The organism is Escherichia sp. WS2035, from assembly GCF_046487065.1.
GTDB lineage: Bacteria > Pseudomonadota > Gammaproteobacteria > Enterobacterales > Enterobacteriaceae > Escherichia > Escherichia coli.
On record NZ_JBJQKD010000014.1, the window covers coordinates 57,672 to 115,342 of the forward strand.

Sequence of the window (57,671 nt, forward strand, 5' to 3'; positions counted from 1 at the left end):
CCGCACGCTGCCGTGGCCGATGCTCGACCCGCGCGAATGCGGTCTGAAAAGCGTCGCTGAAGCGGCAAATACCCCGGTGGCGCTGGTGTTTGGTCGCGAGCGCGTCGGCTTGACCAATGAAGAGTTGCAGAAATGCCATTATCATGTCGCAATTGCGGCTAACCCGGAATACAGTTCGCTGAACCTGGCGATGGCGGTTCAGGTTATTGCCTATGAAGTGCGCATGGCCTGGCTGGCAACTCAGGAAAATGGCGAGCAGGTCGAGCATGAAGAGACGCCGTATCCGCTGGTCGATGATCTGGAGCGTTTTTATGGTCATCTGGAGCAAACGCTGCTGGCAACCGGTTTTATCCGTGAAAACCATCCGGGACAGGTGATGAATAAATTGCGCCGTCTGTTTACCCGTGCGCGCCCGGAAAGCCAGGAATTGAATATCCTGCGCGGGATTCTGGCTTCTATTGAGCAGCAGAATAAAGGTAACAAGGCCGAATAACAGTGGTTGCCTGATGCGATGCTTAACGCGTCTTATCAGGCCTGTAAGTGCACGGAATCCCAGGTCGGATAAGGTGTTCACACCGCATCCGACAACAGGTACAAACGCCACGATAAAAAAATGGCACTGAAGGTTAAATACCCGACTAAATCAGTCAAGTAAATAGTTGACCAATTTACTCGGGAATGTCAGACTTGACCCTGCTATGCAATACCCCCACTTTTACAATAAAAAACCCCGGGCAGGGGCGAGTTTGAGGTGAAGTAAGACATGAGACTGACATCTAAAGGGCGCTATGCCGTGACCGCAATGCTTGACGTTGCGCTCAACTCTGAAGCGGGCCCGGTACCGTTGGCTGATATTTCCGAACGTCAGGGAATTTCCCTTTCTTATCTGGAACAACTGTTTTCCCGTCTGCGTAAAAATGGTCTGGTTTCCAGCGTACGTGGACCAGGCGGTGGTTATCTGTTAGGCAAAGATGCCAGCAGCATCGCCGTTGGCGAGGTGATTAGCGCCGTTGACGAATCTGTAGATGCCACCCGTTGTCAGGGTAAAGGCGGCTGCCAGGGCGGCGATAAATGCCTGACCCACGCGCTGTGGCGTGATTTGAGCGACCGTCTTACCGGTTTTCTCAATAACATTACTTTAGGCGAACTGGTTAATAACCAGGAAGTGCTGGATGTGTCTGGTCGTCAGCATACTCACGACGCGCCACGCACCCGCACACAAGACGCGATCGACGTTAAGTTACGCGCTTAATAAAAAGAATTCAGAATCAGGCCGGAGTGCTAAACACTCCGTAAACACGGTCGTACATCCAGCCGGTAGCCTGGTTCCTTGCATTGAGTGATGTACGGAGTTTATAGAGCAATGAAATTACCGATTTATCTCGACTACTCCGCAACCACGCCGGTGGACCCGCGTGTTGCCGAGAAAATGATGCAGTTTATGACGATGGACGGAACCTTTGGTAACCCGGCCTCCCGTTCTCACCGTTTCGGCTGGCAGGCTGAAGAAGCGGTAGATATCGCCCGTAATCAGATTGCCGATCTGGTCGGCGCTGATCCGCGTGAAATCGTCTTTACCTCTGGTGCAACCGAATCTGACAACCTGGCGATCAAAGGTGCAGCCAACTTTTATCAGAAAAAAGGCAAGCACATCATCACCAGTAAAACCGAACATAAAGCGGTACTGGATACCTGCCGTCAGCTGGAGCGCGAAGGTTTTGAAGTCACTTACCTGGCACCGCAGCGTAACGGTATTATCGACCTGAAAGAACTCGAAGCAGCGATGCGTGACGACACCATCCTTGTTTCCATCATGCACGTAAATAACGAAATCGGCGTGGTGCAGGATATCGCGGCTATCGGCGAAATGTGCCGTGCTCGTGGCATTATCTATCACGTTGATGCAACCCAGAGCGTGGGCAAACTGCCGATCGATCTGAGCCAGTTGAAAGTTGACCTGATGTCTTTCTCCGGTCACAAAATCTATGGCCCGAAAGGTATTGGTGCGCTGTATGTGCGTCGTAAACCGCGCGTACGTATCGAAGCACAAATGCATGGCGGCGGTCACGAGCGCGGTATGCGTTCCGGCACTCTGCCTGTTCACCAGATCGTCGGTATGGGCGAAGCCTATCGCATCGCAAAAGAAGAGATGGCGACCGAGATGGAACGTCTGCGCGGCCTGCGTAATCGTCTGTGGAACGGCATCAAAGATATCGAAGAAGTTTACCTGAACGGTGACCTGGAACACGGTGCGCCGAACATTCTCAACGTCAGCTTCAACTACGTTGAAGGTGAGTCGCTGATTATGGCGCTGAAAGACCTCGCGGTTTCTTCAGGTTCCGCCTGTACGTCAGCAAGCCTCGAACCGTCCTACGTGCTGCGCGCGCTGGGGCTGAACGACGAGCTGGCACATAGCTCTATCCGTTTCTCTTTAGGTCGTTTTACTACTGAAGAAGAGATCGACTACACCATCGAGTTAGTTCGTAAATCCATCGGTCGTCTGCGTGACCTTTCTCCGCTGTGGGAAATGTACAAGCAGGGCGTGGATCTGAACAGCATCGAATGGGCTCATCATTAATCGGTATCGGAATCAGGAGAATTTATAATGGCTTACAGCGAAAAAGTTATCGACCATTACGAGAATCCGCGTAACGTGGGTTCCTTTGACAACAACGACGAGAACGTCGGCAGCGGCATGGTGGGTGCACCGGCCTGTGGCGACGTGATGAAGTTGCAGATTAAAGTCAACGATGAAGGTATCATTGAAGACGCGCGTTTTAAAACTTACGGCTGCGGTTCCGCTATCGCTTCCAGCTCCCTGGTCACCGAATGGGTGAAAGGGAAGTCTCTCGACGAAGCGCAGGCGATCAAAAACACCGATATTGCTGAAGAACTTGAACTGCCGCCGGTGAAAATTCACTGTTCTATTCTGGCAGAAGACGCGATCAAAGCCGCCATTGCGGACTATAAAAGCAAACGTGAAGCAAAATAAGAGTTGAGGTTTGGTTATGTCGATTACACTGAGCGACAGTGCAGCAGCGCGAGTAAATACCTTTCTGGCTAACCGCGGTAAAGGGTTTGGCCTGCGTCTGGGCGTGAGAACCTCCGGGTGTTCAGGTATGGCTTATGTACTGGAATTTGTTGACGAACCGACGCCGGAAGACATCGTGTTTGAAGACAAAGGCGTGAAAGTCGTGGTCGATGGCAAAAGCCTGCAATTTCTGGACGGTACGCAGCTGGACTTCGTCAAAGAAGGCCTTAACGAAGGGTTTAAATTCACCAACCCGAACGTCAAAGATGAGTGTGGTTGCGGCGAAAGCTTCCACGTTTGATGCGCATACCGATAACCCCACCGTGGTCGCCTGCGCGTGGGGTTTGTTTTACCTGATTCGCCGTTATCGCGGCGGATCGCAGCCCTGAGAATGTTATGGATTACTTCACCCTCTTTGGCTTGCCTGCCCGTTATCAACTCGATACCCAGGCGCTGAGCCTGCGTTTTCAGGATCTACAACGTCAGTATCATCCTGATAAATTCGCCAGCGGAAGCCAGGCGGAACAACTCGCCGCCGTACAGCAATCCGCGACCATTAACCAGGCCTGGCAAACGCTGCGTCATCCGTTAATGCGCGCGGAATATTTGCTTTCTTTGCACGGTTTTGATCTCGCCAGCGAGCAGCATACTGTGCGCGACACCGCGTTCCTGATGGAACAGCTGGAACTGCGCGAAGAACTGGACGAGATCGAACAGGCGAAAGATGAAGCGCGGCTGGAAAGCTTTATCAAACGTGTGAAAAAGATGTTTGATACCCGCCATCAGTTGATGGTTGAACAGTTAGACAACGAGACGTGGGACGCGGCGGCGGATACTGTGCGTAAGCTGCGTTTTCTCGATAAACTGCGGAGCAGTGCCGAACAACTCGAAGAAAAACTGCTCGATTTTTAATTTCTGGAAGCTAAACATGGCCTTATTACAAATTAGTGAACCTGGTTTGAGTGCTGCGCCGCATCAGCGTCGCCTGGCGGCCGGTATTGACCTGGGCACAACCAACTCGCTGGTGGCAACAGTGCGCAGCGGTCAGGCCGAAACGTTAGCTGACCATGAAGGCCGTCACCTGCTGCCGTCTGTTGTTCACTATCAACAGCAAGGGCATTCGGTGGGTTATGACGCGCGTACTAACGCAGCGCTCGACACCGCCAACACCATTAGTTCTGTTAAACGCCTGATGGGGCGCTCGCTGGCTGATATCCAGCAACGCTATCCGCATCTGCCTTATCAATTCCAGGCCAGCGAGAATGGCCTGCCGATGATTGAAACGGCGGCGGGGCTGCTGAACCCGGTGCGCGTTTCTGCGGACATCCTCAAAGCACTGGCGGCGCGGGCAACTGAAGCCCTGGCAGGCGAGCTGGATGGTGTCGTTATCACCGTTCCGGCGTACTTTGATGATGCCCAGCGTCAGGGCACCAAAGACGCGGCGCGTCTGGCGGGGCTGCATGTTCTGCGCTTACTTAATGAACCGACCGCTGCGGCTATTGCCTACGGGCTGGATTCCGGCCAGGAAGGCGTGATCGCTGTTTATGACCTCGGCGGCGGGACGTTTGATATTTCCATTCTGCGCTTAAGTCGCGGCGTGTTTGAAGTGCTGGCGACCGGCGGTGATTCCGCGCTCGGCGGCGATGATTTCGACCATCTGCTGGCGGATTACATTCGCGAGCAGGCGGGCATTCCTGATCGTAGCGATAACCGCGTTCAGCGTGAACTGCTCGATGCTGCCATTGCGGCCAAAATCGCGCTGAGCGATGCGGACTCTGTGACCGTTAACGTTGCGGGCTGGCAGGGCGAAATCAGCCGTGAACAATTCAATGAACTGATCGCGCCACTGGTAAAACGAACCTTACTGGCTTGTCGTCGCGCGCTGAAAGATGCGGGCGTAGAAGCTGATGAAGTGCTGGAAGTGGTGATGGTGGGCGGTTCTACTCGCGTGCCGCTGGTGCGTGAACGAGTAGGCGAATTTTTCGGTCGTCCACCGCTGACTTCTATCGACCCGGATAAAGTCGTCGCTATTGGCGCGGCGATTCAGGCGGATATTCTGGTGGGTAACAAGCCGGACAGCGAAATGCTGTTGCTGGATGTGATCCCGCTGTCGCTGGGCCTCGAAACGATGGGCGGCCTGGTGGAGAAAGTGATCCCGCGTAATACCACGATTCCGGTGGCCCGCGCCCAGGATTTCACCACCTTTAAAGATGGTCAGACGGCGATGTCTATCCATGTGATGCAGGGTGAGCGCGAACTGGTGCAGGACTGCCGCTCGCTGGCGCGTTTTGCGCTGCGAGGTATTCCGGCGCTACCGGCTGGCGGTGCGCATATTCGCGTGACGTTCCAGGTCGATGCCGACGGTCTTTTGAGCGTGACGGCGATGGAGAAATCCACCGGCGTTGAGGCGTCTATTCAGGTCAAACCGTCTTATGGCCTGACCGATAGCGAAATCGCCTCGATGATCAAAGACTCAATGAGCTATGCCGAGCAGGACGTAAAAGCCCGAATGCTGGCAGAACAAAAAGTAGAAGCGGCGCGTGTGCTGGAAAGTCTGCACGGTGCGCTGGCTGCTGATGCCGCGCTGTTAAGCGCCGCAGAACGTCAGGTTATCGACGATGCTGCCGCTCACCTGAGTGAAGTGGCGCAGGGCGATGATGTTGACGCCATCGAACAAGCGATTAAAAACGTAGACAAACAAACCCAGGATTTCGCCGCTCGCCGCATGGACCAGTCGGTTCGTCGTGCGCTGAAAGGCCATTCCGTGGACGAGGTTTAATATGCCAAAGATTGTTATTTTGCCTCATCAGGATCTCTGCCCTGATGGCGCTGTTCTGGAAGCGAATAGCGGTGAAACCATTCTCGATGTTGCGCTGCGTAACGGTATCGAGATTGAACACGCCTGTGAAAAATCCTGTGCTTGCACCACCTGCCACTGCATCGTTCGCGAAGGTTTTGACTCGCTGCCGGAAAGCTCAGAGCAGGAAGACGACATGCTGGACAAAGCCTGGGGGCTGGAGCCGGAAAGCCGTTTAAGCTGCCAGGCGCGCGTTACCGACGAAGATTTAGTGGTCGAAATCCCGCGTTACACTATCAACCATGCGCGTGAGCATTAACAGAGGTTAGTATGGGACTTAAGTGGACCGATAGCCGCGAAATTGGCGAAGCACTGTACGATGCGTATCCCGATATTGATCCGAAAACGGTTCGATTCACCGATATGCATCAGTGGATTTGCGCTCTGGAAGATTTCGACGACGACCCGCAGGCATCGAACGAGAAAATCCTCGAAGCGATTTTGTTGGTCTGGCTGGACGAAGCCGAGTGAATGAACGGGCTGCCTGGGGGTAGCCCGTTTTGCTGTTAAACGAATAAGGATAACTAAAATGACAGAAGCGATGAAAATTACCCTTTCTACCCAACCTGCCGACGTGCGCTGGGGAGAAAAAGCAACTTACAGCATTAATAATGATGGCATTACCCTGCATTTGAACGGGGCAGACGATCTGGGGTTGATCCAGCGTGCGGCGCGCAAGGTTGATGGTCTGGGCATTAAGCATGTTCAGTTAAGCGGTGAAGGCTGGGATGCGGATCGCTGCTGGGCATTCTGGCAAGGTTACAAAGCCCCGAAAGGCACACGTAAAGTGGAGTGGCCAGAGCTGGACGATGCCCAGCGTCAGGAACTGGATAACCGCCTGATGATCATTGACTGGGTGCGTGACACCATCAACGCACCGGCAGAAGAGCTGGGACCATCGCAACTGGCACAGCGTGCTGTTGATCTGATCTGCAACGTCGCAGGGGATCGTGTGACTTACCGGATCACCAAAGGCGAAGATCTGCGTGAGCAAGGTTATATGGGGCTGCACACTGTCGGGCGCGGTTCAGAACGTTCTCCGGTATTGCTGGCGCTGGATTACAACCCAACTGGCGATAAAGAAGCGCCAGTGTACGCGTGCCTGGTTGGTAAAGGCATCACTTTTGATTCCGGCGGCTACAGCATCAAACAGACCGCGTTTATGGACTCGATGAAGTCGGATATGGGCGGTGCGGCAACGGTTACCGGGGCGCTGGCATTTGCCATTACGCGCGGACTGAACAAGCGCGTGAAGCTGTTCCTCTGTTGTGCGGATAACCTGATCAGCGGCAATGCGTTCAAGCTGGGCGATATCATCACCTATCGCAACGGTAAAAAAGTTGAAGTGATGAACACTGATGCCGAAGGGCGTCTGGTGCTGGCCGATGGCCTGATTGATGCCAGTGCGCAGAAACCGGAACTGATCATTGATGCGGCGACCCTCACCGGGGCGGCGAAAACTGCGCTGGGTAATGATTATCACGCGTTGTTCAGTTTTGACGATGCGCTTGCCGGTCGTTTGCTGGCGAGTGCCTCACAAGAGAACGAACCGTTCTGGCGTCTGCCGCTGGCGGAATTCCACCGCAGCCAGCTGCCGTCTAACTTTGCCGAACTGAACAATACCGGAAGCGCGGCGTATCCGGCAGGTGCAAGTACGGCTGCGGGCTTCCTGTCGCACTTTGTTGAGAACTATCAGCAAGGCTGGCTGCATATCGACTGCTCGGCGACTTACCGTAAAGCGCCGGTTGAACAGTGGTCTGCGGGTGCTACGGGACTTGGTGTGCGCACGATTGCTAATCTGTTAACGGCGTAAACTAATATGCCGGATGCGGCGTAAACGCCTTATCCGGCCTACAAATTGCGAAAATCCAATAGATTGCGACTCCCTTGTAGGCCTGATAAGCGTGGCGCATCAGGCACTTGCTCCCCGAACGTTGAATGAATTGTGGTTCTTATGTCCGAAACAAAAAACGAACTTGAAGACCTGCTGGAAAAAGCAGCAACCGAACCGGCGCACCGCCCGGCCTTTTTCCGTACTCTACTGGAATCCACCGTCTGGGTGCCTGGTACGGCGGCGCAGGGCGAGGCAGTAGTTGAAGATAGCGCGCTTGATTTACAGCACTGGGAAAAAGAAGACGGCACCAGCGTCATTCCTTTTTTTACCTCGTTAGAAGCACTTCAACAGGCGGTTGAAGACGAACAGGCATTTGTCGTAATGCCCGTTCGCACATTGTTTGAGATGACCCTTGGCGAAACGCTCTTCCTTAATGCCAAACTGCCAACCGGTAAAGAGTTTATGCCGCGTGAAATCAGTTTGTTGATTGGTGAAGAAGGGAATCCGCTGAGTAGCCAGGAAGTACTGGAAGGCGGTGAATCGCTGATATTATCGGAAGTCGCAGAGCCGCCAGCGCAAATGATTGATTCACTTACCACCTTATTTAAAACCATTAAGCCGGTGAAGCGTGCTTTTATTTGTTCAATTAAAGAGAACGAAGAGGCACAGCCTAATTTACTTATTGGCATTGAAGCCGATGGTGATATCGAAGAAATTATTCAGGTGGCGGGAAGTGTAGCGACCGATACATTACCTGGTGATGAACCCATCGATATTTGTCAGGTGAAAAAAGGGGAAAAAGGAATTAGCCACTTTATTACCGAACATATTGCGCCATTCTATGAACGTCGCTGGGGTGGTTTTTTGCGTGACTTTAAACAGAACCGGATAATCTAAAATATGCCGCCCCAAAGGGCGGCATTCGGGCTTACTTGCTGCTCTGAAGGTTGTTAACCACCAGTAAATTGTCGCCGAAGAGACTTCGGTTATTATTTACCTCGGTTAACAGCGCACCAGAAACAATAAGTACGATACAAAAGCACCGTATCTTCATTGTGCGGTCCATGCGAAGACCGCATCACGACAGCACCACTGGCGATATTGCCGCGATAGCAAGCGCTGAGACGCGCTTGCCCTAACGGTCGCGGAACATCCTTTCCTTAAGCCAGCGCCCGCTTGCGAGACGGCGGAAAGGGCCGCAGTGGATAATACACTAACAGAACAATAATAACTCTCTTTTACTTGACAAAAAGAGAGTTACTGGCGAGTATTGTGTCCGCTGAGACGCGCTTGCATTACTACGGTAATACAACCTGCTGGAAAGGCCGCGAACCAGACCAGCAATAAAAAACCGCCAAATTCGGCGGTTTTTTATTGCCCGTAAAAAGCTTATTTTACGGGCTCAACCGGTAAATCTGCCCGTGCGCCCCATTCACTCCATGCGCCGTCGTACAGTTTCACGTTTGGCACATCCAACGTCGCAAGTGCCAACAAAACCACGGCTGCTGTTACACCAGAACCGCAGCTGACGATAATTGGTTTGTCATAGCTGACACCGCGACCAAAAAATATCGCATCCAGTTCATCGGTCGTTTTTAGTTCGCCTTCACGTACCAGTTCCGTCCACGGAACGTTCAATGCACCGGGAATATGTCCGCGACGTAAACCTGGGCGAGGTTCATCAACTTCTGCGTTAAAACGTGTAGCCGGGCGGGCATCAATAATTTGCGCCGTATTTTCATGGCTTGCCAATAATACATCGGTTACTTTCACCACGGCTTCAGGATTAAACGCGGCGTTAAACTCTCCTTCCGGCAGCTCTACTGCGCCTTCTTCTAATAGCAGATCATCACGCAGCCAGCCTGCAAGTCCACCACCCAGAATCGACACTTTCTCTACACCAAAGGTGCGCAGCATCCACCATGCTCGTGGGGCTGAGAAAAGATTACCTTCGTCATAGACAATCAGGTGCTTATCCTGGTTAACGCCTAATTCACGCATCGCCACGGCGAACGTTTCCGGGCGCGGCAGCATGTGCGGAAGCGGGGAAGTGTGATCAGAAAGCGCTTCGATATCAAAAAACACTGCGCCGGGAATATGTCCATTCAGATACTCCTGAGCAACGTTACGATCTTCCTGTCCAGGCGACGCCATGCGGGCATCGATAATCTGAATTTCCGGGTCATCAATATGTTCGGCGAGCCAGTCGGCTCCTACAAACCATGTCGTGGACATAGGCATCTCCATTTTTGCCGGGGTTAGGCTAAATTGTCGGATGTTTAGTGAAAAGCGACAAGCAAAAGAGGCTGATTTGGCTGTCTGAGCCACAATTCTCACTAAAATTCGGATTGTATGGGCGTGATACTGAATTACATAACGTAAATTCTCACGCATAATAATTATTCGACGTTGCTAACGGGCCATTGTGGCAGGGATGAAAAATGAAAAAGTTACGCGTAGCCGCCTGCATGCTAATGCTGGCGCTGGCAGGGTGCGACAACAACGATAACGCGCCAACAGCGGTGAAAAAAGATGCGCCTTCTGAAGTTACTAAAGCGGCCTCTTCAGAAAACGTGAGTTCAGCAAAACTTTCCGCGCCGGAGCGACAAAAACTGGCCCAACAGAGTGCCGGTAAGGCGCTGACATTGCTGGATCTCTCTGAAGTTCAACTCGATGGCGCAGCCACGCTGGTGCTGACGTTCTCCATCCCTCTCGACCCGGATCAGGATTTCTCACGCGTTATTCATGTCGTCGATAAAAAAAGCGGCAAAGTGGATGGTGCCTGGGAGCTGTCAGATAATCTTAAAGAGCTGCGTTTACGCCACCTCGAACCGAAACGTGATTTGATCGTCACTATTGGCAAGGAGGTCAAAGCGCTCAATAACGCAACCTTTAGTAAAGATGACGAAAAAACTATAACTACCCGCGATATCCAACCCAGCGTCGGTTTTGCCAGTCGTGGTTCGTTGCTTCCTGGTAAGGTCGTTGAAGGGCTGCCGGTAATGGCGCTTAACGTTAACAATGTCGATGTTAACTTCTTCCGTGTGAAACCAGAATCACTGCCCGCTTTCATTAGCCAGTGGGAATACCGCAATTCGCTGGCGAACTGGCAGTCAGATAAACTGCTGCAGATGGCGGATCTGGTCTACACCGGACGGTTTGATCTCAATCCTGCGCGTAACACCCGTGAAAAATTATTGCTGCCGCTGGGCGATATCAAACCGCTTCAGCAGGCGGGCGTGTATCTGGCTGTGATGAATCAGGCTGGACGTTACGATTACAGTAATCCCGCGACGCTGTTTACGTTAAGTGATATTGGCGTTTCAGCTCACCGTTATCACAATCGTCTGGATATCTTTACCCAAAGTCTGGAAAACGGCGCGGCCCTGCAAGGAATTGAAGTCTCTTTATTAAATGAGAAAGGGCAGACTCTGACTCAGGCAACCAGTGACGCTCAGGGGCATGTGCAACTGGAAAATGATAAAAACGCGGCATTACTGCTGGCGCGTAAAAACGGTCAGACAACGCTGCTCGATTTAAAACTCCCGGCGCTGGACTTAGCGGAATTTAACATTGCTGGCGCGCCAGGCTATAGCAAACAGTTTTTCATGTTTGGCCCGCGCGATCTTTATCGCCCGGGTGAAACGGTCATCCTCAATGGTTTGCTGCGTGATGCAGACGGTAAAGCATTGCCCGATCAACCCATCAAGTTAGACGTGATTAAACCCGACGGGCAGGTACTCAGGAGCGTCGTTAGTCAGCCGGAGAATGGCCTCTACCACTTTACCTGGCCACTCGATAGCAATGCGGCAACCGGTATGTGGCATATTCGCGCTAACACGGGCGATAACCAGTATCGGATGTGGGATTTCCACGTCGAAGATTTTATGCCAGAGCGTATGGCGCTGAATCTGACCGGTGAGAAAACCCCGCTAACGCCGAAAGATGAAGTGAAATTCTCCGTGGTGGGGTACTACCTGTATGGTGCACTTGCGAATGGTAATACTTTGCAAGGGCAACTTTTCCTGCGCCCACAGCGTGAAGCTGTGTCAGCCTTACCTGGTTTTGAATTCGGCGATATAGCTGCCGAAAATCTTTCCCGCACGCTGGATGAAGTTCAGTTGACGCTGGATGATAAAGGGCGCGGCGAAGTTTCTACAGAAAGCCAGTGGAAGGAAACACATTCTCCATTACAGGTTATTTTCCAGGGTAGTTTGCTGGAATCGGGCGGTCGCCCGGTGACGCGCCGTGCTGAGCAGGCTATCTGGCCTGCCGATGCATTGCCGGGGATCCGTCCGCAGTTCGCCTCGAAATCGGTTTACGATTATCGCACCGACAGCACGGTGAAACAGCCCATTGTTGATGAAGGCAGTAACGCCGCTTTTGACATCGTTTATAGCGATGCGCAAGGCGTGAAAAAAGCCGTGTCGGGCTTGCAGGTGCGCCTGATTCGCGAACGCCGCGATTACTACTGGAACTGGTCGGAATATGAAGGCTGGCAGTCACAGTTTGATCAAAAAGATCTGATCGAAAATGAACAAACTCTGGATCTGAAAGCGGACGAAACCGGTAAGGTCAGTTTCCCGGTAGAGTGGGGCGCTTATCGTCTGGAAGTTAAAGCGCCGAATGAAGCGGTCAGTAGTGTGCGTTTCTGGGCTGGTTATAGCTGGCAGGATAACAGCGACGGGGGTGGTGCAGTGCGACCCGACCGTGTCACGCTGAAACTGGATAAAGCCAGTTATCGCCCTGGCGATACCATTAAGTTGCATATTGCCGCGCCAACGGCGGGTAAAGGTTATGCGATGGTCGAGTCCAGTGAAGGGCCGTTGTGGTGGCAAGAGATTGATGTTCCGGCTCAAGGGCTGGATCTGACGATTCCGGTCGATAAAACCTGGAATCGTCATGATCTGTATTTAAGTACGCTGGTGGTACGTCCTGGCGATAAATCTCGCTCCGCGACGCCAAAACGCGCGGTTGGGGTGTTGCATCTGCCGCTTGGTGATGAAAACCGTCGCCTCGATCTGGCGCTGGAAACCCCCACCAAAATGCGCCCCAATCAGCCATTAACCGTGAAAATTAAAGCCAGCAATAAAAATGGTGAGATGCCAAAACAGGTGAATGTGCTGGTGTCTGCCGTTGATAGCGGTGTGCTGAATATTACTGATTACGTCACGCCAGATCCGTGGCAGGCGTTCTTTGGTCAGAAACGCTATGGCGCAGACATTTACGATATTTACGGTCAGGTTATTGAAGGTCAGGGGCGTCTGGCAGCTCTGCGTTTTGGTGGTGATGGTGATGAGCTGAAACGTGGTGGTAAACCGCCGGTCAATCACGTCAATATTGTCGCGCAGCAGGCGCTGCCGGTAACGCTCAATGAACAGGGCGAAGGCTCGGTTACACTGCCAATTGGCGATTTTAACGGTGAATTGCGCGTCATGGCGCAAGCCTGGACGGCAGATGACTTCGGAAGCAACGAAAGCAAAGTGATTGTTGCCGCACCGGTGATTGCTGAACTTAACATGCCGCGCTTTATGGCGAGTGGCGATACCTCGCGCCTGACGCTGGATATCACTAATCTTACCGATAAACCGCAAAAACTTAATGTTGCTCTGACCGCCAGTGGCTTGCTTGAACTGGTGAGTAATTCCCCCGCACCTGTTGAATTAGCGCCAGGGGTGCGTACTACGCTGTTTATCCCGGTGCGTGCTCTGACGGGTTATGGCGATGGTGACATTCAGGCCACCATTAGCGGGTTAGCGTTACCGGGGGAAACCGTTGCCGATCAGCATAAGCAGTGGAAAATCGGCGTCCGTCCGGCATTCCCGGCACAAACGGTCAATTACGGTACGGCGTTACAGCCTGGTGAAACCTGGGCGCTCCCGGCTGATGGATTGCAAAACTTCTCGCCTGTTACGCTGGAAGGGCAGTTATTGTTGAGCGGCAAACCACCGCTGAACATCGCACGTTATATCAAAGAGTTAAAAGCGTATCCGTACGGCTGTCTCGAGCAAACCGCCAGCGGCCTGTTCCCGTCACTTTATACCAATGCAGCCCAACTGCAGGCGTTGGGCATCAAAGGCGACAGTGATGAGAAACGCCGTGCATCGGTCGATATCGGCATTTCCCGTTTGCTGCAAATGCAACGTGATAACGGCGGCTTTGCGCTGTGGGATAAAAACGGTGACGAAGAGTACTGGCTGACGGCTTACGTGATGGATTTCCTGGTCCGCGCAGGCGAACAGGGTTACAGCGTACCGACAGACGCCATTAACCGGGGTAATGAGCGTCTGCTGCGCTATTTACAAGATCCGGGCATGATATCGATCCCGTACGCTGATAATCTCAAAGCCAGTAAATTCGCCGTACAGTCTTACGCTGCGCTGGTGTTGGCCCGTCAGCAAAAAGCACCACTGGGTGCGCTGCGTGAAATCTGGGAGCATCGTGCAGATGCCGCTTCTGGTTTACCGCTGCTGCAACTTGGCGTTGCGCTGAAAATCATGGGTGATGCAACGCGTGGTGAAGAAGCGATTGTGCTGGCGCTGAAAACGCCGCGTAATAGTGATGAGCGGATATGGCTGGGTGATTACGGTAGTCCACTGCGCGACAGCGCGTTGATGCTCTCATTGCTGGAAGAGAACAAACTGCTACCCGATGAGCAGTACTCCCTGTTGAACACACTTTCGCAGCAGGCGTTCGGTGAACGCTGGCTATCGACGCAGGAAAGTAACGCGTTGTTCCTGGCTGCCCGTACTCTTCAGGATTTACCGGGCAAATGGCAGGCGCAAACCACTTTCTCTGCTGAGCCGCTGACAGGCGAGAAAGCGCAAACCAGCAATCTGAATAGCGATCAACTTGCCACCTTGCAGGTGACCAACAGTGGCGATCAGCCGTTATGGCTGCGTGTGGATGCCAGCGGTTATCCGCAATCCGCACCTTTACCGGCGAGCAATGTGCTGCAAATTGAGCGTCATATTCTGGGTACTGACGGTAAGAGCAAATCGCTGGACTCGTTACGTAGCGGCGATCTGGTGCTGGTGTGGTTGCAGGTTAAAGCCAGTAACAGTGTACCGGATGCGTTAGTCGTGGATCTGTTGCCTGCGGGGCTGGAACTGGAAAACCAGAATCTGGCGAACGGCGGCGCCAGCCTGGAGCAAAGTGGTGGTGAAGTGCAGAACTTGCTGAACCAGATGCAGCAGGCGAGCATTAAGCACATAGAGTTCCGTGACGATCGCTTTGTGGCGGCGGTTGCCGTTGATGAATATCAACCGGTAACGCTGGTGTATCTGGCGCGGGCGGTGACGCCGGGAACGTATCAGGTGCCGCAGCCTATGGTGGAATCAATGTATGTTCCTCAATGGCGGGCGACTGGTGCGGCTGACGATCTGTTGATAGTCAGACCGTAAATGCCTCGCCTGTTAACCAAACGCGGCTGCTGGATAATGCTGACAGCCGCGCCTTTTATCATCATTCTGGCAGCATGGGCAGCAGATAAACTCTGGCCTCTGCCATTGCAAGAAGTGAATCCTGCACGCGTGGTGGTGGCGCAGGATGGTACGCCACTCTGGCGTTTCGCCGATGCTGACGGCATCTGGCGTTATCCGGTAACAATCGAAGATGTTTCTCCACGTTACCTTGAAGCACTGATCAATTATGAAGATCGCTGGTTCTGGAAGCATCCGGGGGTGAATCCGTTCTCGGTGGCGCGTGCAGCCTGGCAAGATCTCACGTCGGGTCGGGTCATTTCCGGCGGCAGCACGCTCACCATGCAGGTGGCGCGCCTGCTTGATCCTCACCCCAAAACGTTTGGCGGCAAAATTCGTCAGCTCTGGCGCGCGTTGCAACTGGAATGGCATCTGTCTAAACGTGAAATTCTGACCTTGTATCTTAACCGTGCCCCGTTTGGCGGTACGTTGCAGGGGATTGGTGCGGCAAGTTGGGCTTATCTCGGGAAATCGCCTGCGAATTTAAGCTATTCCGAGGCGGCAATGCTGGCGGTGTTGCCGCAAGCGCCCAGCCGTCTTCGCCCGGATCGTTGGCCGGAGCGTGCCGAAGCCGCGCGTAATAAAGTGCTCGAACGGATGGCCGTGCAAGGTGTGTGGTCCCGTGAGCGGGTAAAAGAGTCAAGGGAAGAACCCATCTGGCTGGCACCCCGACAAATGCCGCAACTGGCACCGCTGTTTTCGCGCATGATGCTCGGTAAAAGCAAAAGCGACAAAATCGTTACTACGCTGGATGCCGGTCTTCAACGACGTCTGGAAGAACTGGCGCAAAACTGGAAAGGACGATTGCCACCGCGCAGCTCACTGGCGATGATCGTGGTTGATCATACCGATATGCGTGTTCGCGGCTGGGTGGGATCGGTTGATCTCAACGATGATTCACGCTTTGGTCATGTTGATATGGTCAATGCGATCCGATCGCCAGGATCGGTGCTCAAACCGTTTGCTTATGGTCTGGCGCTGGATGAAGGCGTGATCCACCCGGCATCGCTGTTGCAAGACGTCCCCCGACGCACCGGTGATTACCGACCTGGCAACTTTGACAGCGGTTTTCATGGCCCGATCAGCATGAGTGAGGCGCTGGTGCGATCGCTGAACTTACCTGCTGTGCAGGTGCTGGAAGCCTATGGACCGAAACGGTTTGCGGCAAAGTTACGCAATGTTGGATTGCCGTTGTATCTGCCCAACGGTGCTGCGCCGAATCTTTCGCTCATTCTCGGCGGCGCTGGCGCAAAACTGGAAGATATGGCAGCAGCGTATACCGCGTTTGCTCGCCACGGCAAGGCAGGCAAATTGCGCTTACAGCCTGACGATCCGCTGCTTGAACGGCCTTTAATGTCGTCGGGGGCTGCGTGGATCATTCGCCGGATTATGGCTGATGAAGCGCAACCCTTGCCGGATGGTGCCTTGCCGCGCGTCGCCCCACTGGCATGGAAAACGGGCACCAGCTATGGCTATCGTGATGCCTGGGCGATTGGGGTTAACGCTCGCTATGTCATTGGGATCTGGACTGGCAGACCGGACGGCACGCCCGTTGTTGGTCAGTTTGGCTTTGCCAGTGCCGTACCGCTGTTGAATCAGGTTAATAATATCTTACTGTCGCGCAGTGTGAATTTGCCGGAAGACCCACGTCCTGACTCTGTAAGTCGTGGCGTTATCTGCTGGCCGGGCGGACAGTCTTTGCCGGAAGGTGACGGTAACTGTCGCCGCCGCCTGGCAACCTGGCTGCTGGACGGGAGCCAGCCGCCAACTCTATTACTGCCGGAGCAGGAAGGCATTAATGGCATTCGTTTCCCCATCTGGCTGGATGAAAACGGCAAACGTGTTGCCGCTGATTGCCCTCAGGCGCGACAAGAAATGATAAATGTCTGGCCGCTACCGCTGGAACCCTGGCTGCCCGCATCAGAACGTCGCGCTGTGCGCTTGCCTCCGGCCTCGACAATTTGCCCGCCATACGGTCACGATGCACAACTCCCGCTGCAGCTAACAGGTGTGCGCGATGGCGCGATTATTAAACGTTTACCGGGCGCAGCGGAAGCGACTTTGCCGTTGCAATCAAGTGGAGGGGCAGGTGAACGCTGGTGGTTTCTGAACGGCGAACCGTTAACTGAACGTGGGCGCAACGTGACCCTGCATTTGACGGATAAAGGCGATTATCAATTGCTGGTGATGGATGACGTGGGGCAAATAGCGACAGTGAAATTTGTCATGCAATAGTCTGTTTTGTCCCTGATTGTTGCTTAAACTGGGTTTATTTTAAAAAAATGTTACCTTCATCAATAGTCAACGGCCCTGTTGCTCATTATAATCCGCGCCATCTCGTACGCTGGTACAGACAACAACAGAACAATTTACAGAGGTAAAAATGGCTATTGAACGTACTTTTTCCATCATCAAACCGAACGCAGTAGCAAAAAACGTGATTGGTAGTATCTTTGCGCGCTTTGAAGCTGCAGGGTTCAAAATTGTCGGCACCAAAATGCTGCACCTGACCGTTGAACAGGCTCGTGGCTTTTATGCTGAACACGATGGAAAACCGTTCTTTGATGGTCTGGTTGAATTCATGACTTCTGGCCCGATCGTTGTTTCCGTGCTGGAAGGTGAAAATGCTGTTCAGCGTCACCGCGATCTGCTGGGCGCGACCAATCCGGCAAACGCACTGGCCGGTACTCTGCGTGCTGATTACGCTGACAGCCTGACCGAAAATGGTACCCACGGTTCTGATTCCGTCGAATCTGCCGCTCGCGAAATCGCTTATTTCTTCGGCGAAGGCGAAGTGTGCCCGCGCACCCGTTAATAATTTCGTAAATGCCGCGTGCAAACGTGGCATCCGTGCGCCAGAATTTGTACAATGCAGCGCCCCCGGACGAGCAGCCGCTCACCGGGGCGTTTCTTTTTTCAACCCTCCAGGGGCCATAACGTGTAATAACGAGGCCGGAATAGCATATGTCTGAACAATTAGTCACACCTGAAAACGTCACCACGAAAGATGGAAAAATCAACCTGCTGGATCTCAACCGTCAGCAGATGCGGGAGTTTTTTAAAGATTTAGGTGAAAAACCCTTCCGCGCCGATCAGGTGATGAAGTGGATGTATCACTATTGCTGCGACAACTTTGATGAGATGACCGACATCAATAAAGTGTTGCGCGGCAAACTGAAAGAGGTGGCGGAAATCCGTGCACCGGAAGTGGTTGAAGAACAGCGTTCATCTGACGGCACCATTAAATGGGCGATCGCCGTTGGCGATCAGCGCGTTGAAACGGTGTATATCCCGGAAGACGACCGTGCCACGCTCTGCGTCTCTTCGCAGGTGGGGTGTGCGCTGGAGTGTAAATTCTGTTCCACCGCCCAGCAGGGCTTTAATCGCAACCTGCGGGTATCGGAAATTATCGGCCAGGTGTGGCGTGCGGCGAAAATTGTCGGCGCAGCAAAAGTCACCGGTCAGCGCCCAATCACTAACGTAGTGATGATGGGTATGGGCGAGCCGCTGCTCAACCTGAACAACGTCGTTCCGGCGATGGAAATCATGCTTGATGATTTCGGTTTTGGCCTGTCAAAACGTCGCGTCACGCTTTCCACTTCCGGTGTGGTTCCGGCGCTGGATAAACTCGGCGATATGATCGACGTTGCGCTGGCAATTTCCCTGCACGCGCCGAACGACGAAATTCGTGACGAAATTGTGCCGATCAACAAAAAGTACAATATCGAAACGTTCCTTGCGGCGGTGCGCCGTTATCTGGAGAAATCCAACGCCAATCAGGGCCGAGTCACTATTGAATACGTGATGCTTGACCACGTTAACGACGGCACTGAACACGCGCACCAACTGGCAGAACTGCTGAAAGATACGCCGTGTAAGATCAACCTGATCCCGTGGAACCCGTTCCCGGGCGCGCCGTATGGACGCAGTTCGAACAGCCGTATCGACCGTTTCTCAAAAGTGCTGATGAGCTACGGTTTCACCACTATTGTGCGTAAAACTCGTGGTGATGACATTGATGCTGCCTGTGGTCAGTTGGCGGGCGATGTTATCGACCGTACGAAACGTACCCTGCGTAAACGGATGCAGGGTGAAGCCATCGACATTAAAGCGGTCTGATAGCCATTACGCCACGGTTACTTTATGTACCGTGGCGTAATCTTTTATGAATGAAGTATTAAGTTGCAATTGTCTGGTCAATATTAACGGTGCGTTTTTGCTGACTTTAAGGCAGTATGTAACGATGCAACAGTAAGTTAGCCTTAGCGAATGTGGGCTTTGTCACGAGCACACAGACGGTCTTATACTGTATGATAACGGTTAACTTAACGGATGTTTCGCGGTGTGGGTGAGCATGATGGTTCACCGGCATCTCAATTCTCATTTAAACGTACCTGCAGCGAATGAATACTGAAGCCACGCACGACCAAAATGAAGCACTTACTACCGGCGCTCGCCTGCGTAATGCTCGCGAACAACTAGGACTTAGTCAACAGGCCGTTGCCGAGCGACTTTGCCTGAAGGTTTCCACGGTACGCGACATTGAAGAAGATAAGGCACCCGCCGATCTTGCTTCAACATTCCTGCGCGGATATATCCGCTCTTATGCGCGTCTGGTACATATTCCAGAAGAAGAACTGCTGCCAGGGCTGGAAAAGCAGGCTCCACTACGGGCTGCAAAAGTTGCGCCGATGCAGAGTTTTTCCCTCGGTAAACGCCGCAAAAAACGTGACGGCTGGCTGATGACCTTCACCTGGCTGGTGTTGTTTGTGGTTATTGGTCTGAGCGGTGCCTGGTGGTGGCAAGACCACAAAGCTCAGCAGGAAGAGATCACCACTATGGCCGATCAATCTTCTGCGGAACTGAATAATAATCAAAGCCAGAGTGTACCGTTAGATACGTCGACAACCACAGATCAGGCTATGGCGACCACGCCGACATCACCTGTGGATACCATCGCAACCAACACGCAAACACCTGCCGTAACTGCGCCAGCACCAGCTGTTGATCCGCAACAGAATGCGGTTGTTCCACCTTCGCAGGCAAATGTTGATACCGCTGCGACTCCGGCACCAGCGGCAACAACAACACCAGATGGCGCTGCGCCGTTGCCAACCGATCAGGCTGGCGTGACCACGCCGGCGGTTGACCCGAATGCGCTGGTGATGAACTTTACTTCCGATTGCTGGCTGGAAGTCACCGATGCTACCGGTAAAAAACTGTTTAGCGGTATGCAGCGTAAAGACGGTAATTTGAACTTAACCGGCCAGGCACCGTACAAACTGAAAATTGGTGCGCCAGCCGCAGTACAGATCCAGTATCAAGGGAAACCTGTCGATCTGAGTCGTTTTATCAGAACTAACCAGGTTGCGCGTCTGACCCTCAATGCCGAACAATCACCGGCGCAGTAACAGACGGGTAACGCGGGAGATTTTTCATGCATAACCAGGCTCCAATTCAACGTAGAAAATCAACACGTATTTACGTTGGGAATGTGCCGATTGGCGATGGTGCTCCCATCGCCGTACAGTCCATGACCAATACGCGTACGACAGACGTCGAAGCAACGGTCAATCAAATCAAAGCGCTGGAACGCGTTGGCGCTGATATCGTCCGTGTCTCCGTACCGACGATGGACGCGGCAGAAGCGTTCAAACTCATCAAACAGCAGGTTAACGTGCCGCTGGTGGCTGACATCCACTTCGACTATCGCATTGCGCTGAAAGTAGCGGAATACGGCGTCGATTGTCTGCGTATTAACCCTGGCAATATCGGTAATGAAGAGCGTATTCGCATGGTGGTTGACTGTGCGCGCGATAAAAACATTCCGATCCGTATTGGCGTTAACGCCGGATCGTTGGAAAAAGATCTGCAAGAAAAGTATGGCGAACCGACGCCGCAGGCGTTGCTGGAATCCGCCATGCGTCATGTTGATCATCTCGATCGCCTGAACTTCGATCAGTTCAAAGTCAGTGTGAAAGCGTCTGACGTCTTCCTCGCTGTTGAGTCTTATCGTTTGCTGGCAAAACAAATCGATCAGCCGCTGCATCTGGGGATCACCGAAGCCGGTGGTGCGCGCAGCGGGGCAGTAAAATCCGCTATTGGTTTAGGTCTGCTGCTGTCTGAAGGCATCGGCGACACGCTGCGCGTATCGCTGGCGGCCGATCCGGTCGAAGAGATCAAAGTCGGTTTCGATATTTTGAAATCGCTGCGTATCCGTTCGCGCGGGATCAACTTCATCGCCTGCCCGACCTGTTCGCGTCAGGAATTTGATGTTATCGGTACGGTTAACGCGCTGGAGCAACGCCTGGAAGATATAATCACTCCGATGGACGTTTCGATTATCGGCTGCGTGGTGAATGGCCCAGGTGAGGCGCTGGTTTCTACACTCGGCGTCACTGGCGGCAACAAGAAAAGCGGCCTCTATGAAGATGGCGTGCGCAAAGACCGTCTGGACAACAACGATATGATCGATCAGCTGGAAGCGCGCATTCGTGCGAAAGCCAGTCAGCTGGACGAAGCGCGTCGAATTGACGTTCAGCAGGTTGAAAAATAATAACGTGATGGGAAGCGCCTCGCTTCCCGTGTATGATTGAACCCGCATGGCTCCCGAAACATTGAGGGAAGCGTTGAGGGTTCATTTTTATATTCAGAAAGAGAATAAACGTGGCAAAAAACATTCAAGCCATTCGCGGCATGAACGATTACCTGCCTGGCGAAACGGCCATCTGGCAGCGCATTGAAGGCACACTGAAAAACGTGCTCGGCAGCTACGGTTACAGTGAAATCCGCTTGCCGATTGTAGAGCAGACCCCGCTATTCAAACGTGCGATTGGTGAAGTCACCGACGTGGTTGAAAAAGAGATGTACACCTTTGAGGATCGCAATGGCGACAGCCTGACTCTGCGCCCTGAAGGGACGGCGGGCTGTGTACGCGCCGGCATCGAGCATGGTCTTCTGTACAATCAGGAACAGCGTCTGTGGTATATCGGGCCTATGTTCCGTCACGAGCGTCCGCAGAAAGGGCGTTATCGTCAGTTCCATCAGTTGGGCTGCGAAGTTTTCGGTCTGCAAGGTCCGGATATCGACGCCGAACTGATTATGCTCACTGCCCGCTGGTGGCGCGCGCTGGGTATTTCCGAGCACGTAACTCTTGAGCTGAACTCTATCGGTTCGCTGGAAGCTCGTGCGAATTACCGCGATGCGCTGGTGGCATTCCTTGAGCAGCATAAAGAAAAGCTGGACGAAGACTGCAAACGCCGCATGTACACTAACCCGTTGCGCGTACTGGATTCAAAAAATCCGGAAGTGCAGGTGCTTCTCAACGACGCTCCGGCATTAGGCGATTATCTGGACGAGGAATCTCGTGAGCACTTTGCCGGTCTGTGCAAACTGCTTGAGAGCGCGGGGATCGCTTACACTGTAAACCAGCGTCTGGTGCGCGGTCTGGATTACTATAACCGTACCGTTTTCGAGTGGGTGACTAACAGCCTCGGTTCCCAGGGCACCGTGTGTGCAGGTGGTCGTTATGACGGTCTGGTGGAACAACTGGGTGGTCGTGCAACACCGGCAGTCGGTTTTGCGATGGGCCTCGAACGTCTTGTATTGTTAGTTCAGGCCGTTAATCCGGAATTTAAAGCCGATCCTGTTGTCGATATATACCTGGTGGCTTCAGGTGCTGACACACAATCTGCGGCTATGGCATTAGCAGAGCGTCTGCGTGATGAATTACCGGGTGTGAAACTGATGACCAACCACGGCGGCGGCAACTTTAAGAAACAGTTTGCCCGTGCTGATAAATGGGGTGCCCGCGTTGCTGTGGTGCTGGGTGAGTCTGAAGTGGCTAACGGCACAGCAGTAGTGAAGGATTTGCGCTCTGGTGAGCAAACTGCAGTTGCGCAGGATAGCGTAGCCGCGCATTTGCGCACGTTACTGGGTTAAGGAAGGAGAAGGACAGCGTGGAAATTTACGAGAACGAAAACGACCAGGTTGAAGCGGTTAAACGCTTTTTTGCTGAAAATGGCAAAGCACTGGCTGTTGGGGTGATTTTGGGCGTTGGCGCACTGATTGGCTGGCGCTACTGGAATAGCCATCAGGTTGATTCTGCACGCTCCGCTTCTCTTGCCTATCAAAATGCGGTTACCGCAGTGAGCGAAGGCAAACCGGATAGCATCCCAGCGGCGGAAAAATTTGCTGCTGAAAATAAAAATACTTATGGTGCGCTGGCTTCTTTGGAACTTGCGCAGCAATTTGTTGACAAAAATGAACTAGAGAAAGCTGCCGCCCAGTTACAACAGGGGCTGGCAGACACGAGCGATGAAAATCTCAAAGCCGTGATAAATCTGCGTCTTGCTCGCGTTCAGGTACAGCTCAAGCAGGCTGATGCCGCGCTAAAAACCCTTGATGCTATCAAAGGTGAAGGGTGGGCTGCCATTGTTGCCGACCTGCGTGGTGAAGCATTGCTGAGCAAAGGTGATAAGCAAGGTGCGCGTAGTGCATGGGAAGCAGGCGTGAAAAGCGATGTTACCCCGGCACTGAGCGAAATGATGCAGATGAAAATTAATAATTTGTCCATCTGAGAGGGACCCGATGCAATTGCGTAAATTACTGCTGCCAGGACTGCTTTCCGTTACCCTTTTAAGCGGCTGTTCGCTGTTTAACAGCGAAGAAGATGTGGTAAAGATGTCCCCATTGCCAACCGTTGAAAACCAGTTTACGCCGACTACTGTGTGGAGCACTTCCGTTGGTAGCGGCATTGGCAACTTCTATTCCAATCTTCATCCGGCACTGGCGGACAACGTTGTCTATGCAGCGGACCGCGCTGGTTTAGTAAAAGCGCTGAATGCGGATGACGGCAAAGAAATCTGGTCTGTCAACCTGGCCGAGAAAGATGGCTGGTTCTCTAAAGATCCTGCATTACTTTCTGGCGGCGTGACCGTGTCTGGTGGGCATGTCTACATTGGCACCGAAAAGGCGCAGGTTTACGCGCTGAATACCAGCGATGGTACTGTGGCATGGCAAACTAAAGTCGCGGGTGAAGCACTTTCGCGCCCGGTGGTCAGCGACGGTCTGGTGTTAATCCACACCAGTAACGGTCAGTTACAAGCGCTGAACGAAGCTGACGGCGCTGTCAAATGGACAGTTAACCTCGATATGCCTTCGCTCTCTTTGCGTGGCGAGTCTGCGCCGGCAACGGCTTTTGGTGCGGCCGTCGTGGGTGGCGATAATGGTCGCGTCAGCGCAGTGCTGATGGAACAGGGCCAGATGATTTGGCAGCAGCGTATTTCCCAGGCGACCGGTTCTACCGAAATTGACCGTCTGAGCGATGTTGACACGACTCCCGTCGTTGTTAACGGCGTTGTTTTCGCGCTGGCCTATAATGGTAACCTGACGGCGCTTGATCTGCGCAGTGGTCAGATTATGTGGAAACGCGAACTGGGTTCGGTGAATGATTTCATCGTCGACGGCAATCGCATCTATCTGGTCGATCAAAATGACCGGGTGATGGCGTTGACCATTGATGGCGGCGTTACGCTGTGGACACAAAGCGATCTGCTGCATCGCCTGCTGACTTCTCCGGTGCTGTATAATGGCAACCTGGTGGTAGGCGACAGTGAAGGTTATCTGCACTGGATTAACGTCGAAGATGGTCGTTTCGTTGCCCAGCAAAAAGTTGATAGTTCCGGTTTCCAGACTGAACCGGTTGCTGCTGACGGCAAACTGCTGATCCAGGCAAAAGACGGAACCGTGTACTCTATTACACGTTAATCGTCTCTGTCGTTCACTTTGAAAACGGCTCCTGGACAGGGGCCGTTTTCCTGTTTTTAACAACGACACGAATATAGCGTGCGTTGTCTGATGATTTATAAAAATGAGGCTTTAAACATGGTACCTGTGGTCGCGCTTGTCGGGCGCCCTAACGTAGGAAAATCCACGTTATTTAACCGTCTAACTCGCACCCGAGATGCGCTGGTTGCGGATTTCCCGGGTCTGACTCGTGACCGTAAGTACGGTCGTGCGGAAATTGAAGGCCGTGAGTTTATCTGCATTGATACCGGCGGGATTGATGGCACAGAAGACGGTGTAGAAACCCGCATGGCGGAACAGTCGCTGCTGGCGATTGAAGAAGCGGACGTCGTACTGTTTATGGTGGATGCGCGCGCGGGCCTGATGCCGGCGGATGAAGCGATTGCTAAACATCTGCGCTCCCGTGAAAAACCGACCTTCCTGGTGGCAAACAAAACTGACGGTCTGGATCCCGATCAGGCAGTGGTTGATTTCTACGCGCTTGGTTTAGGTGAAATCTACCCGATCGCCGCGTCTCACGGTCGTGGCGTATTAAGTCTGCTGGAGCACGTGCTGCTGCCGTGGATGGAAGATCTCGCACCGCAAGAAGAAGTCGACGAAGACGCCGAATACTGGGCGCAATTTGAAGCGGAAGAGAACGGCGAAGAAGAAGAGGAAGACGACTTCGACCCGCAAAGTCTGCCGATCAAACTGGCGATTGTGGGTCGCCCGAACGTAGGTAAGTCTACACTCACTAACCGTATTCTTGGTGAAGAGCGCGTTGTTGTTTACGACATGCCTGGCACGACGCGTGACAGTATCTACATTCCAATGGAACGCGACGGACGTGAGTATGTGCTCATTGACACCGCTGGCGTACGTAAACGCGGCAAAATCACCGATGCGGTAGAGAAATTCTCGGTAATCAAAACGTTGCAGGCCATTGAAGATGCCAACGTGGTGATGTTGGTGATTGATGCGCGCGAAGGTATTTCCGATCAGGATCTCTCCTTGCTGGGCTTTATTCTCAATAGTGGGCGCTCACTTGTGATTGTAGTGAACAAGTGGGACGGCCTGAGCCAGGAAGTGAAAGAGCAGGTGAAAGAGACGCTGGACTTCCGTCTGGGCTTTATCGATTTTGCTCGTGTGCACTTTATCTCTGCCTTGCACGGCAGTGGTGTTGGAAACTTGTTTGAATCAGTACGTGAAGCGTATGACAGCTCCACCCGTCGTGTGGGGACCTCTATGCTGACGCGCATCATGACGATGGCTGTTGAAGATCACCAACCGCCGCTGGTACGCGGTCGTCGTGTGAAGCTGAAATACGCCCACGCCGGGGGTTATAACCCGCCGATTGTGGTGATTCACGGCAATCAGGTGAAAGACCTGCCTGATTCCTACAAGCGTTACCTGATGAACTACTTCCGCAAATCCCTGGACGTAATGGGATCGCCGATTCGTATTCAGTTCAAAGAAGGGGAAAACCCGTATGCGAACAAGCGTAATACCCTGACGCCGACTCAGATGCGCAAGCGTAAGCGTCTGATGAAGCACATCAAGAAAAGTAAGTAATCACTTATCTGGTTTCCCTTTCCACACGGAGAGGGAAACCGAATAACACGCGAGGAGTATTTATGGCACTCAACTGTCCAACCTGCAAAACCCCTCTCGAACGCAATGGCGAGACTGCTCACTGTGCAACTTGCGACAAAGACTTTACCGTCCAGGCACTTTGCCCTGAGTGTCATCAGCCGTTACAAGTGTTAAAAGCTTGTGGTGCTGTGGATTATTTCTGCCAACATGGGCACGGTTTAATATCTAAAAAACGCGTTGAATTTGTTATTGCTTAATATCACTTGAATGTATTGTTTTGTCATTTGTATTTAATGTGCAAATGATAAAACAATCTGTTATGGTGGAATAACTAATGAAAGCGAGCGAAATCACTAATTTAAATAATTAAGAATATATTTATTCTTTATAACATGTCTTTCTGAAAAATCAGGAATATAATATTAAAAATTATTTTTGACTTTATCGTCACAGGGAAAGCACATGCTGCGATGGAAACGCTGTATTATGCTAACATTTATCTCTGGTGCTGCTTTCGCGGCACCAGAGATAAATGTTAAGCAAAACGAATCGTTACCTGATTTAGGTAGCCAGGCAGCACAACAGGATGAACAAACCAACAAGGGTAAATCGCTGAAAGAGCGCGGAGCCGATTACGTCATCAACTCCGCCACGCAAGGGTTTGAAAACTTGACCCCTGAGGCGCTGGAATCTCAGGCCAGAAGCTATCTGCAAAGTCAAATCACCTCAACCGCACAATCTTATATTGAAGACACACTCTCTCCCTACGGTAAGGTCCGTTCGAACCTCTCCATTGGTCAGGGCGGCGATCTGGATGGCAGTTCCATCGATTATTTTGTTCCCTGGTACGATAATCAAACCACTGTTTATTTCAGCCAATTTTCTGCGCAACGAAAAGAAGATCGTACGATCGGAAATATAGGGCTTGGTGTAAGACATAATTTTGATAAATGGTTATTGGGTGGAAATATATTTTATGATTATGATTTTACCCGTGGACATCGCCGTTTAGGTATAGGCGCTGAAGCGTGGACTGATTATTTAAAATTTTCTGGTAACTATTATCATCCGCTTTCTGACTGGAAAGACTCTGAAGATTTCGACTTTTATGAAGAACGCCCTGCGAGCGGTTGGGATATTCGTGCCGAAGCCTGGCTTCCCGCTTATCCGCAGCTTGGCGGTAAAATCGTTTTCGAACATTATTACGGGGATGAAGTTGCGCTATTTGGTACCGACAATCTAGAGAAAGATCCCTTCGCTGTCACGTTAGGCGTGAAATACCAGCCTGTTCCGCTCATTGCTGTAGGAACGGACTTCAAAGCAGGAACCGGTGATAACACCGATACCACGGTCAACGCAACGCTTAACTACCAGTTTGGCGTCCCGCTCAAAGACCAGCTTGATCCTGACAAAGTGAGCGCGGCTCACTCACTCATGGGCAGCCGTCACGACTTTGTTGAACGTAACAACTTTATTGTTCTGGAATATAAAGAGAAAGATCCCCTCGATGTCACTTTGTGGCTGAAAGCTGATGCGATGAATGAACATCCCGAGTGCGTGATTAAAGATACGCCAGAAGAAGCTATCGGGCTGGAAAAATGTAAATGGACCATTAACGCGCTTGTCAACCACCACTACAAAATTGTCGCTGCGTCATGGCAGGCGAAAAACAATGCCGCCCGCACGCTGGTGATGCCGGTTATCAAAGAGAATACCCTGACAGAGGGCAACAATAACCACTGGAACCTGGTGCTGCCCGTCTGGCAGTACAGCTCTGACAAAGCCGAACAAGGAAAACTCAATACCTGGCGGGTTCGCCTGGCGCTGAAAGATGAAAAGGGCAACCGACAGAACTCAGGCGTGGTGGAAATCACCGTTCAGCAGGACCGTAAAATTGAGCTGATTGTTAATAACATCGCGAACGTGCCGGAAGAGAACAACCACAGCCACGAAGCCAGTGCACAGGCTGATGGTGTAGATGGTGTGGTGATGGATCTCGATATTACTGATAGCTTTGGCGACAACACTGACCGCAACGGTAATGTCTTGCCGCAGGATAATCTCAACCCGCAGCTGTTTGATGCCAACGATAAAAAAGTGACGCTGACGAATAACCCCTGCACTACCGAGACTCCCTGTGTCTTTATCGCCAAACAAGATAAAGAAAAGGGGACCGTTACGCTCTCCAGTACGTTGCCTGGCACCTTCCGTTGGAAGGCGAAAGCTGCCCCCTATGATGACAGTAACTATGTTGACGTAACGTTCCTGGGGGCTGACATCGGCGGGCTGAATGCCTTTATCTATCGCGTTGGTGCGGCTAAATCCGTGAATCTTATCGGCAATAAAGAACCGTTGCCCCTCAATAGCCGATATCGCTTTGTGTTGTGGCGCGACGCTAACAAAGACGGTGTGTTCCAGCTATCTGAAAAGCTCACTGACGAAGAGATGAAACAGTATGACTACCAATGGGAATTCACGGGGCATAGCGTAAATGGCAATACTGGCGCGCAAGCCAATACCACTAACGTCGATATCGAGATCCCGGCAACGAACAAGGAAGCGGCAGCGAAGTTTAGTGCCCAGGTAACCGATGGTGTGCAAGGGTACGGTTTGCAGGTCAATTACAGCAAGACATAGGAACAGCGCCATGGCTGATCGGGCCACCGCTGAATGTTAACCAAGGAGAGTGTTTATGAAACCTCATATGAAACGTGGCCTGACAAAAGTCGCGCTGGCACTGATGCTGGCTGGATACTGTGCCGTACCAGTCGCTATGGCGGAAGATGCTGCCTGGGTCGCCAGTGGAACGACAGCTGAATTCGAGGGGACCATACCCTGGCTCTATCGCGAAGGGGGGAATGCTACGATTAACTCGGAAGATGCGGATCACATCAAAGTGACATCTGATAGTAAAGGTATCCGTCCTGCAGGTAGCGAGTCTGATAAACGCCTTTACTCAGGGGATACCATCACGCTGGGTTGGGATATCGGCGATACCGAAGGGGATATCGATGATGGTTCCGCAGGCATTGATGCGAAAACGACGGCGACCATCAAATGGTACAGCTACAGTGATAATGCGGGTGGCGGTAAAACGGAGTTGACTGCGGCGGCAGGAAAAACCAGTTATAAAATCACCGATGGCGATCGTGGACGCTATATCGGTGTTGAAATCCAGCCTATCACTCAGACCGGTAATCCCTTCCAGGGAACTTCGCTGACTCTGCTGGATATTTCTACGGCCAGCGGTGGCGGCAGCGATACGGATAATGTCGATCCTGGTCCGGTTGTTAACCAGAACCTGAAAGTTGCCATCTTCGAGAAAGACACCAGTACCAACCTTATCGGTGGTAATACAGCCATTGCGCTTAACAAAACGTATGTGGCCAAACTGTACTCGGATGAAAACCAGAACGGTAAATACGACGCGGGTACGGATGTGGACGTTACCGCTAACTACGACTTTGCGTGGGTCTTTAACGGTAACAGTAAACAACTTGCGGCGGCGGGCGGTATTGCCAACGCCAGCTTCGATAACAATGACATTGTTATTCCGCAAACTAACGAACAAGCAAGAACCAGCCTTAACGGTAGTGACCGTAATGGTAAGACCGGCCTTGCAATCCCGGCAAACGGCGACGGCGTTCAGGGCTATACGCTGTCTATCATTTACAAACACCACTAATGCGCACAACAGCATTCCCGTATGGGAATGCTGTTTTCCGCCTGTTTTGCTTAGCGACGCGTTAAGCAAAACGGGTTGACGTTTTGTTTATCATGCTGGAGTTTTCTACATGTCGGTATGTCTGAAACCAGGAAAAATCATTGTGCTTCTGGGCATGTTGGCAGCCTTTATGCTGTCTGACTTTGCACGGGCAGAGGTGGAATGGCAGACATATCCTGGTTCTACAGGCGAGTTTAACGGTACAGTTCCTATTGCCGATAGCGCCAGCGTACCCGTTTATCAGGGAAGCGTTCAGCTTGATCCTGCTGCATCTCATGATGTGGCGTTTTCTGCTAAACCGAATGAATTTAGCGTTGACGATGACGCTGCTAACCTGATAGTTGCTAATCCTCAGGACAGTGAAGGCGACCAGTTTTCTACACCACCTGCGCTGCGCTGGGAAAACCAGACGCCGCCGACCGTCAGTCTGGTGTGGGCGGATGCCGCCACGCCGGATACGCCGCTCAATCCACAGCCCATCGCCAACCGCAGCTTTTGCGCGCAAGGTCTGGCCGGGCGTTCGCTGGTGGCCTGGCCACAGATTGATGCGCAGCAGACCATTCCACTGCTTTATCTGCTGACCTCGACCGGTTATCCCTATGAGGGGACGGTGGTGCTGGCTGACCAGAAAGTGACGCTGAATATCGCGCCCGCGCAGGGCGATTTAATTTCGGTGAGCGCCAGTGGTTATAACGAAACGCTCGGCGCGGCAAAAACCACCGTTGGCGGCACTATCACGCTGACCGTCACCACCAAAGATTGTCAGGGTAACGTCGCGGGTAATATTCCATTTATTATCAAGCGTAAAGATGCCCAAAACCGTCAGGGCGCGGTAAATAATACCGCGCCGGTGGTGCTGGATAGCACCGAGTTAACGACGACGGTAACCGAGTATCGTGGCACATCGGATGCTAACGGTACGGCAACCATCACGGTGACCCAGCCTAACGGCCCCGGTGTTAAAACGCCGCTGGTAGTCGGCATTTCCGGCATTGCACAAACCAGTGAGGCGGCGGTGATCTTTACCGTGCTCACCAGCCCGGACGTGGCGCAGGCCACGATGTGGGGCCATATGGCGGAGACGGTGGAAGCCCATGGTTACACGTTCAGTAGACCAAAACTGGCGGCGGAAGTCAGTAACGAAAATGCCACGGTCGTCGATCACAATGAAACCTGGTCCACCTTTACCTGGAGCGGCGCAGATAGCCATTGCACCGTGCTGCCGGGCATGCGCCACTTCGGCGCACTGGCGACGGTGATTCCCTCCACGGTACAGACTGTGCTCGGCTGGCCGATGCAGGGCGATTATTACTGGTCATCGCTGGCGGGGCTTACCGGGCAGCACCATGCGGCAGATGTCTCTAACCGTGGCGAAACGCAGAAGCCGGACAGCACCACGTTCCTCGTGAGCTGCGTGGATAAGCCCGCGCCTGACGTCGAGCCGAAAATCGTCCTCACGCCAGAAAACTATGATGACACGGCGCAGGCGATGAAAGCGAAGGTGGGCGAGGATGCGACGATGCGTCTGGCCATCACCGACACGAAAAACAACGATCAACCGCTGGCGTATTACTACTTCTCGCTACATCTGGATGATGGCGTCAATCGTAAGAATCAAACCGACACTGCCTGGGAAGCCCATCCGGTACAGATTGCTGGCGGCAGTAATTTTCGCCAGGTCGACGCACATACCTATGAAGGCATGACCGACGCCAACGGCCAGGCTTCGCTCACCCTGAGCCAGCCCGGCGGCGCGGGGGTGAAAACCCATATCACGGCAAGAATGCGCAGCGATTTTAACGCCACAGATGCCAAAGATGTGATTTTTACCGTAATCACCAGCCCGGACAGCGACAAAGCGCGGATGTGGGGCCATATGCGCGGCATTATTGAGTCCGGCAGTTTGTATAAACGCCCGTTGCTGGCGGATGAAACCGAGCATGAATTGGGAACAGTGCGGGAAAATAACGAAGACTGGGCGCTCTACGATCAAAACACCAGTATGCAGGCGGAATGCGGCGTCGGTCATATACCGCGCCAGAGCTCACTGGAAAGCCTGTTTTCAGCCCATCCCGGTAACGCGATTGGTACTGAATATGGCTGGCCCACTGCACAACAGGGCTATTTAAGCGCGGTGGAGCAAGCCACGCATTCATCGGTGGATCTGGGGAACGGGAGCGTCGACAGCTATTCCGGCTTTAAGCCGAATTACCTCTCCTGTTCGGGTAATGAGATGGTAGCGAATGTTGAAGTCAGCACCGATCATGATGTGTCTGTTGGCACCCAAGCGCAAGCCAAAGTGGGTGACACCATTGTGATGACCGTGCGTACGATTAACTCGCTCAATAATATCCCTGTACCCTTTACTGCATTCACCATTACCAAAGGTATGGGGTATAACCGAGCGGGGCAGGTGAGCGGGTTTGATGACCCGAGCAGTGGTGCAATCACGATGGATAACACGCAATACGGCACATCACAGTCATCGAAGGTTTATGCGGGAATAACCGATGCCCGGGGCGTGGCGACGGTCGAGATTAAGCAACCACAGGGCGTCGGGCTAAAAACGGTGCTGAGCGTAACGCCGGTAAATTCCTACCTGCCGAATACCGTTAACTACAGCGTTATTTTTACTACCCCAACCAGCCCGGACGTTACCGGCGCGCAGATGTGGGGCCATATGGATGAAACGATCACCGTTGATTCATCAACCTTTACCCGGCCTAAACTGGCGTCGGAAGTCGCCAGCCCGGACGGAACCCTGACCGAAAATAACGAAATCTGGGCGCGCGTGAGCCAGGCCAATACGTCCAGTACCAGTAAAGGTGGCTGCGACACCAATATGTTGCCACGTCGTTCCCAGCTAAGTGCGCTGTATAACGCCAACAGTGGTAACGCGGTGCAAACGGCGCACGGTTGGCCAACACAGCGTCAGCCTTACTGGAGCAACTCACCGGCAGATAAAACTCCACACTTTTTCACGATAGCGCTGAACGATGGCGCACAAACTATTGGCGGCGATACGCCGGTTTACGTCAGTTGCCTGAAGACGGCGAACAAACCTGCCAGCAGCATTACGCTGGAGGTGGTTGATAAAGCGCAATGGAATACCGGGAATAGCGCGGCAACGCTGAAAAAAGGCGAGACGCTACAGGTTAAAGTGACGGTAAAAGACGCACAGGGCAACGCGTTAGCGGATATGCCATTTACCCTCAATCGCGGTGATGGCTATACCCGTAGCGGCGAAAAACATGTGGCGGGCAGCGGCGATGCGCTGGTTGCGCCGGTGGTAGTCAATGGCGGGCTGGCAGATGAAACCACGTTGAACGACACTGCAACGGTGTATACCGCCATGACCGACAATGACGGCAGCAAAATTCTCAATATTACCCGCCCGGATACTCACGGCACCAAAACGGCGCTGACGGCAATGCTTTACTCTGATGCGACGAAAAAATCCAGCATCGACACAATCTTTACGGTGGTGACCAGCCCGGATAGCCGCCTGGCAAAAATGTGGGGACATATGCCGGAAACGGTGACTGCTGCGGACGGTACGGTATTTAAGCGCCCGCTGTTGTTGAAGGAACTGGCCTATCAGACTGGGCGAACATCAACGTCTGAAGACAATGAAAACTGGGCGTTGTTTAACATTAATTATGCAAGTTTTTCCACGACGTACAGCGGCTGTGGAACCAACTATATTCCGACTCAGGCCGGTCTGACGTCACTGTTTGCTAATAATGCGGGCAACACCATGAAAACCGTGCAGGGCTGGCCGGTGGCAACGCGCTATTTATCCAACACTTCCGACAACGGCAGCATGGAGCAGCGTAACTACAAGGCGGTAGATCTCAGCAATGGCACGAGTGCGGCAGTGTCATCAACGACGCTGGAGCTGCTGACCTGCCAGACCGCGCCGATAGCCGCGGTGAGCCAAATCCTGCTGGAAGCGGCAGATCCGGTGACGCTGGATACCACCTATAACGTGGTAAAAGCGAAAAAAAGCGAAGAATCCGTGGTGCGCGTCATCACCAAAGATGCGCAAGGCAACCTTGTGGGCAATACGGCATTTATCCTGACGCGAGCCAACAGTGTAAGTCGGGCTAATTCATCGGCGACGATGAGTGTGGGCGCGCTGACGGTGACGGATGCGTGGGGAAATACGCGAAATAATTTCCAGTCAACGAGTGAAACCATTTACGGCGTGACCGGTGCCGACGGGTCAACGACATTTACCCTAAAACAGGATAACAGTACCGGGTTAAGAACCGATCTCACGGCAAAACTGGATACGTCCAGCAGCGTCAAGGCGATGCTACCGGTGGTCTTTACCGTCGTGACCAGCCCGGATTCGCCAAAAGCGAATTTTTGGGGACATATGGCCGAAACGGTGACGGCCTCCGATGGTTCGGTTTATAAGCGACCGTTGCTGTTTGGCGAGCTTACCAACAACTATGCACGATATAGCACGTTTGAGAACGGTGAAAGTTGGGCAAGATTCACCTCGACTCAGTCGGCTGACACCAGCATGAATGGGTGTGGTACAGATTATATGCCAACGCTGGATGGTCTGAAGTCTTTGTATGACGCCAATAGAGGTAATGCGATGAATACGGTACAGGGATGGCCGGTAAATATGAGTTATCTCACCAATACCCCGAGTAATACACAAACAGGGAGCCGTTACTACAATGTGGTGCAACTAAATTCTGGCGCAGTTTCGCAAATCGTATCCACCGTGCTGGCGTTACAAACCTGCCGTACAACGCCGTTGATGACTGCCAGCCAGATTACGCTGGAAGCCTCAGACCCCGGGCAGTTTGTCAGCATTGACAGCACACTTAGCGCCGTCAAAGCGAAGAAGGGGGATGAGGTGTCGATCCGCATTTCGACTAAAGATGCGCAGGGGAATTTAGTCGGCAATACGCCGTTTGCCCTGAAACACGCGAACTCGATCAATCGTCAGAATGTGACGTCATCGCAGAAAGTGTCAGTCACGACTGCGGCGGGTGCGACGGTGGATACCAGTGCAACGACCATCCTGTATGGTGTAACAGGGCCAGATGGAACCACTACGATGACGCTCCGACAGGATGCTTCCACTGGGTTAAGAACCGACTTTTATGCTCTATTAAACGATACTGGCGTGTCGTCGGACACCTTGTCGGTGATCTTTACCGTCACCACCAGCCCGGATACGCCGCTGGCGACCAATTGGGGCCATATGGCGGAAACCTTTACCAGCAGCGAAGGCGTCACCTTCAAACGGCCTTTCCTCAAAGCCGAACTCTCTGGCGGTACGGCGAAAACGGCCAATAATGAAGTCTGGTCGCTCCTGACCGCGACTGAGAAAGCGGACGTCAGCAAGGCTGGGTGTGATGAGGCGTATCAACCGCTGACGACTGATATGCAGGGGCTGTATGTCGATTATCCCAATGGTCAACTGGCAACGGTGCTCGGCTTGCCGACTGCTGCAGGGAACTGGTGGGATTATGACATGATGGCGGTAGCGGGCGGTAGCTGGAGTAACCAGGCGTTTGTTCCGGGAAATGGTCAGTTGATTCAGGCATCGTCCAGCTATACGGCGATAGTGATGTGTTTGGTAGAGCCTCATACGGAAGCAGTCACAATAGAGCTTACCTCAACGGCGCAGGATGCAGCAAAATCGCTCAGCAATGATGGACGACCGAGCGCTGTAGCGAAGAAAGGTGAGCTGATTCCGTTGACGGTGACCGTGCGTGATAGCGCCGGGAACCCGATGCCATATGCCGACTTTACCCTTTCGCGTGAAACGACGCTGGATCGCGCGAAAGCAACCGTTAACACGAGTGCAGACGATCTTACCGTAACGGCATTGGTTCCGGTGAGTAGGGATAGCGTGTTGACAGCAAGTGGAGCAAAAACTCTCGCAACGACGGGCAGTGATGGCACAGCCACCTTTGAGGTTGGGCAGTACTCTACTACCGGGTTGGCGACGCCGTTAACCGTGACGCTGGCGCGTGATACAACGAAAGTCGCCACGCTGGATGTTATCTACACGGTGATTACCAGCCCAGATTCACCGAGTGCTAAATTCTGGGGGCATATGCCGGACACCTTTACCAGTTCGGCGGGCGTCACCTTCAAACGACCCCTGCTGAAAACCGAAACCAGCTCAGGCTTATCGATTAGTTCTAACGGCGAAGTTTGGTCGTATATGAGCAACTTGCAAAATTTAACATCTACAGATTGCCCACTCGAGAATCAACCGCGCAGTAAGGAACTGTTGGATTTGTATAGTGATCATCCGAACGGCGCAATAATGACTGACCTTGGGTTACCGATGAATGCGGGTAACTGGTGGGCTTATGATATGGCCATACTGGGTACAACAACGTGGTCTTATCAGACTGTCAGCCTGAGAACAGGAGCTATCGCGAAGAATTCTGCAACCAACGCACTGATGCTCTGTCTGGCGCAGCCGCATCCGGCAGGCGTTAGCGTAACATTGACGTCATCCGCACTGGATGACGCCAGAACCCTCAGCAATGGCGGCCGACCTAGCGCGTCAGTGAAAAAAGATAACCCATTGCCAATTGTGGTTATGGTCAAAGATCGTGATGGCAACCCGCTGGCGGGCGAAGCGATAACGCTCAGGCGTGATAATGCGATGAGCCGCTCAGGAACCATTGTAAACACGGCAGCAAATGTGATGGTATTGACGGAACTGGCACCCGTGTCGGCAACATTCACTCTCGCCTCACACGGCACGCAATGGCTTGGTTTTACCGGCAGCGATGGTACGGCGATATTCAATGTTGAACAGCCTGATACTGTCGGCCTGGCAACACCGTTTACCGCCATCCTGGCACGTGATACGGAAACCACCACTGTCCTTGATGCGATCTTCACCGTTGTCACCAGCCCTGATTCCGCAATGGCGGCCTACTGGGGTCATATGCCGGATACGGTAACGGCAGAAAACGGTGTGGTCTTTGAAAGACCTAAATTGTGGAAAGAGCTGCCGTCGACATCAGGGGTTAGCAAGGTCAATAGTAACAATGAAGTCTGGCCCGTGTTTAACGCAACGCAGAGGGCTGACAGCAATCTCAGCCCTTGTGAAGCGGCACGTCGGCCATTGAGTGATGATTTAGAATCGCTCTATGCTCGCTATCCGGGGAACACGCTGACGACACAAATCGGTTGGTCTACGCAGTATACATGGTGGGCGCTGGATAACTGGCTGGGAGGCAGTAATCCGCAGGTAGTCGGTCTGAATAATGGTTCAGCGTGGGGGACGGTGAATACCGCGTATCAAGGGTGCCTGGTTAACCCGCGTGCGACTGTCTCCAGCGTCACGTTGACATCGACGGCACTGGATAGCAGTACGCAGGCGGCGAAGGTGAAAAAAGGCGACGCCGTTCCCGTTGTCGTTACCGTGAAAGACAGTGTCGGGAAACCAGTGCCGAATATTTCGTTTATCCTCAAACGTGGTGACGCTACGCCGCGTAATAGCGGGGCGACGTTGTATGGCGATGTGGATACAATGGACGATTTGACTGTACAACCCTCATCCGGTGCGGCAGTCACGTTGGCTGATAGCGGGAATACAATCGATGGAGTTACTGGAGCAGACGGTACAGCAAGTTTTACCGTTGGTCAGGATAATACGCCAGGATATAAAACGCCGTTGACGGTGACGCTGACGGATAACGCCACAATAACGGCGACGCTGGACACGATTTTCACCGTGCCGACCAGTCCTAATGTCGCCACGGCGTATTTCTGGGGTCATATGGCGGATACCGCCACGGTAAGTGGCAAGATGCTGCATCGCCCGCTATTAAAATCGGAGTTGCCGTCAGGGGTTACCGCAGCAGCAACGCCCAATGTGAATAATGAAACCTGGGCGCTGGCACATGTTATAGATTCCACTAAATGGGATGTCGCACGGCAGTGCGGTAGTATGAATAACGTGCCGAGCAGTGCCGAATTACAAACATTACACTCCGGCTTTAGCACATTGGGATGGCCGTCATCGATAAGCTTCCCGTATTTATCTACTGATAAGGCTGGATCGTTCTATTGTGGTGTTGAGGAAGGCTCTGGCAGTCTCAACTGTGGCATTCAGCCTGCGAAAACGCCGGGGTTTGCAACCTGTTTCCAATAACCTTGCCCACCCTATCAATATGAGGTTCCGAAAGCCTGATACGCAACGGGCTATCAGGTTTTTTTACGCGGCTTGCGGGTTTTCGTCACCGCACTCACTTCACTGACGACCACGCCATCTCCCAGTCGCGTGGTCAACGTATCGCCCACTTTCACCTGCTTCACCTGCTTCAACACTGCGCCATCGGCGGCGCTGGTGACGCTATAACCGCGCGCCAGCGTTGACAGCGGGCTAACCGCTTCGAGGTGTGTTACCGCGTTACCAAACCGTTCGCGCGTGGCGCTAAGCTGTGCGCGCAGGGTTTCTGCTAAACGATATTCCAGTTGCTGAATGCGCGTTTGCGCGCGATGAATACGCGACTGCGGATTTTGGTGGACGAGTTGCCGTGTTAATCGCTGCTGTTGCTGACCCGCGCGTTTAAGCTGATTCTCCAGCGCAAAGCTCATCCGCTTTTGCAGACGTTCGAGCATAGTTTGCTGGCGTGCCAGCCGGAGCTGCGGATGCTGTTGCTGCAAGCGGTGATGGATCTGCGTAAAGCGCCGCGTGCGATTGGCGAGATAATAGTCCATCGCCATTTCCAGCCGTTGACGGGCAGATTGCACCTGACGTAGCAATTCTTGCTGATTTCGGCTCACCACTTCAGCGGCGGCTGACGGCGTTGGCGCACGCAGATCAGCAACAAAGTCGGCAATCGTCACATCGGTTTCATGCCCGACGGCGCTGACTATCGGAATGCGACTGGCAAAAATCGCCCGCGCCACGCGTTCGTCGTTAAAGCTCCATAAATCTTCCAGCGAACCGCCGCCACGGCCAACGATCAACACGTCACACTCGTTGCGCTTATTCGCCAGTTCAATGGCACGAACGATTTGCCCCGGCGCATCATCCCCCTGTACGGCGGTGGGGTAGATGATCACCGGCAGAGAAGGATCGCGACGTTTTAACACATGCAAAATATCATGTAGTGTAGCACCGGTTTTTGAGGTGATCACACCAACGCAATGCGCAGGGGAGGGGAGTGATTTTTTGTATTGCAGATCGAACAAACCTTCAGCCTGCAACTTCGCTTTAAGCTGTTCGTACTTCTGTTGCAGCAATCCCTCACCGGCCGGCTGCATACTTTCGACGATAATTTGATAATCGCCGCGCGGCTCGTAGAGTGTAATATTGGCGCGAACTAAAACCTGTTGCCCGTGCTGTGGGTGGAAGGTGACCCGGCGGTTGCTGTTGCGGAACATCGCACAGCGCACCTGCGCGGTATCGTCTTTAAGCGTAAAGTACCAGTGACCGGAGGCTGGTTGTGTAAAATTAGAGATTTCGCCGCTGATCCACACCTGCCCCATCTCATGCTCAAGCAGCAGACGAACCGTTTGATTCAGGCGGCTAACGGTAAAAATTGCAGGGGATTGAGAAGGTAACATGTGAGCGAGATCAAATTCTAAATCAGCAGGTTATTCAGTCGATAGTAACCCGCCCTCCGGGGATAGCAAGCATTTTTTGCAAAAAGGGGTAGATGCAATCGGTTACGCTCTGTATAATGCCGCGGCAATATTTATTAACCACTCTGGTCGAGATATTGCCCATGCTACGTATCGCTAAAGAAGCTCTGACGTTTGACGACGTTCTCCTCGTTCCTGCTCATTCTACCGTTCTGCCAAATACTGCTGACCTCAGCACTCAGCTGACGAAAACTATTCGTCTGAATATCCCTATGCTTTCCGCAGCAATGGATACCGTAACGGAAGCGCGCCTGGCTATTGCTCTGGCTCAGGAAGGCGGTATCGGCTTTATCCACAAAAACATGTCCATTGAACGCCAGGCAGAAGAAGTTCGCCGTGTGAAAAAACACGAATCTGGCGTGGTAACCGATCCGCAGACCGTACTGCCAACTACGACGCTGCGTGAAGTGAAAGAACTGACCGAGCGTAACGGCTTTGCTGGCTACCCGGTTGTTACCGAAGAAAACGAACTGGTCGGCATTATCACCGGTCGTGACGTGCGTTTTGTGACCGACTTGAGCCAGCCGGTTAGCGTTTACATGACGCCGAAAGAGCGTCTGGTAACCGTGCGTGAAGGCGAAGCCCGTGAAGTGGTGCTGGCAAAAATGCACGAAAAACGCGTTGAAAAAGCGCTGGTGGTTGATGATGAATTCCACCTGATCGGCATGATCACTGTTAAGGACTTCCAGAAAGCAGAACGTAAACCGAACGCGTGTAAAGACGAACAAGGCCGTCTGCGTGTAGGTGCAGCGGTTGGCGCGGGCGCTGGTAACGAAGAGCGTGTTGATGCGCTGGTTGCCGCAGGCGTTGACGTTCTGCTGATCGACTCCTCTCACGGTCACTCTGAAGGTGTTCTGCAGCGTATCCGTGAAACTCGCGCTAAATATCCTGACCTGCAAATCATCGGCGGCAACGTGGCAACTGCTGCAGGTGCCCGCGCGCTGGCAGAAGCCGGTTGCAGTGCCGTTAAAGTGGGTATCGGCCCTGGTTCTATCTGTACGACGCGTATCGTGACTGGTGTCGGTGTTCCGCAGATCACCGCCGTTGCTGATGCAGTAGAAGCCCTGGAAGGTACCGGCATTCCGGTTATCGCTGACGGCGGTATCCGTTTCTCAGGCGATATCGCTAAAGCTATCGCCGCTGGCGCAAGCGCGGTGATGGTAGGTTCCATGCTGGCAGGTACTGAAGAATCTCCGGGTGAAATCGAACTCTACCAGGGCCGTTCTTACAAATCTTACCGTGGTATGGGTTCCCTGGGCGCGATGTCCAAAGGTTCTTCTGACCGTTACTTCCAGAGCGACAACGCTGCCGACAAACTGGTGCCGGAAGGTATCGAAGGTCGCGTAGCCTATAAAGGTCGCCTGAAAGAGATCATTCACCAGCAGATGGGCGGCCTGCGCTCCTGTATGGGCCTGACCGGCTGTGGTACTATCGACGAACTGCGTACTAAAGCGGAGTTTGTACGTATCAGCGGTGCGGGTATTCAGGAAAGCCACGTTCACGACGTGACCATTACTAAAGAGTCCCCGAACTACCGTCTGGGCTCCTGATTCTCTTCGCCCGACTTCATGTCGGGCGATTTATATTATCTGTTTCACTTGCCTCGGAATAAGCGTCAATGACGGAAAACATTCATAAGCATCGCATCCTCATTCTGGACTTCGGTTCCCAGTATACTCAACTGGTTGCGCGCCGCGTGCGTGAACTGGGGGTTTACTGCGAACTGTGGGCGTGGGATGTGACAGAAGCACAAATTCGTGACTTCAATCCAAGCGGCATTATTCTTTCCGGCGGCCCGGAAAGTACTACTGAAGAAAACAGCCCGCGTGCGCCGCAGTATGTCTTTGAAGCAGGCGTACCGGTATTCGGCGTTTGCTATGGTATGCAGACCATGGCGATGCAGTTGGGCGGTCACGTTGAGGCTTCTAATGAACGTGAATTTGGCTACGCGCAGGTTGAAGTCGTAAACGACAGCGCACTGGTTCGCGGTATCGAAGATGCTCTGACCGCAGATGGTAAACCGCTGCTGGACGTCTGGATGAGCCACGGCGATAAAGTTACCGCTATCCCGTCCGACTTCGTCACCGTAGCCAGCACCGAAAGCTGCCCGTTTGCCATCATGGCCAACGAAGAAAAACGCTTCTATGGCGTACAGTTCCACCCGGAAGTGACTCACACCCGCCAGGGTATGCGCATGCTGGAGCGTTTTGTGCGTGATATCTGCCAGTGTGAAGCCCTGTGGACGCCAGCGAAAATTATCGACGACGCTGTAGCCCGCATCCGCGAGCAGGTAGGCGACGATAAAGTCATCCTCGGCCTCTCTGGTGGCGTGGATTCCTCCGTAACCGCAATGCTGTTGCACCGCGCTATCGGTAAAAACCTGACTTGCGTATTCGTCGACAACGGCCTGCTGCGTCTCAACGAAGCAGAGCAGGTTCTGGATATGTTTGGCGATCACTTTGGTCTGAACATTGTTCACGTACCGGCAGAAGATCGCTTCTTGTCAGCGCTGGCTGGCGAAAACGATCCGGAAGCAAAACGTAAAATCATCGGGCGCGTTTTCGTTGAAGTATTCGATGAAGAAGCGCTGAAACTGGAAGACGTGAAGTGGCTGGCGCAGGGCACCATCTACCCTGACGTTATCGAATCTGCTGCTTCTGCAACCGGTAAAGCACACGTCATCAAATCTCACCACAACGTGGGTGGGCTGCCGAAAGAGATGAAGATGGGCCTGGTTGAACCGCTGAAAGAGCTGTTCAAAGACGAAGTGCGTAAGATTGGTCTGGAGCTGGGCCTGCCGTATGACATGTTGTACCGTCACCCGTTCCCGGGACCAGGCCTTGGCGTTCGTGTTCTGGGGGAAGTGAAGAAAGAGTATTGTGACCTGCTGCGCCGTGCTGACGCCATCTTCATTGAAGAACTGCGTAAAGCGGACCTGTACGACAAAGTCAGCCAGGCGTTCACCGTCTTCCTGCCAGTACGTTCCGTTGGCGTAATGGGCGATGGTCGTAAGTATGACTGGGTTGTCTCTCTGCGTGCTGTCGAAACCATCGACTTTATGACCGCACACTGGGCACATCTGCCGTACGATTTCCTCGGTCGAGTTTCCAACCGCATTATCAATGAAGTGAATGGTATTTCCCGCGTGGTGTATGACATCAGCGGCAAGCCACCAGCAACTATTGAGTGGGAATGATTAACAGCTAACTCATAGCAACTCATTCCTATTCAGATACTAATTTAACCCTCTGTTTTTACAGAGGGTTTTTGTTTTTATGTATTCATTTCTATTCACTCTACACCATATTTTTCGTCGGTACAGGTGACGGTATTACCTTAAAGGTATACTCTCATGCCGTCATGAAAATGGTTTCTATACGGGTGAATTGTGCTTACCGATACAAAATTAAAAAACCTCAAGCCGCAGGACAAACTGTACAAGGTTTCCGATCGTGACGGGCTGTATGTAGCTGTGCTTACGTCAGGCACGGTCTCGTTTCGCTATGACTACCGTATCAACGGTCGCCGCGAAACACTGGTAATCGGGCAGTATGGGCGTGACGGTATCAGCCTGGCAGAAGCGCGAGAAGAACTGATTGCTGCAAAGAAGCTGCTTAAAGCAGGCCAGTCACCGGCTGCGGCTAAACGTGACGGTATCAAAAAGATTCGTGGTGCCGAGACGTTTGCGGTACATACCGACAGTTATATGAAACACGTCATCCTGGCTGACAGTACCCGCGCAATGAAACAGGCGGTGATCGACCGTGACATACTTCCGGTTCTTGGCAATAAAATGATGGCTGAAATTACCACATCGATGGTTCGTGATTTGTGTGACCGGATTGTCGAACGCGGTGGCCGGGCAACAGCAGTGCAGGCCAGGGAGATCATCAGTAGCGTATACCGTCACGCCAATGACCGTGGTCATGGTTTGTTTAATCCTGCGGCTGACATTAAACCTTCGTCTATCGCCATATTTAAACCACGAGAGCGAACACTGACACCAGAAGAAATTGGCCTGTTCTTCCGCACGCTGGATGCCATTGGTGCTATGGGCACTATGAAAATGGCTTTAAAACTGGTGCTTATCACTATGGTTCGTAAGGGCGAATTCACCAATGCAACGTGGGATGAAATAGATTTTAAAAAATGGACATGGACAATTCCTCCAGACCGCATGAAGGGAAGCCGGGCGCACGTTATTTACCTGCCTAAACAGGCACAGGATATATTGGTCGGGTTGCAGATGTGCGCTGGTGGAAGTGAATATCTGGTTCCTGGTCGTTACAATATCCGGAAGCCATTATCTAATGCCGCGCTGAACTCTCTGATCGACAGAACGGTGAAAATAATAAATGAAGATGGTGAGCATATTCAGGACTTCACTGTACATGATATGCGCCGTACAGCCAGTACGTTGTTGCATGAGGCTGGTTATCCTTCAGACTGGATTGAAAAGGCTCTGGCACATGAGCAGAAAGGTGTGCGCGCCGTATATAACAAAGCGGAATACGCCAGACAGCGCGCCTACATGTTGCAGCAGTGGGCCGATATGATTGATTCATGGATTGACGGGGAGCATACGGATCTGATTCCGTTCTCCCCGTCGAAGTTTGAGAAGTGGATGGCGGGGGAATAACGTTTAATAGTTCTGCTGATTTTCTTCCATCTCTGCTTCTGCTGCCAGTGATTCAATTTTGTTTTCGAATATTGCTGACAGTGTTGCAAATTCAGCATCAGTGACAGCGGGAATTGGAACAAACCTGATCCCGCTGTGTGCAAGCATGTTTGCAGTTTCAAGGCATTTTCTTAAATCTGCTGGTGATGCCCTGTTCATGCAGCACGCTCCCGCCCCTGGATGTCTGTTGGTGACAGCGGAGCATTGCTGAATGCATTTGTTAATCCGCCAATATCCAACGCGTATCCAGGGTGTAGTTGCACTGCCGGGTCTTCGCACTGATTACCCCAAACATCGAAGCCATGAGACGTCTGGCGGGCGAACAGTTCAATGCGAGAAACATCGCCTAATAATTGCACAAGTTTTTCACGAACGATATCTGGCTTTCTTGAATGCTCAAGCCGCGGTGCGGTAAATGACTGAACGATCCCTGCATTAATGCGCGTAGGTAGTTTTCCCTTTACCGCAAACAGGCAATCTTCACTATTGGCGCGAGTCATGTGTCCCATACCCATAACCAGTTTATCTGGTTGTCGACTACCACATTTTATCCACGTGAAGCCCTTCATCGTCATCAGACGGAATCCCCAGGCTTCAACAACTTTTAGTGCTTCGAGTGGTTGTGTTGGCACCCACCACATGGCCAACAGACAGTTTTCATCGGCCAAATCCCACACAGGAAGGCGGCAGATATCCAGCACACTCATAACCGGATATTTAAAACCGGCACCGCGATTACCATCTGCGGCTTTGTCCCGGTATACCCAGGGTGGATCTGCATAGATTAGTGTGTATTTCTTAGTCATAAACCACCCCACAACATCCTATGCCGCTATAGTCGCCACGGCGAAGGCCGTTACCTTTTGTGATACATTGGTCCCTGCGAACCGCGATCCTTGCACGTTCAACATCACCAGAAGCAACATCCATACACTGAAGCCAAAGGTGAGCGGCAATGCGGAATTGCCCTTTTTTCTCTCTTTCAATCGCGCGTTTTTCGATCTCTATCGCCGCAGGAGTAACGGCGACAATCTTTGACGGACTGCGCATTGAAACCTTATTCATGTGATATTTTTCAAGTCGGCTTAACTTTCTCACTTAATCCAACCCTCTCTGAAAATTAATGCCAGCAGATAAAGCCATGCTGAAACAGAGGCCAGGAATAAGTACCATCCTGACCATTTGCTCCAGTGCCTTAGCAGCGCACTCATGCAGCGTTGCTCACGGGACGATATACACGTTGCTGAACAGGAGGCTTTTTACCCTGGAACTCTGCCGGGCTTGCTGCCTGACGTTCATCAAGCCAACGCTCAACTTCATCACGGTTCCATGCGCAGCGTTTATCGGTGATATACCAGCGTTTAGGAAATTCCCCTGCGCGCTCCATACGGTCGATAGTGCTCCATGACAGTGGCACCACCGCCAGGAGTTCTTTCTTACCTAATGCACCTTTCATGAATACCTCTCTTGGTTGCAGTGCGGCGCACGTGGCGCCGCGGTGGTGGTTACTCGAATTCTGGACGCATATCGTTAAGCGTCATCATGAATTTTTGGTGATATTCATCACCGAGCTTTTCAGCCATGGTGTTAATTTCATTTTCAGCGCGCTTGAACATCGTTTTTGCATCTTCAGCAGATGGATCCAGGCTATTAAGTATCGCGATGATATATTCTCGAGCTTCTTCTCGTTCTGAATCTGAAATTGGCGACAGGTGTTGACGCTCATCGTCAACTACGGAATATTCACCAGTGATAACAGCTGCGTTATCTTGGCTAAGTCCAGCTTCAGCGCGCTCATCCATAACAACAGCCTTCTGCATTTCAATAGAAACAGGAAGATATTTGAACAGTCGGCGAATTACTGTTTTTTTAGCCATCTCATCGAAGTGATCAACCCATGGGCCACTGCTACCGGCTTTGCTCAGTGCACGAACTTTCTCAACGTCTGCCCGGCTCATAACTTCAAATTGGACTCCGCCATCTTTCAGTCGTGCAACGGCGTAAACGTGCGTTAATTCTCCGCGGTCACCTGTTTCGCAAGGTAAATGCTCGAGCGTTTCTTCCAGGCCGTATGAGTAGCTGAATTTGTCGTTTGTATGTACGGTACGAGCCGAGATACTCAGGATCTGCCCAGAGCGGCGGGCAAGGTCAATCATTCCGCGATAGCCGATAATCAGCTGTGCTTCTGTAGATACGGTTTCCCATCTTCCATTTACTTTCTGGCGTTTGTCGAACGGTATCAGGTAAGCGTGTCCAAGAGCTCCGCCTGGTTCAAGACCCAATTGGGCACATTGCATAATTGCCCCCAGGAAGCTGGCTTGGTCGCATGATGCAAGTTTTGGAACCTTTCTGATCTCTGTGGTTGCTATGCGCGCCAGACGGTCTGCTGTCATGTGCTTTGGAAGTGCCAAAGCCATCTGAGCTTTAATTTTTGGGTCTGCCAGAAGTCCGGCCAGAGTTGTTGGTTTCTCATTATGATGTGCAACTTGGTTACCGGTAGCCGCTGCCTTAAGTGCATTGATAGACATTTTTTCTCCTTACTTCATTCTGAAGACGCGTTGTGTCGTTGTTGTTTTGAATTTTTCGAATAACTCAGGGTGTACTGACTGGAATAGCTTCTGGTCGAATCTGTTGCTGATCTGAGATTTCCATGTGCAGAGCGGCTTTCCGTCCAGGGTCAGGACTGAGTGCTCTTGCATGTACATCTTCAGCTTCTCTTCTGATATAGCTATTTCTTCTTCCAGTGATTTTCTGCGTGATTTCATGTCTCGTAGATCGTTGAATAGTGCGAGTGCCTTTCCGTCAGCCTCGATACTTGTCCCGGCATCTTTCTCAAACATCAGCGATACATCGCTTACGCTGGTAGCTTCCGGCGGGTTAAGATTTTTCACTCGGTCCCAGAAAGCGATTTCTTTTTCTAAGATCGCCTGGATAGTTTCTTCATCACGCTCAACCCGATAGATTCGGAAGTCGTCGCCACCGATAAGCACACCGAAAACGCATACCTGTTTGTTTGTAACCATCAACCCGTGCATGGCCTGGGCCGTGTAATGCACAGGAATTGCATCTGTCTGGATTTCTCCCCATTCTTTGGCCTTGAACGGACTAACTGTTTTGATCTCAATGTTCTCGCCTGACGCTGCTTCTGCATCGATCTCAGCTGCAATAAAATCGTAATCACGGTGGATATAGCGGTTTCCGCGATGAACGATTTCCATCCCTGTTTCCTCAGAAAGCAGGTCTATTACGTATGGCTCCATACGCTGGCCACGCGTGAAAACTTTCTGCTTGCTTTGGTCTACTGGTTTGACACGTGGCTGGACCTTATCCAGATAAACCTCAAGCGGGGTGCGCCATGGGCTAATTCCAAGAATCCCTGCAACATCGCTTCCTCCGATGTATTTTGTTCTATCCATGATTCCAGCGTTCCGCATCATGCCGCGTCCCTCTGCCCATCAAGCTGATCCGCCAGATCCCAGCGCGCTATAATTGCCATTGCCTCGCGCCGGTAGGCATCCATCAGTTCTTCGAACTCAGGGCTGTCTTTAGCAGCCTCCAGCACTTCCTGACGAACGCCTTTGCCTGTTACAACGTCGAAAGTTGAGGACAGTTGATGAAGTCGGATGCTCTCAATCAGTTCAACTTGTCGGTCATATAGCTGTTCTGACAGGCGGTAGTCCTTGTCGAATGCCAGCATGATTTTTTGAAGATTTTTCTGCTGATTAACGTTCATTATCAGCCCTCCCATATCTCATTATCGTTGGCTACATCGCGAGCTTCTTTGCTGACGAAAGCCCACTTAATGCCTTCCTGTAAGGTGCGGAACTTCCAGCTCATGAATCCGCATGCAGTAACGCAGTACCAACCGTTGATGATTTTCCACTGCATAACTTGTTACCTCGGTCTGTTACCGTTGAGGTAATAATTATGCTTATTTGGTTTGGTGTCAATAGATATGAGTTAAAAAAATTACCCGTAAGGTAATCTATCTGGCAATAAAAAAGCCGCCATGAGGCGGCTTACTTACTGAAAAATATATTTTTATTGTTTGCTTTTTTCGTTCTGGTTGATGACAAATTCAATGTAACTTTCGATCTTTGCTTTCTCGGTTTCGGGTAACAATGCGTAGCGCGAGCGGTCATAGTTGATAGTCGCAGGGTCGTGCGGGTGAATCAGTAGTTCATATCCGTGACGCCCGAATGCGGATGCAACATTCTCCAGGGTGGAAATGGAAACGCTGACCTCATTGTTTAACAGGCGACTGATTGTCACCTGGGCGACGCCGGATGCGCGGTGAAGTTTTCCCTGCGTTGAAAGGTCGCGGCTTTCGCTCATCCAGCGTTCCAGGTTGTGAGCCGCCAGCTGACCAATGTCGCTTGGGCCGACAGGCTGAAAACCTTCCTGAGAAAGCGAGCGATCGATATCAAGCCAGTTACGGGGTTTATTGGCGGCAGCTTCAATTTTTCGCGCAACCTGGTCGCCGATAACCTTCTTGCCAAGAGCCCAGCGGTTTACCAGATTTGCCTGAGTTCCAAGTTTTTCTGCCATCCGCGTCTGAACACCATTGAATTCACGGTCGATCAAGTCGTTGAGATTTTGCCTGCGGACGTCCTGGATACTTTTCATTTTCTGGAAAATCGCCTCATATATGAATCAGTAGATGATTCAATTTAAAGCAATATTACCCAACAGGTAAATGCACCTCATAGGTAACTATCCTTGATTTTTGTTACCTTATGGGTGAATATTTATTATCTGAAATAAATATCAGGCAATAGCTATGAGCGATAACGGACATTTCGATTTCAAAAAGCACTGGCTTGCACTTACTCCGGATGAGCGTGAAGCCTTCGCACAGGAAGCCGGAACGACGAGTCACTATATCCAGACTCACTTAACAGGTAAGCGCAAAATGCCAGGTAAGGTATTGATGAATGGGCTTTTTAAAGCCTGTAAAACAAGACAATGGCTGCGCTCAAAAGCAGAACTGGCATACTTCTTCTACTCATGATATCCATCCACAACCCTCTGTAGACCGCCATCCGGCGGTCTTTTCATATCTATTCGTACCTCAAAGGTAATAAAAAACCAAATCTGGTTGATCTTTTTTTTGTGTCAGCACAAAATGACCGTAATCCCAATACTAATAACAGGGCTTACCATGGAAATTATTACACGTATTGATGCCGCAAAGCGCGGACTTAAACGCTACTACACCGGAAAACCATGTAAGCACGGACATGACAGTGAACGCTGGGTTTACAACGGACACTGTGTTGAGTGCACTATGGAATCAAACCGTCGCATCAGGGCAGAGATTAAGCAGATCATGATTAATTCCTCCCCACAACATTCAAGCTGATAGCGGAGATTAATCATGAGCAGACATGCAACAGATTGGGCCTGGGAGACAGATCCAGGTAGCTCGTCATTAAAGCTCATACTGCTCTCGATGGCTGACAGAGCCGATGAATATAACCTCTGCTACCCCAGCATAGAACGCCTCGTTAAAGACACTTGCCTGAATAAAAAAACCGTGCAGGCCGGGCTTATATCGCTCATGAAAATGGGGCTTATTTCAGATACCGGAGAGAGAAAGGGTGCGACGAAAAGAGTGCGGGTTTTCTCTCTTAATATAACCAAAAACGGGAACATTAAAGGCAACCGGGAAGGGGGTAATGAACCCGAAAACGGTAATGTTACCGAAAACGGGAATATACCCAAAAACGGGATGTTGAATGATCCCAAAAACGGGATGTTGAATGATCCCAAAAACGGGATCCAGAACCAGTCATATAACCAGTCATTTAACCAAGAGAGGGAGAGCAGGACAAAAAGCGGGGATTCTGTGCCTCATGACCCCGGCGCAAACAACGCCGTGATGAATAACTTTGTTCCTCCTGGTGGGCCAGGGCAATTAGGCAAATTTGTCATGCATGAACAATGGCAGCCATCAGATGACTTTCTTCGGAAAAGCTCATTGCAGGGGATCTACCTGGACAGTCTGCCAACGGCACAGGAGCTTGCAGAGTTCAGAATTTACTGGATGGCTGAGGGTAAGGCATACCATCAGGCACAGTGGGAGCAGAAGCTGGCAAGGCGGCTGCAGATTAGCAGACAGAAGCAATCAACATTACCTGATAACAACGTTCCGCACTGGAACAGCCCTGAAGCGTGGGAGGATTTCTTGTGAACAACGTTTTTACCGCGATACAAAACCGTGACGGAGAAGCCCTTTCTCGCATGTCAGGTTATGAGCATCAGTACGTCAACAATGACAATGTGGTGAACATGTCAGCAGAGAGGCTTGTTGATGCCCTTTTCAAACAGCTGAAACAACTGTTTCCGGCGGCAGTAGTAACCAACCTGAAGACTCCAGAGCAGGAAGTTGCTGCAAAACAGCAGTGGATTGCTGCGTTTGCCGAAGGGGGGATCCGAACCCGTGAACAGGTTTCTGCTGGTATGCGCCACGCCCGCGCCAGTGAATCTCCGTTCTGGCCGTCGCCAGGGCAATTCATCAAGTGGTGTAAAGACAGCAAGATGGTTCTTGGCGTCACCATTGACGATGTGATGGCGGAGTTTCACCGGTACAGCAAGGAAAAAAGTTTATATCCTGGTGGTCCCGAAAGATTCCCGTGGCGACATCCGGTTATGTACTGGGTCGTATGTGATACCCGCCGTGCAATGTATCAGCGCCAGCTTAGCGAGATTGAGGTTGAGAAACACGCGCGCAGGCTGCTCGATGATTGGGCGAAAAAGGTAGCTTCCGGACAGCAGATACCCGATCCGGTGATCAGCATACAGGCAAAGCCAGAACCCATGAGTACGCCTCCGGACACAGGGAGAGACGTTTACCATCCACCAGGGCGAAGTTTCGGGTGTATGCCTAACGCCGCCACATTGGGGGGAATAACACCGGCACAGTGGCTGATGGAGGAATACAGGCGGGGAAAGGCGGCAGGATTTATCAAGTAATACCAGCGCGATAGCGCATTTTTTTACGCCTTGATAGTTACCTTCTGGGTAACAAAGTATTCTAAACTCTATTGATTTCGTGTCTTATGTGGTTTTTAATTACCTCAGGGGTAAATTATGAGAAAACAGATACAGGCTCTTGGTCGACTCAAAACAGGCCAGATGAACAAAACAGAATCTGCGTATTGCCAGCACCTTGAGTTGCGTAAACGTGCAGGAGAAATCGTCTGGTATCGATTTGAGGGTATCAAGCTGCGGTTAGCTGACAACACGTTCTATACGCCAGATTTTGCTGTGATGCTCGCCACCGGCGAGATGGAACTGCACGAAGTGAAAGGTTTCTGGACCGACGACGCCAGGGTGAAAACCAAAGTCGCCGCAGATCAGTATCCGTTCCGAATCATCGGGGTAACGGTTAAACCAAAGAAAGCAGGTGGTGGCTGGAACATCGAAGAGTTCTGAATCGACGATCTTTTTAGTTATCAATGTAATCAATAAGTTATGTGGATAAGCGAGGGTAAAGATGGAAAGTAATATCAAAGGGTTAGTTGCCGCCGGGCATGAGATGGCTTCGGAACTGAAAGCAGAATGTGGTGCCGTTGATATGCGCAGTGTGGCAAAGCTGATCAGCGATTTGGCAACGCAACTGGAAGTGCAACTGGTGCGTGCTAATGCGATGGCCGAAGACCAGCAGAAAGCGATTGAGTCAATTAAGCAGGCTGATTCGGCTGTTAAGTTGGCACACGAGAAGTTTTCGGCGCTGGCGGCGGAGAATGCGGCAATGCATGAAGCTATTGAAGCCGTTCGGAGTGTTGCGGATAACTCCAGTGGAATTGCCGGATGGCATTTGAATGGCGATATCGCTACATGGGAAGAGATTCTTCCTGAAATTAACGATATCGAAACCCCAGCCACCGATGCTTTCCTGGCTGAAGTACGGGCGCAGGGGGTAGAGATGTTCTCAGAAAAATTCGGAGGTGGCACTCCGCTATCCAATATGGTCAAAGAGGTTGCGGCTGATTTTGCGGCGAAGCTTCGCAAAGGAGGCAACCAGTGAGCAAGATTGATTATCAAAAGCTTCGTGAAATCGCTGAAAAAACAAAAATTGCTGGTGAAGCACCTGTAATGCCTTTCGATCAGCGAATTAATGCGCTTAACGATTTTATGAAGCACTTTTCGCCAGATATCGCGCTGGTATTGTTGGATGAACGGGAAAGAAACCAGCAATACATCAAATCCCGCGACCAGGAGAACGAGGATATTGCGCTAACGGTAGGGAAGTTGCGCGTTGAGCTTGAGGCAGAAAAACAGCGGGCAAAGGATCTGTTTATGGAAAATGCTCGGCTTAAGTCAGGTATAGCCGGTCTGATACACCTCGGTATTCGATATGCAGATGTTGATGTCATGAAAATTGCTGGAGATGCCCAGCTTTCTACCCCATGCACTGACAGCATCATAAACAGCATTGCAACAGGCATTCGCATCAAAGGAGAGTGATATGGCTATCGCTGCAAGTTACACCATGCATCTCTATTGTGACTGCCGCCAGTGTACGGAAGGTGTATATCCAGTGCCAGACTTCGGTGAGTATATCGGTACGTCATGGTCTGGTTGTGCAAAAGAGGCCCGTAAAGACGGGTGGCGAATAAGTAAAGACAAAACACGTGCTTTTGCGCCCGGGCATAAAGTTTTGAGGATTAACAAATGACCACTATTACCAAAGAACGTATCGAATTATTCATTAAAAATCCGCTTGATAACGGGCTTACCCGTGGCGAACAAATGGAACTGGCACGAATTGCTCTGGCATCGCTGGAAGCAGAGCCTGTAAACCAAACTTACAACTTACCAGAATTAATCGAAGGCATGGAAGTTTCCATTGATGTAAGCACTTGTGATGCTGATTTAGGTAATCGCTATTTCGGCACCGTCACCGAGGCGTTAGAACTTGATACAGCCAAGAATGGTTACATCCTCCTGGTTCAGGACGCAGAGCCAAACTTCGATGTAAATGGCAACTCTCCGGTAACTCCGGATGGCTGGGTTATGGTTCCTAAACAGGTAACGCCGGAAATCAGCAACGCGATAAACGTTGTGGGTCAACGCTGTACATGCGGAAATTGCTCTCAGCGGTTGTGGGATTTATTACTCGACGCCACACAGCAAGGAGTTAACCGTGGCTAACCTGCAACTTGCCGTTAAAGGTGAATACTTCGATGCCATGATTCGCGGAGAGAAAACGGAAGAGTATCGCCTGTGTAATGACTACTGGAATAAGCGAATTATGTTCCGGGAGTATGACCGCCTGATTATCACAAAGGGATATCCGAAGCGCGACGACTCCAGCCGCAGAATTAACGTCCAGTATGACGGATATGAAATCAAGACAATCACACATCCCCACTTCGGTGATAAACCGGTAAAGGTGTTCGCGATAAAGGTAAATATTGATGGCTAAATCAGCAGCAGAGCGCAAAGCCGCTCAGAGAGCCAGACAAGCTGCATCTGGTGTGTGTAAGCTGGAAATTGTGCTTGATGCTCAGGAAATTGAAATGCTGGCGCGGAACTGCGCCGCCCGGCGCCCTAGTCGCGATCCCTATGAAATGGCCGAGTACATCGCGCTGCTGATCCGCCAGGATGATGCACGTGTGCGCGGGCGTATAAAATCGATCAGCAGAAAACTTTGCGGTAAGTGCGGCGAGAGAGTTCCCGTTAATTCATGCCCGTGTAATGGTGACTCGCAATGCTGGGTGACTAAAGGCTGGCATGAAACGAAATTAATAGTGTGACATGTCACGAGTAGATTATGCATGATGAATTTGATGGGTTTTGAATACTGCCGCCAACTATGGCGGCTTTATTTTGCATGGTACTATTACCACAACGGTAACTATTACCACGGTGGTTATGATGCCTGCTGAACCTAAAACCTATAAACGCAAATCAACGCAATTTAAGCCACTAACAGCAATGCAGGAGGCTTATTGCCAGTCATACATCAAAACGCCTGAAAACCAGACTCAGGCAGCGATTAACGCAGGATTCTCCCCAAATACAGCGGCAGTTAAAGCCAGTGTCATGATGCGCGATGAACGCATTCAAAAACGGATTGCCGAGCTGATGGAGGAGCGCAACAAACGAATGCGCGTCAGTGCTGATTACGTTCTCATGCGCCTGGTGGAGATCGACCAGATGGACGTGATCGACATCCTCAACGACGATGGGAGCCTTAAGCCAATCCGCGAGTGGCCGAAAATCTGGCGCACTACGCTTAGCGGCTTTGATCTGTCATCGACCATCATGAACATGAACGAGGATTCGATAGAGACAATCCTCAAAAAAATTAAATGGCCTGACAAGGTGAAGAACCTCGAGCTTATCGGTAAGCACGTCGACGTCAACGCGTTCAAAGAGCGCCTGGATGTTAATGTGAATGTGACAATTGCTGATCGCATAGCGGCAGCCAGGAAGCGACTCAAAGAACGTCAGGATGGTAATCAGTGACAGATGCAGTGTTATCTCCTGAAGAGCAGTTAATCGAAGATATTGCAGGGTTCACTCACGATCCGCTTGGCTATGCCCTCTATGCGTTCCCGTGGGGGGAAGAGGGGACTGAACTGGCACATGCCACCGGCCCACGTCAGTGGCAGGCTGATGCGTTCCGAGAGATACGTGATCACCTGCAGAATCCAGAGACGCGCTATCAGCCGCTTATGCTGGCACGCGCTTCTGGTCACGGTATTGGTAAATCCGCATTCATCTCAATGCTGATCAACTGGGGCATGTCCACTTGCGAGGATTGTAAGGTCGTGGTGACCGCCAACACCGACAACCAGCTACGAACGAAGACTTGGCCGGAAATTATCAAGTGGTCGAACCTTGCTATCACGAAAGACTGGTTTACCTGTACCGCTACCGCGATGTACAGCAATGACCCTGGGCACGACAAGCGGTGGCGAGCTGACGCAATCCCCTGGTCTGAGCACAACACTGAGGCATTCGCCGGATTACACAATGAGCGCAAACGCATCATCGTGGTATTCGATGAAGCGTCGAACATTGCGGATCTGGTGTGGGAAGTTGCCGAGGGTGCGCTAACGGACGAAGACACTGAGATTATCTGGGTGGCGTTCGGAAACCCGACGCGTAATACCGGACGTTTCCGTGAATGTTTCCGCAAGTATAAACACCGCTGGAAAACTGCGCAGATTGACAGTCGGACGGTGGAAGGTACCAACAAACAGCAGTTGCAGAAATGGGTTGATGACTACGGGGAAGACAGCGACTTCGTTAAAATCCGTGTGCGTGGCATATTCCCTGATGCATCTGAATTGCAGTTTATCCCTACCGGTCTTACTGACGAGGCAATAAAACGGGTGGTAACCGCTGCGCAGGTTGCACATGCTCCGGTGATAATCGGCGTTGACCCGGCATACTCCGGCGTTGATGACGCTGTGATATACCTGCGGCAGGGGCTACACAGTAAGGTGCTGTGGACTGGAAACAAGACTACCGACGATCTGATTATGGCGAAGCGTATCGCTGACTTTGAAGACCAGTATCAGGCTGACGCGGTGTTCATCGACTTTGGTTACGGAACCGGTTTGAAGTCAATCGGTGACGGCTGGGGTCGTACATGGCAACTTGTTCCGTTCGGTGGCGCGTCTACTGACCCGCAGATGCTCAACAAGCGTGGGGAGATGTTCAACTCATGCAAGACATGGCTGAGGCTTGGCGGCATGCTGGATGACCATGAAACAGCGGACGACCTGTCGGCGGCAGAGTACAAAGTTCGAGTGGACGGTAAAATCGTTATCGAACCGAAGGAAGATATCAAAGAGCGGCTTGGGCGTTCTCCTGGTAAAGGCGATGCGCTACTGCTGACGTTTGCGTTCCCTGTGTCGAAGCGTCTGCGAATTCCCGGTCAGCAGAACCAGCAAGGCAAGGCCATCACAGATTACGATCCCTATGCTTAATCCGCTGGTGGGGATAATGTCGTTGATATCCTCTGGTGAGGATAAAACAAAGCCAGCTCATCGGCTGGCTGTTTGTGACATGTCACGGTGTTATTGCTCGCTTAACTTCTGCTTCAGCAAGTAACCTTCGAGCATCCAGATTTTGTTTACAGCATTCTGCCGGGCAATCTTCCGACCAATTTCTGCATCAAAATTTTCCGGACTTGCACAGGCACTCTCTCCGGTGACGGTGAAGCCATTCTTCAGTACCAATACGCAGAAAGTCAGGAGGTCTGTAGATTTATGCGCTGTCCATGAATCGCCAACGCCCATATTGGCAGCACGAATGCCGTCATAAGCAGTAAAGAAATGCTCTTCAAGAATGATGCTTTCGATATATTGAGGCGTAACTCGCGGAGCGGTTTTGCCTTTCTCAACGATTTCTTTTTCGATTTGCTGGTCGTTCATAATCTCACCTTAAAAAAATGCCCGGCGAACCGGGCGAACTGGAAGCAATGAGTTATGCCTTCCGTGGCTGTACGGGTTTACAGCATGAAGTCATCGCAATGGCGTCCTGCTGTAAAAAGGGCGGTGATAGTCCTTCAAGGGAAACCATCACCGCCAAGCCCCTGGAACTTCTGGCATCACGGTCCTTAGGCGTGATTCTGGTGTGGCATGCAGGATTCGAACCTGCGACCAACCGCTTAGAAGGCGGTTGCTCTGTCCAACTGAGCTAATGCCACAACGCTGAGAGCACTTAGCCTGTTAAGGCGCCACACTTTGTCGCGGCTCCATAAATGCTCTCATCGTTGTACCCTCGTCTCTTCCGAGGCGTCACACCGAATCGCCGGGATGGTGAATCCCCGTGCGCGGAATAAAACCGCTCGACTTGCACATTCCGGCTACCTGGTTCGTTTGCCCGAGCAAGGTAGGGTGCCCCTTAAACGTATCCAGACCGCTATCGTCGCATGTGCCATACGCCGTACTGCTCAAAATAAAAGCTCACTCCACCTGTTCAATTTAACGACAAGCCAGTCAGGTTAGTAACCGGAATGAACTTTTTTGTTACCTGAAGGGTAATAATTCGCGCGTTAAATGTCAACTGC

General features: G+C 51.8%; 53 protein-coding genes, 1 tRNA gene and 1 pseudogene (1 of these 55 only partly in view). 41 read left to right on the forward strand and 14 right to left on the reverse strand.

The genetic code is table 11. The features are described 5' to 3' along the window. From trmJ to sseB, 11 genes are all read left to right on the forward strand, one after another. Positions 1 to 493, forward strand: partial view of a tRNA (cytosine(32)/uridine(32)-2'-O)-methyltransferase TrmJ gene (trmJ, locus tag ACJHX4_RS20340; protein ID WP_000940019.1) — the 3' portion only. It extends 248 nt beyond the left edge of the window; only the last 493 of its 741 coding nucleotides appear in the window; its start codon lies off the left edge, out of view; the stop codon is at positions 491 to 493. A 270-nt stretch (positions 494 to 763) separates the two neighbouring features. After that, positions 764 to 1,252, forward strand: a complete 489-nt coding sequence (gene iscR, locus ACJHX4_RS20345) for a Fe-S cluster assembly transcriptional regulator IscR (protein WP_001241357.1) — start codon at positions 764 to 766, stop codon at positions 1,250 to 1,252. A 111-nt stretch (positions 1,253 to 1,363) separates the two neighbouring features. After that, positions 1,364 to 2,578 carry a cysteine desulfurase gene (gene iscS, locus ACJHX4_RS20350; protein ID WP_001295373.1) on the forward strand — a complete coding sequence of 405 codons (1,215 nt, stop codon included), beginning with the start codon at positions 1,364 to 1,366 and terminating at the stop codon, positions 2,576 to 2,578. Between the two features lie 27 nt (positions 2,579 to 2,605). After that, complete coding sequence (iscU, locus tag ACJHX4_RS20355) at positions 2,606 to 2,992, forward strand: Fe-S cluster assembly scaffold IscU (protein WP_000331707.1); 387 nt, start codon at positions 2,606 to 2,608, stop codon at positions 2,990 to 2,992. A 16-nt stretch (positions 2,993 to 3,008) separates the two neighbouring features. Continuing rightward, positions 3,009 to 3,332 carry an iron-sulfur cluster assembly protein IscA gene (gene iscA, locus ACJHX4_RS20360; RefSeq protein WP_000028953.1) on the forward strand — a complete coding sequence of 108 codons (324 nt, stop codon included), beginning with the start codon at positions 3,009 to 3,011 and terminating at the stop codon, positions 3,330 to 3,332. Between the two features lie 95 nt (positions 3,333 to 3,427). Further along, positions 3,428 to 3,943, forward strand: a complete 516-nt coding sequence (gene hscB / locus ACJHX4_RS20365; RefSeq protein ID WP_000384413.1) for a co-chaperone HscB — start codon at positions 3,428 to 3,430, stop codon at positions 3,941 to 3,943. A 16-nt stretch (positions 3,944 to 3,959) separates the two neighbouring features. Further along, positions 3,960 to 5,810: a Fe-S protein assembly chaperone HscA gene (gene hscA, locus ACJHX4_RS20370; RefSeq protein ID WP_001196613.1), complete on the forward strand. Its 1,851-nt coding sequence runs from the start codon at positions 3,960 to 3,962 to the stop codon at positions 5,808 to 5,810. Between the two features lies 1 nt (position 5,811). Continuing rightward, positions 5,812 to 6,147 carry an ISC system 2Fe-2S type ferredoxin gene (gene fdx, locus ACJHX4_RS20375; protein ID WP_001124471.1) on the forward strand — a complete coding sequence of 112 codons (336 nt, stop codon included), beginning with the start codon at positions 5,812 to 5,814 and terminating at the stop codon, positions 6,145 to 6,147. An 11-nt stretch (positions 6,148 to 6,158) separates the two neighbouring features. Beyond that, positions 6,159 to 6,359: a Fe-S cluster assembly protein IscX gene (iscX, locus tag ACJHX4_RS20380; protein ID WP_000523612.1), complete on the forward strand. Its 201-nt coding sequence runs from the start codon at positions 6,159 to 6,161 to the stop codon at positions 6,357 to 6,359. Between the two features lie 58 nt (positions 6,360 to 6,417). Further along, on the forward strand, positions 6,418 to 7,701 hold the full coding sequence (gene pepB / locus ACJHX4_RS20385) for an aminopeptidase PepB (protein WP_000133610.1): 1,284 nt from the start codon (positions 6,418 to 6,420) through the stop codon (positions 7,699 to 7,701). Between the two features lie 141 nt (positions 7,702 to 7,842). Further along, positions 7,843 to 8,619 carry an enhanced serine sensitivity protein SseB gene (gene sseB, locus ACJHX4_RS20390; RefSeq protein ID WP_001296292.1) on the forward strand — a complete coding sequence of 259 codons (777 nt, stop codon included), beginning with the start codon at positions 7,843 to 7,845 and terminating at the stop codon, positions 8,617 to 8,619. 31 nt (positions 8,620 to 8,650) lie between these two features. Here the strand turns inward: sseB and timP are convergent, their stop codons facing one another. After that, positions 8,651 to 8,776 carry a small toxic inner membrane protein TimP gene (timP, locus tag ACJHX4_RS20395; protein WP_242804991.1) on the reverse strand — a complete coding sequence of 42 codons (126 nt, stop codon included), beginning with the start codon at positions 8,774 to 8,776 and terminating at the stop codon, positions 8,651 to 8,653. A gap of 335 nt (positions 8,777 to 9,111) precedes the next feature. Continuing rightward, positions 9,112 to 9,957: a 3-mercaptopyruvate sulfurtransferase gene (sseA, locus tag ACJHX4_RS20400; RefSeq protein WP_000108615.1), complete on the reverse strand. Its 846-nt coding sequence runs from the start codon at positions 9,955 to 9,957 to the stop codon at positions 9,112 to 9,114. Between the two features lie 206 nt (positions 9,958 to 10,163). Between sseA and yfhM the strand changes: the two genes are divergently transcribed. The 14 genes from yfhM (at position 10,164) to ACJHX4_RS20470 (ending at position 38,458) form a co-directional block, all read left to right on the forward strand. Next, positions 10,164 to 15,125, forward strand: a complete 4,962-nt coding sequence (yfhM, locus tag ACJHX4_RS20405; protein ID WP_001531888.1) for an alpha2-macroglobulin — start codon at positions 10,164 to 10,166, stop codon at positions 15,123 to 15,125. Further along, positions 15,126 to 17,438, forward strand: coding sequence for a peptidoglycan glycosyltransferase PbpC (pbpC, locus tag ACJHX4_RS20410; RefSeq protein ID WP_001137648.1), 2,313 nt, complete (start codon positions 15,126 to 15,128; stop codon positions 17,436 to 17,438). 148 nt (positions 17,439 to 17,586) lie between these two features. Continuing rightward, positions 17,587 to 18,018, forward strand: coding sequence for a nucleoside-diphosphate kinase (gene ndk / locus ACJHX4_RS20415; protein WP_000963841.1), 432 nt, complete (start codon positions 17,587 to 17,589; stop codon positions 18,016 to 18,018). Positions 18,019 to 18,167: 149 nt separating this feature from the next. Then, positions 18,168 to 19,322: a bifunctional tRNA (adenosine(37)-C2)-methyltransferase TrmG/ribosomal RNA large subunit methyltransferase RlmN gene (locus ACJHX4_RS20420; protein WP_000003317.1), complete on the forward strand. Its 1,155-nt coding sequence runs from the start codon at positions 18,168 to 18,170 to the stop codon at positions 19,320 to 19,322. 284 nt (positions 19,323 to 19,606) lie between these two features. Continuing rightward, the gene (rodZ, locus tag ACJHX4_RS20425; protein WP_001531886.1) at positions 19,607 to 20,614 is read left to right on the forward strand and encodes a cytoskeleton protein RodZ; all 1,008 of its coding nucleotides are present in this window, start codon (positions 19,607 to 19,609) and stop codon (positions 20,612 to 20,614) included. A gap of 26 nt (positions 20,615 to 20,640) precedes the next feature. Next, positions 20,641 to 21,759, forward strand: a complete 1,119-nt coding sequence (ispG, locus tag ACJHX4_RS20430) for a flavodoxin-dependent (E)-4-hydroxy-3-methylbut-2-enyl-diphosphate synthase (protein ID WP_000551807.1) — start codon at positions 20,641 to 20,643, stop codon at positions 21,757 to 21,759. Between the two features lie 110 nt (positions 21,760 to 21,869). Continuing rightward, the gene (gene hisS / locus ACJHX4_RS20435) at positions 21,870 to 23,144 is read left to right on the forward strand and encodes a histidine--tRNA ligase (protein WP_001107179.1); all 1,275 of its coding nucleotides are present in this window, start codon (positions 21,870 to 21,872) and stop codon (positions 23,142 to 23,144) included. Between the two features lie 17 nt (positions 23,145 to 23,161). Continuing rightward, positions 23,162 to 23,782, forward strand: coding sequence for an ancillary SecYEG translocon subunit YfgM (gene yfgM / locus ACJHX4_RS20440; protein ID WP_000409203.1), 621 nt, complete (start codon positions 23,162 to 23,164; stop codon positions 23,780 to 23,782). Positions 23,783 to 23,792: 10 nt separating this feature from the next. Continuing rightward, positions 23,793 to 24,971 (forward strand): outer membrane protein assembly factor BamB, encoded by a 1,179-nt coding sequence (gene bamB / locus ACJHX4_RS20445; RefSeq protein WP_001177062.1) that lies wholly within the window; start codon positions 23,793 to 23,795, stop codon positions 24,969 to 24,971. A 117-nt stretch (positions 24,972 to 25,088) separates the two neighbouring features. Then, positions 25,089 to 26,561, forward strand: coding sequence for a ribosome biogenesis GTPase Der (der, locus tag ACJHX4_RS20450; RefSeq protein ID WP_001296291.1), 1,473 nt, complete (start codon positions 25,089 to 25,091; stop codon positions 26,559 to 26,561). Positions 26,562 to 26,623: 62 nt separating this feature from the next. Continuing rightward, positions 26,624 to 26,839, forward strand: coding sequence for a zinc ribbon domain-containing protein (locus ACJHX4_RS20455; RefSeq protein WP_001196896.1), 216 nt, complete (start codon positions 26,624 to 26,626; stop codon positions 26,837 to 26,839). Positions 26,840 to 27,044: 205 nt separating this feature from the next. After that, positions 27,045 to 29,219 carry an intimin-like inverse autotransporter SinH gene (gene sinH, locus ACJHX4_RS20460; protein ID WP_001531885.1) on the forward strand — a complete coding sequence of 725 codons (2,175 nt, stop codon included), beginning with the start codon at positions 27,045 to 27,047 and terminating at the stop codon, positions 29,217 to 29,219. A 55-nt stretch (positions 29,220 to 29,274) separates the two neighbouring features. Then, complete coding sequence (locus tag ACJHX4_RS20465) at positions 29,275 to 30,267, forward strand: SinI family autotransporter-associated protein (protein ID WP_000802329.1); 993 nt, start codon at positions 29,275 to 29,277, stop codon at positions 30,265 to 30,267. A 109-nt stretch (positions 30,268 to 30,376) separates the two neighbouring features. Then, on the forward strand, positions 30,377 to 38,458 hold the full coding sequence (locus ACJHX4_RS20470) for an adhesion domain-containing protein (RefSeq protein ID WP_000109687.1): 8,082 nt from the start codon (positions 30,377 to 30,379) through the stop codon (positions 38,456 to 38,458). Between the two features lie 53 nt (positions 38,459 to 38,511). Here ACJHX4_RS20470 and xseA read toward each other — a convergent pair whose 3' ends face one another. After that, complete coding sequence (xseA, locus tag ACJHX4_RS20475; protein WP_000937876.1) at positions 38,512 to 39,879, reverse strand: exodeoxyribonuclease VII large subunit; 1,368 nt, start codon at positions 39,877 to 39,879, stop codon at positions 38,512 to 38,514. A 161-nt stretch (positions 39,880 to 40,040) separates the two neighbouring features. Between xseA and guaB the strand changes: the two genes are divergently transcribed. The 3 genes from guaB (at position 40,041) to ACJHX4_RS20490 (ending at position 44,596) form a co-directional block, all read left to right on the forward strand. Then, on the forward strand, positions 40,041 to 41,507 hold the full coding sequence (guaB, locus tag ACJHX4_RS20480; RefSeq protein WP_001296289.1) for an IMP dehydrogenase: 1,467 nt from the start codon (positions 40,041 to 40,043) through the stop codon (positions 41,505 to 41,507). Between the two features lie 68 nt (positions 41,508 to 41,575). Beyond that, positions 41,576 to 43,153, forward strand: coding sequence for a glutamine-hydrolyzing GMP synthase (gene guaA, locus ACJHX4_RS20485; RefSeq protein ID WP_000138282.1), 1,578 nt, complete (start codon positions 41,576 to 41,578; stop codon positions 43,151 to 43,153). A gap of 192 nt (positions 43,154 to 43,345) precedes the next feature. Further along, entirely contained in the window at positions 43,346 to 44,596 is a 1,251-nt protein-coding gene (locus ACJHX4_RS20490; RefSeq protein ID WP_001531884.1) for a tyrosine-type recombinase/integrase, read from the forward strand. Positions 44,597 to 44,599: 3 nt separating this feature from the next. Here the strand turns inward: ACJHX4_RS20490 and ACJHX4_RS20495 are convergent, their stop codons facing one another. The 9 genes from ACJHX4_RS20495 to ACJHX4_RS20535 all read right to left on the reverse strand — a co-directional run bounded on the left by ACJHX4_RS20495 (position 44,600) and on the right by ACJHX4_RS20535 (position 49,261). Beyond that, entirely contained in the window at positions 44,600 to 44,794 is a 195-nt protein-coding gene (locus ACJHX4_RS20495; protein WP_001077943.1) for a DUF1382 family protein, read from the reverse strand. Then, on the reverse strand, positions 44,791 to 45,441 hold the full coding sequence (locus ACJHX4_RS20500; protein ID WP_024187597.1) for an MT-A70 family methyltransferase: 651 nt from the start codon (positions 45,439 to 45,441) through the stop codon (positions 44,791 to 44,793). Before ACJHX4_RS20500 ends, ACJHX4_RS20495 begins: the two co-directional genes overlap by 4 nt. Beyond that, positions 45,434 to 45,685, reverse strand: a complete 252-nt coding sequence (locus ACJHX4_RS20505; protein ID WP_001335975.1) for a PerC family transcriptional regulator — start codon at positions 45,683 to 45,685, stop codon at positions 45,434 to 45,436. Before ACJHX4_RS20505 ends, ACJHX4_RS20500 begins: the two co-directional genes overlap by 8 nt. 157 nt (positions 45,686 to 45,842) lie before the next feature. Next, positions 45,843 to 46,091, reverse strand: coding sequence for a helix-turn-helix transcriptional regulator (locus ACJHX4_RS20510; RefSeq protein WP_000675390.1), 249 nt, complete (start codon positions 46,089 to 46,091; stop codon positions 45,843 to 45,845). Between the two features lie 49 nt (positions 46,092 to 46,140). Continuing rightward, positions 46,141 to 47,163: a recombination protein RecT gene (gene recT / locus ACJHX4_RS20515; RefSeq protein ID WP_000026205.1), complete on the reverse strand. Its 1,023-nt coding sequence runs from the start codon at positions 47,161 to 47,163 to the stop codon at positions 46,141 to 46,143. 9 nt (positions 47,164 to 47,172) lie between these two features. Continuing rightward, entirely contained in the window at positions 47,173 to 48,072 is a 900-nt protein-coding gene (locus ACJHX4_RS20520; RefSeq protein ID WP_001531881.1) for a YqaJ viral recombinase family protein, read from the reverse strand. Beyond that, complete coding sequence (locus ACJHX4_RS20525; protein WP_001102257.1) at positions 48,069 to 48,368, reverse strand: hypothetical protein; 300 nt, start codon at positions 48,366 to 48,368, stop codon at positions 48,069 to 48,071. Before ACJHX4_RS20525 ends, ACJHX4_RS20520 begins: the two co-directional genes overlap by 4 nt. 2 nt (positions 48,369 to 48,370) lie before the next feature. Continuing rightward, positions 48,371 to 48,523 (reverse strand): hypothetical protein, encoded by a 153-nt coding sequence (locus tag ACJHX4_RS20530; RefSeq protein WP_001198620.1) that lies wholly within the window; start codon positions 48,521 to 48,523, stop codon positions 48,371 to 48,373. Positions 48,524 to 48,676: 153 nt separating this feature from the next. After that, positions 48,677 to 49,261, reverse strand: a complete 585-nt coding sequence (locus tag ACJHX4_RS20535) for a helix-turn-helix domain-containing protein (protein ID WP_000836293.1) — start codon at positions 49,259 to 49,261, stop codon at positions 48,677 to 48,679. Between the two features lie 154 nt (positions 49,262 to 49,415). Here ACJHX4_RS20535 and ACJHX4_RS20540 point away from each other — a divergent pair, with 154 nt between their 5' ends. The 13 genes and pseudogenes from ACJHX4_RS20540 (at position 49,416) to ACJHX4_RS20600 (ending at position 56,586) form a co-directional block, all read left to right on the forward strand. Continuing rightward, a complete protein-coding gene (locus ACJHX4_RS20540; protein WP_001282459.1) occupies positions 49,416 to 49,646 on the forward strand; it encodes a hypothetical protein in 231 nt (76 codons plus the stop codon). 150 nt (positions 49,647 to 49,796) lie between these two features. After that, positions 49,797 to 49,997: a hypothetical protein gene (locus ACJHX4_RS20545; protein ID WP_000402893.1), complete on the forward strand. Its 201-nt coding sequence runs from the start codon at positions 49,797 to 49,799 to the stop codon at positions 49,995 to 49,997. A 15-nt stretch (positions 49,998 to 50,012) separates the two neighbouring features. Further along, positions 50,013 to 50,828: a DnaT-like ssDNA-binding domain-containing protein gene (locus ACJHX4_RS20550; RefSeq protein WP_000086414.1), complete on the forward strand. Its 816-nt coding sequence runs from the start codon at positions 50,013 to 50,015 to the stop codon at positions 50,826 to 50,828. Further along, on the forward strand, positions 50,825 to 51,610 hold the full coding sequence (locus tag ACJHX4_RS20555; protein ID WP_001066741.1) for a replication protein P: 786 nt from the start codon (positions 50,825 to 50,827) through the stop codon (positions 51,608 to 51,610). Before ACJHX4_RS20550 ends, ACJHX4_RS20555 begins: the two co-directional genes overlap by 4 nt. 117 nt (positions 51,611 to 51,727) lie before the next feature. Beyond that, entirely contained in the window at positions 51,728 to 52,072 is a 345-nt protein-coding gene (locus ACJHX4_RS20560; protein WP_001231254.1) for a DUF1064 domain-containing protein, read from the forward strand. A gap of 61 nt (positions 52,073 to 52,133) precedes the next feature. Then, positions 52,134 to 52,667, forward strand: a complete 534-nt coding sequence (locus tag ACJHX4_RS20565) for a hypothetical protein (RefSeq protein ID WP_001531879.1) — start codon at positions 52,134 to 52,136, stop codon at positions 52,665 to 52,667. Next, a complete protein-coding gene (locus ACJHX4_RS20570; protein ID WP_000034260.1) occupies positions 52,664 to 53,107 on the forward strand; it encodes an ead/Ea22-like family protein in 444 nt (147 codons plus the stop codon). The genes ACJHX4_RS20565 and ACJHX4_RS20570 overlap by 4 nt, the downstream gene beginning before the upstream one ends. 1 nt (position 53,108) lies before the next feature. Continuing rightward, on the forward strand, positions 53,109 to 53,318 hold the full coding sequence (locus ACJHX4_RS20575; RefSeq protein WP_000951712.1) for a hypothetical protein: 210 nt from the start codon (positions 53,109 to 53,111) through the stop codon (positions 53,316 to 53,318). After that, a pseudogene (locus ACJHX4_RS20580) lies at positions 53,315 to 53,452 on the forward strand (DUF551 domain-containing protein); the annotation flags it as partial. The gene ACJHX4_RS20575 and the pseudogene ACJHX4_RS20580, both read left to right, overlap by 4 nt. 334 nt (positions 53,453 to 53,786) lie before the next feature. Beyond that, positions 53,787 to 54,068, forward strand: a complete 282-nt coding sequence (locus tag ACJHX4_RS20585) for an ASCH domain-containing protein (RefSeq protein ID WP_001531876.1) — start codon at positions 53,787 to 53,789, stop codon at positions 54,066 to 54,068. Next, positions 54,061 to 54,399 carry a hypothetical protein gene (locus tag ACJHX4_RS20590; protein ID WP_001531874.1) on the forward strand — a complete coding sequence of 113 codons (339 nt, stop codon included), beginning with the start codon at positions 54,061 to 54,063 and terminating at the stop codon, positions 54,397 to 54,399. The genes ACJHX4_RS20585 and ACJHX4_RS20590 overlap by 8 nt, the downstream gene beginning before the upstream one ends. 40 nt (positions 54,400 to 54,439) lie before the next feature. After that, positions 54,440 to 55,114 carry a terminase small subunit gene (locus ACJHX4_RS20595; protein WP_001090120.1) on the forward strand — a complete coding sequence of 225 codons (675 nt, stop codon included), beginning with the start codon at positions 54,440 to 54,442 and terminating at the stop codon, positions 55,112 to 55,114. Beyond that, on the forward strand, positions 55,111 to 56,586 hold the full coding sequence (locus ACJHX4_RS20600; protein WP_001531872.1) for a hypothetical protein: 1,476 nt from the start codon (positions 55,111 to 55,113) through the stop codon (positions 56,584 to 56,586). Before ACJHX4_RS20595 ends, ACJHX4_RS20600 begins: the two co-directional genes overlap by 4 nt. Positions 56,587 to 56,676: 90 nt before the next feature. Here the strand turns inward: ACJHX4_RS20600 and ACJHX4_RS20605 are convergent, their stop codons facing one another. Together ACJHX4_RS20605 and ACJHX4_RS20610 are read right to left on the reverse strand one after the other, a co-directional pair. Further along, positions 56,677 to 57,033, reverse strand: coding sequence for a Gp49 family protein (locus tag ACJHX4_RS20605; RefSeq protein WP_000999689.1), 357 nt, complete (start codon positions 57,031 to 57,033; stop codon positions 56,677 to 56,679). A gap of 198 nt (positions 57,034 to 57,231) precedes the next feature. Next, a tRNA-Arg gene (locus tag ACJHX4_RS20610) sits at positions 57,232 to 57,308 on the reverse strand. Between the last annotated feature and the right edge of the window lie 363 nt (positions 57,309 to 57,671).

Coding starts and splice junctions, on each gene's coding strand:
- iscR (WP_001241357.1), top strand. CDS start 764: ATGAGACTGACATCTAAAGGGCGCTATGCCGTGACCGCAATGCTTGAC.
- iscS (WP_001295373.1), top strand. CDS start 1,364: ATGAAATTACCGATTTATCTCGACTACTCCGCAACCACGCCGGTGGAC.
- iscU (WP_000331707.1), top strand. CDS start 2,606: ATGGCTTACAGCGAAAAAGTTATCGACCATTACGAGAATCCGCGTAAC.
- iscA (WP_000028953.1), top strand. CDS start 3,009: ATGTCGATTACACTGAGCGACAGTGCAGCAGCGCGAGTAAATACCTTT.
- hscB (WP_000384413.1), top strand. CDS start 3,428: ATGGATTACTTCACCCTCTTTGGCTTGCCTGCCCGTTATCAACTCGAT.
- hscA (WP_001196613.1), top strand. CDS start 3,960: ATGGCCTTATTACAAATTAGTGAACCTGGTTTGAGTGCTGCGCCGCAT.
- fdx (WP_001124471.1), top strand. CDS start 5,812: ATGCCAAAGATTGTTATTTTGCCTCATCAGGATCTCTGCCCTGATGGC.
- iscX (WP_000523612.1), top strand. CDS start 6,159: ATGGGACTTAAGTGGACCGATAGCCGCGAAATTGGCGAAGCACTGTAC.
- pepB (WP_000133610.1), top strand. CDS start 6,418: ATGACAGAAGCGATGAAAATTACCCTTTCTACCCAACCTGCCGACGTG.
- sseB (WP_001296292.1), top strand. CDS start 7,843: ATGTCCGAAACAAAAAACGAACTTGAAGACCTGCTGGAAAAAGCAGCA.
- timP (WP_242804991.1), bottom strand. CDS start 8,776: ATGAAGATACGGTGCTTTTGTATCGTACTTATTGTTTCTGGTGCGCTG.
- sseA (WP_000108615.1), bottom strand. CDS start 9,957: ATGTCCACGACATGGTTTGTAGGAGCCGACTGGCTCGCCGAACATATT.
- yfhM (WP_001531888.1), top strand. CDS start 10,164: ATGAAAAAGTTACGCGTAGCCGCCTGCATGCTAATGCTGGCGCTGGCA.
- pbpC (WP_001137648.1), top strand. CDS start 15,126: ATGCCTCGCCTGTTAACCAAACGCGGCTGCTGGATAATGCTGACAGCC.
- ndk (WP_000963841.1), top strand. CDS start 17,587: ATGGCTATTGAACGTACTTTTTCCATCATCAAACCGAACGCAGTAGCA.
- ACJHX4_RS20420 (WP_000003317.1), top strand. CDS start 18,168: ATGTCTGAACAATTAGTCACACCTGAAAACGTCACCACGAAAGATGGA.
- rodZ (WP_001531886.1), top strand. CDS start 19,607: ATGAATACTGAAGCCACGCACGACCAAAATGAAGCACTTACTACCGGC.
- ispG (WP_000551807.1), top strand. CDS start 20,641: ATGCATAACCAGGCTCCAATTCAACGTAGAAAATCAACACGTATTTAC.
- bamB (WP_001177062.1), top strand. CDS start 23,793: ATGCAATTGCGTAAATTACTGCTGCCAGGACTGCTTTCCGTTACCCTT.
- der (WP_001296291.1), top strand. CDS start 25,089: ATGGTACCTGTGGTCGCGCTTGTCGGGCGCCCTAACGTAGGAAAATCC.
- ACJHX4_RS20455 (WP_001196896.1), top strand. CDS start 26,624: ATGGCACTCAACTGTCCAACCTGCAAAACCCCTCTCGAACGCAATGGC.
- sinH (WP_001531885.1), top strand. CDS start 27,045: ATGCTGCGATGGAAACGCTGTATTATGCTAACATTTATCTCTGGTGCT.
- ACJHX4_RS20465 (WP_000802329.1), top strand. CDS start 29,275: ATGAAACCTCATATGAAACGTGGCCTGACAAAAGTCGCGCTGGCACTG.
- ACJHX4_RS20470 (WP_000109687.1), top strand. CDS start 30,377: ATGTCGGTATGTCTGAAACCAGGAAAAATCATTGTGCTTCTGGGCATG.
- xseA (WP_000937876.1), bottom strand. CDS start 39,879: ATGTTACCTTCTCAATCCCCTGCAATTTTTACCGTTAGCCGCCTGAAT.
- guaB (WP_001296289.1), top strand. CDS start 40,041: ATGCTACGTATCGCTAAAGAAGCTCTGACGTTTGACGACGTTCTCCTC.
- guaA (WP_000138282.1), top strand. CDS start 41,576: ATGACGGAAAACATTCATAAGCATCGCATCCTCATTCTGGACTTCGGT.
- ACJHX4_RS20495 (WP_001077943.1), bottom strand. CDS start 44,794: ATGAACAGGGCATCACCAGCAGATTTAAGAAAATGCCTTGAAACTGCA.
- ACJHX4_RS20500 (WP_024187597.1), bottom strand. CDS start 45,441: ATGACTAAGAAATACACACTAATCTATGCAGATCCACCCTGGGTATAC.
- ACJHX4_RS20505 (WP_001335975.1), bottom strand. CDS start 45,685: ATGCGCAGTCCGTCAAAGATTGTCGCCGTTACTCCTGCGGCGATAGAG.
- ACJHX4_RS20510 (WP_000675390.1), bottom strand. CDS start 46,091: ATGAAAGGTGCATTAGGTAAGAAAGAACTCCTGGCGGTGGTGCCACTG.
- recT (WP_000026205.1), bottom strand. CDS start 47,163: ATGTCTATCAATGCACTTAAGGCAGCGGCTACCGGTAACCAAGTTGCA.
- ACJHX4_RS20520 (WP_001531881.1), bottom strand. CDS start 48,072: ATGATGCGGAACGCTGGAATCATGGATAGAACAAAATACATCGGAGGA.
- ACJHX4_RS20525 (WP_001102257.1), bottom strand. CDS start 48,368: ATGAACGTTAATCAGCAGAAAAATCTTCAAAAAATCATGCTGGCATTC.
- ACJHX4_RS20530 (WP_001198620.1), bottom strand. CDS start 48,523: ATGCAGTGGAAAATCATCAACGGTTGGTACTGCGTTACTGCATGCGGA.
- ACJHX4_RS20535 (WP_000836293.1), bottom strand. CDS start 49,261: ATGAAAAGTATCCAGGACGTCCGCAGGCAAAATCTCAACGACTTGATC.
- ACJHX4_RS20540 (WP_001282459.1), top strand. CDS start 49,416: ATGAGCGATAACGGACATTTCGATTTCAAAAAGCACTGGCTTGCACTT.
- ACJHX4_RS20545 (WP_000402893.1), top strand. CDS start 49,797: ATGGAAATTATTACACGTATTGATGCCGCAAAGCGCGGACTTAAACGC.
- ACJHX4_RS20550 (WP_000086414.1), top strand. CDS start 50,013: ATGAGCAGACATGCAACAGATTGGGCCTGGGAGACAGATCCAGGTAGC.
- ACJHX4_RS20560 (WP_001231254.1), top strand. CDS start 51,728: ATGAGAAAACAGATACAGGCTCTTGGTCGACTCAAAACAGGCCAGATG.
- ACJHX4_RS20565 (WP_001531879.1), top strand. CDS start 52,134: ATGGAAAGTAATATCAAAGGGTTAGTTGCCGCCGGGCATGAGATGGCT.
- ACJHX4_RS20575 (WP_000951712.1), top strand. CDS start 53,109: ATGGCTATCGCTGCAAGTTACACCATGCATCTCTATTGTGACTGCCGC.
- ACJHX4_RS20590 (WP_001531874.1), top strand. CDS start 54,061: ATGGCTAAATCAGCAGCAGAGCGCAAAGCCGCTCAGAGAGCCAGACAA.
- ACJHX4_RS20605 (WP_000999689.1), bottom strand. CDS start 57,033: ATGAACGACCAGCAAATCGAAAAAGAAATCGTTGAGAAAGGCAAAACC.